Source organism: Frankia sp. CoBUL1 (genome assembly GCF_978021245.1).
The window spans coordinates 1-57,671 of sequence record NZ_CDXDOS010000002.1; the positions used below are offsets into that span (position 1 = coordinate 1).

Genomic DNA, 57,671 nt, shown 5'->3' on the forward strand with positions numbered 1-57,671 from the left:
CTCGTATACGCGTATTTTCCGACTACTGGCTGGCAGCACCCGCTTCAGCACCTTGGCCGTGGTGGCATCTATTGCATGGATGTCCTACTATCGGGAAGCCAAGTGTTCTAGGCATCTCCGCCCGCCACATCGTCCCCGGGAGCCGCTTCGATGTCCTCCGACGCGATGTCCTCCGACAACCGGCACGAGCCGGCCGCCACGCTGCACACACCGGTTCATCCGGTCCGGATCGTGACGGCGGCCTCACTCTTCGATGGGCATGACGCGGCGATCAACATCATGCGTCGCCTGTTGCAGGCGCAGGGTGCCGAAGTGATCCATCTCGGGCATGACCGCAGCGTCGAGGAGGTCGTCACCGCTGCGATCCAGGAGGACGCCCAAGGGATCGCCCTGTCGTCCTATCAGGGCGGGCATGTCGAGTACTTCAGCTACCTCATCGAGCGCCTCCGTGCGCGCGGAGCCGGCAACGTCCGGGTCTACGGCGGCGGCGGCGGGGTGATCCTGCCGGCGGAGATCGACCTGCTGCACGCGCGCGGGGTCGCGCGCATCTTCTCCCCGCAGGACGGGCAGCGGCTCGGTCTCGCAAAGATGATCAATGTGATCATCGAGGCCTGTGACGTCGATCTGACGGAGGACGGGCCGAAGCTCGATGCGGTGGCGGCTGGTGAGCACGGCGCGCTCGCCCGGGCGATCACCGTGCTCGAGGCGGGCCGGGACCCGCGGCTCGCGGCGGCGCTGCAGGACGAGGCCGCCCGCCGCCCGCGGGTTCCGGTCCTCGGTATCACCGGCACGGGTGGTTCGGGAAAGTCCTCGCTCACCGACGAGCTGATCCGGCGCTTCCGCCTCGACCAGGGCGACAGCCTGCGGATCGCGGTGCTCGCCATCGACCCCAGCCGTCGGCGGGGCGGCGGTGCACTGCTCGGTGACCGCATCCGGATGAACTCCCTGGGTGATGGCACGGCAGGGAACGTGTTCTTCCGGTCCCTGGCGACGCGCACGGGGGGCAGTGAGGTTCCGGCTCCCCTGGCGGATGTGATCAAAGCCTGTCAGGTGGCCGGTTTCGATCTGGTGATCGTCGAGACGCCGGGCATCGGGCAGGGTGACGCGGCGATCGTTCCGTTCTGCGATGTTTCGCTGTACGTGATGACGCCCGAGTACGGTGCGGCCTCACAGCTCGAGAAGATCGACATGCTGGACTTCGCCGACGTGGTGGCGGTGAACAAGTTCGAGCGGCGCGGCGCCGAGGATGCCCGGCGTGACGTCGCCCGGCAACTGGTGCGCAACCGGCAGGCGTTCGACCAGTCCTGGGAGGATATGCCCGTCTTCGGCACCTCGGCCGCCCGGTTCCACGACGACGGGGTGACCGCCCTGTATCAGCACCTCGTCGGGCTGCTACGCAAACACGATCTGCACACCGTGTCCGGCTCGTTGCACCTGGTGCGTGGGCGGACCTCTACCGGCCTGACCACGGTCATTCCGTCCGCCCGGATACGCTATCTGGCCGAGATCACCGAGACGGTGCGGGGCTATCACGCCGAGACTGAGCGCCAGGCGCTGCTGGCTCGCCGTCGTGAGCATCTGACGACGGCCCTTGCGGCGCTGGCCGGCGCCAACACCAGCGCGGGTGCGGCGCCGGCGGAGCCCACCACCCTCGCCGTGCTGCGCGACGAGGCCGAAGCCGCCCTGGCCCCCTGGACGAGGGAGCTCCTGGCGCAATGGCCGGCGATCGTCGAGGAACGTCAGGGCGAGAAGATGACCTATCTCGTCCGGGGAACCGAGATCCACACCCCGCTGGTGCGCACCACGCTCAGCGGGACTCTGATCCGGCGGGTGGCGGTACCCGCTATCGACGACGACGCTCGCCTGATCCGCTTCCTGCGGCGTGAGAACCTGCCAGGGTACTTCCCCTTCACCGCCGGCGTCTTTCCGTTCAAACGCGCCGGGGAGGCCCCGGCGCGAATGTTCGCCGGTGAAGGTGACCCCTTCCGGACCAACCGCCGGTTCCACTTCCTCTCCGCCGGCTCGCCTGCGACCCGGCTGTCCACCGCCTTCGACTCGGTGACCCTCTACGGCCGCGATCCCGCGTCTCAGCCTGACATCTATGGCAAGATCGGCACGTCGGGCGTGTCGATAGCGACGTTGGACGACATGAAGGTCCTGTTCGCCGGGTTCGATCTGTGTGATCCGTCGACCAGCGTCTCGATGACCATCAACGGCCCGGCGCCGGCGATCCTGGCGATGTTCCTGAACGCCGCGATCGACCAGCGCTTGGACGCTTTCCGCGCCGAGCACGGCCGGGAGCCGAGCACGGACGAGGCCGCCGAGGTCCGGGCCCGCACGCTGGCCACGGTCCGTGGCACCGTGCAGGCGGACATCCTCAAGGAGGACCAGGGGCAGAACACCTGCATCTTCTCCACCGAGTTCGCGTTGCGGGCGATGGCGGACGTGCAGGAGTGGTTCATCGAACACGCGGTCCGGAACTTCTACTCGGTATCGATCTCCGGCTATCACATCGCCGAGGCCGGCGCCAATCCCATCAGTCAGCTCGCGTTCACCCTGGCCAACGGCTTCACCTACGTCGAGGCCTATCTGGCCAGAGGGATGCGCATCGACGATTTCGCCCCGAACCTGTCGTTCTTCTTCTCCAACGGGATGGATGCGGAGTACACCGTCATCGGGCGGGTGGCCCGCCGGATCTGGGCGGTGGCCATGCGGGAGCGCTACGGTGCCGCCCCCCGGTCGCAGATGCTGAAGTATCACGTACAGACGTCGGGCCGGTCGCTGCACGCGCAGGAGATGGCCTACAACGACATCCGGACCACGTTGCAGGCGCTGTGCGCGATCTACGACAACTGCAACAGCCTGCACACCAATGCGTACGACGAGGCTGTGACGACTCCTACGGAGAACTCCGTCCGCCGCGCGTTGGCCATCCAGATGATCATAGATCAGGAATGGGGACTCGCCGCCAACGAGAATCCCCTGCAGGGATCGTTCATCGTCGATGAACTGACCGACCTGGTCGAGGAGGCGGTGCTCGCCGAGTTCGAGCGGATCAGCGACCGCGGCGGTGTACTCGGCGCGATGGAGACCGGCTATCAGCGGGGACGCATCCAGGACGAGTCGATGCTGTACGAGCGGCGCAAGCACGACGGCACCCTGCCGATCATCGGGGTGAACACGTTCCTGCGGCCCGAGTCGGCCGGCACCGATCCCGACGCCGAGGGAGGCCCGATGGAGCTCGCGCGGGCCACGGAGGAGGAGAAGCAATCTCAGCTCACTCGGCTGGAGGAGTTCCACAGCCGGCACGGCGCCGAGGCGGGCGCCGCCCTGGAACATCTGCGGGAGATCGCCAGGAGCGGGGGGAACACGTTCGCGGCGCTGATGGAGGCGGTCCGCGTCTGCTCCCTCGGGCAGATCTCCCAGGCATTCTTCGACGTGGGTGGGCAGTATCGACGTAACGTCTGATTATGTCCCGGGTGGCGCCCGCCGTTACGTCGATCGGCGTTACGCTGGGCGCCGCGGCAATCTCCGGGTACGCATGAATCTTTGCCAGCGCGTCCGTCCTGGGGTGCAATGGACGCTGCCCGCCGCGACGGTCCCCGGCTGCCAGGTTGGGCGGGAACCGTCCCATGAAGTGCAGGAGCGTCGACAAGTCGTGGCCACCCCGAAACCGTTGCCAACCGACCCCATAGCGGAGGCCCATCGGCACTGGACCGCCCACGGCTGGGGGGCGGCAGCGGACGGCATGGCAGCGGTCACCTCCCTGATGCGGGCGCAGCAGATCGTCCTCGCCCGGGTTGACGAGGTCCTGCGCCCCCTCGACCTGACCTTCGCGCGCTATGAGCTGCTGATGCTGTTGATGTTCAGTCGGTCCGGAGCGCTGCCCCTCAACAAGATCGGAAGTCGGCTGCAGGTCCATCCGACCAGCGTCACCAGCGCGGTCGACCGGTTGGAGGCGAGGGGGCAGGTGCGGCGTACCCCGCATCCTACGGACCGGCGGGCGATTCTCGCGAAGATCACCGAGGAGGGTCGGGCCACTGCCATGGCCGCGACCGAGAAGCTCAACGACACCGTCTTCGCCGATCCCGGGCTGGGTGACGGCGGGGTGCGCAGACTCATCGACCTGCTGACCGATCTGCGCCGGGCCGCCGGCGACTTCTGACCGCGCGGTGTTCGGCCCGTCCGCGACTACCCTCTAGAGCTGTGACCTACCTCGACCACGGGGCGACGACGCCGATGCGACCGGAAGCGCTCGCCGCGTACACCGCGGTGCTCGCCGATACCGGCAATGCCTCGTCGCTGCATGCCAGTGGCCGCCGTGCCCGCCGCATCGTCGAGGAGTCCCGCGAGACGCTCGCCGGAGTGCTGGGCGCCCGTCCGTCCGACGTGGTGTTCACCGGAGGCGGTACCGAAAGTGACAACCTCGCGCTGAAGGGTCTGTACTGGTCACGCCGCCGGGCCGAACCGGGCCGGCGGCGGGTGCTGGTCAGCGCCGTCGAGCACCGGGCGGTCCTGGACACCGTCGACTGGCTCGGCCGGGCGCAGGATGCCGAGGTCGAGCTGCTCGCGGTCGATGCCGCGGGAACCGTGCGGCCGGACACCCTCGCCGCCGCCCTCGAACGGGATCCGGACTCGGTGGCCGTCGTGTCGGTGATGTGGGCGAACAACGAGGTCGGCACCGTTCAGCCGATCGCCGAGCTCGCGACGATCGCGCACCGTCACGGCGTGCCCTTCCACACCGATGCGGTGCAGGCGTTCGGCCAGATCCCGATCGCCGTCACCGACGAGGGCCCCGACGCCATCACGGTCAGCGCGCACAAGATCGGGGGGCCGATCGGTGTCGGTGCCCTGGTGGTGCGCCGGGGATTGGCGATGGAGCCGCTGACCCACGGCGGCGGTCAGGAGCGCGACATCCGGTCCGGAACGCTGAACACGGCCGGGGTGGCGGCGTTCGCGGCGGCCGCGGCGACGGCATGCGCCGAGGCGCCGCAGGAGAGCGTCCGGCTGGCGGCCCTGCGTGACGACCTGGTGCGCCGGGTCCGGGCGGAGGTCCCGGAGGCGGTGCTCAACGGCGCCCCGCTGCTCGGGGACGGCGGCGGTGGGGACGGCGGCGGTCCGGGACCGCACCGGCTGCCGGGAAACGCCCATCTGACCTTCCCCGGCTGCGAGGGAGACTCGCTGCTGATGCTGCTCGATGCCCGGGGGATCGAGTGTTCCACCGGCTCGGCCTGCTCCGCTGGAGTGGCGAGGCCGTCGCACGTGTTGCTCGCGATGGGAGTGGATGAGACACACGCCCGCGGATCGCTGCGGTTCTCCCTCGGGCACACCTCACGGGCCTGCGACATCGACGCGCTGGTCGCGGCGATCGGGCCGGTCGTCGAGCGGGCGAGCCGCGCGGGGGCGCTGGCCGGCATGAGCGGCTCCTGAGAGGCGATGCCCATGATGCCTTGCTCCCGTCCACGTGGTTCTCTGAGGTTCGGCGGAGATTCGGGGAGGTGATGGTCTGATGCGGGTGCTCGCCGCGATGTCCGGCGGGGTCGACTCCGCCGTCGCCGCCGCCCGGGCGGTTGACGCCGGTCACGACGTCACCGGGGTGCATCTGGCGTTGTCGCGCTCGCCGGAGTCGGACCGGACCGGAGCCCGCGGCTGCTGCACCATCGAGGACGCCCGGGACGCCCGGCGGGCCGCCGACATCCTCGGCATCCCGTTCTACGTCTGGGATCTCGCGGACCGGTTCGAGACCGACGTCATCGAGGAGTTCGTCGAGTCCTACGCAGCCGGTCGCACGCCCAACCCCTGCGTGCGCTGCAACGAGCGCATCAAGTTCGCGGCCGTACTCGACAAGGCCCTCGCGCTCGGCTTCGAGGCCGTCGTCACCGGGCACCACGCCCGGCTCGATCCGGACGGCACCCTGCGCCGCTCGGTGGATCCGGACAAGGACCAGTCCTACGTCCTGGGAACGCTGCGTCCCGAGCAGCTCGCCGCCGCGCGGTTTCCGCTCGGGGATTCCACCAAGGCCCAGGTACGGGTAGAGGCGGCCGAGCGTCGCCTTGCCGTTGCGGACAAGCCGGACAGCCACGACATCTGTTTCATCTCGCACGGGGACACCGGTGGCTGGTTGCGCGAGCGGCTCGGCCCGCGGCCGGGTCCGGTCATCGATGCGACGACCGGGCAGACGCTCGGGCACCATGACGGCGCCTACGCCTTCACCGTGGGTCAGCGTCGCGGGCTGAAGCTCGGGCGGCCGGCCTCGGACGGCCGGCCGCGCTATGTGCTGGACATCTCCCCGGTGACGTCGACGGTCACCGTCGGACCGGCCGAAGCGCTCGACGTGCGCCGGCTCGTGGCGGACCGGGCCGTCTGGCCGCACGAGGGGGCCGTGTCATGCCTGGCCCAGGTGCGGGCGCACGGCGGGGTGGTACCGGCGGTGGCGCAGGCGCGCGACGAGGAGCTCGTCGTGACACTGACGACGCCGGTCCGCGGCACGGCCGCAGGCCAGGCAGTGGTGCTGTACGACGGTGACCGGGTGCTTGGCGGAGGGCACATCCGCACCACCGGTGGTTAGCCGGGCGCCCGGTCGGTGGGCCGTTGACGGAGTGGGCGTGGAGCGGGCGTGGCCGGGGATCTCCCGCGGGCTCCCGGAGGATGTCAAGACATGAGTACTGACGCTGCACGGATGTGGCCGCCCGGCGCGGCCACCGGGGTGGGCTCGCTGCCGGGAACGGATGCGGCCCAGGCCGTCAAGCTGGTCTTCGACGAGCTGCCGGACCTGCCGCATCTGCCCGAATTGCCGGCCAGGGGACCCGGGGGTGCGATGGTCGGGCGGGCGGCGGCGATCCTCGTCGACATGCCGGTGGACCTTCAGCCGGCTGGCTGGCGGCTGGTTCCCCGACCCGGCCTGGACCTGCGCCGGTCACGGGATCTGCTCGAACGCGACCTGGACGCGCTGACGGAGGTCGCCGCCGACTACGCGGGATCCTTCAAGATTGCCGTGACCGGCCCGTGGACGCTGGCTGCCGAGCTGGAGCTTCCCCGCGGGCACAGGGCGTTGTCGGATACCGGCGCCACCCGTGACATCGCCGACGCACTGACCGCGGGGCTCGTCGAACAGGTCGAACAGATCGCCCAGCGGGTCCCGGGGGCGCGGATCCTGGTCCAGCTCGACGAGCCGTCGCTGCCGGCGGTGCTCGCGGGCCGGATCCGCACTCCGAGTGGGTTCTCGGTGCTGCCCGCCGTCGAGGAGGGCTTGGTTGTGGAGCGGCTGCGGATCCTGCTCGGTGGCCTGCGGGCGCTGCCGGCGACCGTTGGAGTCGGGGTGCACTGCTGCGCTCCCGCGGTGCCGCTGGCGGCGTTGCGCGCGGCGGGTGTGGACTTCGTCGGTCTCGACGTCACCGCGCTTACCCGGGCCGAGGACGACGCTGTCGGCGAGATCGTGGAGGCCGGCGTGCGGCTGATGGCGGGTCTCGTCCCCACCAGGCCGATTTCACCGGCCGCGCCGATTTCACCGACTGGACCGACTGGACCGGCCGCACCGGCTGGTGCAGCCGGACGGGCTGTCTCGGCCGCACCGAAGTTGTCGGATGTCCGCCGTACGGTCGAACCCGTCATCGCACTGTGGCGCCGGTTGGGATTCCGGCCCGAGCAGCTCGGAGAGGTGGTCGCCGTGGCGCCGACATGTGGCCTGGCGGGCCTGGGAACGGACGATGCCAGGACGGTGATGCGCCACTGCCGGAAGGCGGGGCGGGTCCTGGTCGACGCACCGTCGTGAGCGCGACGGCCGGTACGGCCGACGAATCCGGCGTGGCCTCGGCGGTGGCTTCGGCGGACGAGCGGGCCCGCGCCGCCAGCCTCGCCCGCGAGCTCGACGAGCACGCGTACCGCTACTACGTGCTCGATTCCCCGACGATCTCCGATGCCGAGTACGACCGGTTGATGGCGGAGCTCGCCGTGCTGGAGGAGCGGCATCCCGACCTGCGCACACCGGACTCGCCGACGCAGAAGGTGGCCGGCTCCTACTCGACCCTGTTCACCCCGGTCGAGCATCTCGAACGGATGCTGTCCCTGGAAAACGTCTTCGACGACGACGAGTTCCACCAGTGGGCGGCGCGCGTGGCCCGGGAAAGCGAGGTCGACGCCTGGCTCTGCGAGCTGAAGATCGACGGGCTTGCCGTGGACCTCGTCTACGAGGACGGTTACCTGGTGCGTGCCGCGACGCGCGGCGACGGCCGGACGGGGGAGGACATCACTCCCAACATCCGCACCCTGGCGAGCGTGCCGGTGCGGCTGCGCGGGCCGCGGGTGCCCGGGCTGCTGGAGGTGCGGGGCGAGGTCTTCTTCCCGACCGCGAAGTTCGCCGAGCTCAACGCCGGGCTGGTGGCCGCGGGGGGCAAACCGTTCGCGAACCCGCGTAACGCCGCGGCTGGATCCCTGCGGCAGAAGGATCCCCGGGTCACCGCCACCCGGCCGCTGGAGATGATTGTCCATGGCCTGGGCGCGCAGCGCGGCTTCGAGGTCACGTCCCAGTCGGCGGCCTATGCCCGCTTCGCGGAGCTCGGGCTGCCCGTCGCCACCCACTTCGAGGTCCTGGCGACGGTGCCCGGCGTGCTGGACTACGTGCACCGGTGGGGCGACGCGCGCCACGGCGTGGTGCACGAGATCGACGGAGTGGTCGTCAAGGTCGACTCGTTCGCCCTGCAACGCCGGTTGGGCTCCACCTCGAAGTCCCCCCGCTGGGCGGTGGCCTACAAGTATCCGCCGGAGGAGGTCACGACCAAGCTGCGCGATATCCGGGTGAACGTGGGCCGCACCGGCCGGGTGACCCCCTTCGGGGAGCTGGAGCCGGTCCTGGTCGCCGGGTCCACGGTGGGCCTCGCGACCCTGCACAACATCGACGAGGTCGGTCGCAAGGGGGTGCTCATCGGGGACACGGTCGTCCTGCGCAAGGCCGGGGACGTCATCCCGGAGATCGTCGGCCCGGTCGTCGACCTGCGAGACGGTTCCGAGCGGGCCTTCGTGATGCCCACGCGCTGCCCGGAGTGCGGCACCGAGTTGGTGCGGCCCGAGGGCGAGGTCGACATCCGTTGCCCGAACACCGTCTCCTGTCCCGCGCAGTTGCGGGAGTCGATCTTCCATTTCGCATCCCGGGGGGCGATGGACATCGACGGGCTCGGGTATGAGACGGCGATCGCCCTGCTCGAGGCGGGCCGGGTGCGTGACATCGGCGACATCTTCCACCTGACGCCCGAGTCCTTCGAGGGGCTGCGCGGGTTCGCGCAGAAGAAGATCGACCAGATTCTGTGGGGGGTCGAGGCCGCGCGGAACCGGCCACTTTGGCGGCTGCTGGTCGGCCTGTCGATCCGCCACGTCGGGCCCACGGCGGCGCGGGCGCTCGCCCGGGAACTGCGGTCGCTGGAAGCGATCGCCGCCACGTCGGCCGAGGACCTCGCCGCGGTCGAAGGGGTCGGTCCGAAGATCGCCGGCGCGGTGCTCGACTGGTTCGCCGATGAACGGCACCGCGACATCCTCGCCAGGATCGCCGCCGGCGGGGCACGGCTCGCCGACGTCGGCGCGGAGGAGGGCCCACGTCCCCTCGACGGCGTCACCGTCGTCATCACCGGCACGCTCACCGACTGGAGCCGCGACTCGGCCAAGGAGGCGGTCGAGGCGCGCGGCGGCAAGGTCACCGGCTCGGTGAGTAGGAAGACCACCGCCGTCGTCGTCGGCGCGGATCCGGGGGCCTCGAAGTACGACAAGGCGCGCAGTCTCAGGATCCCCATGCTGGACGAGGCCGGATTTGCCGTTCTGCTGGCGCAGGGGGTCGACGCGGCCAGCAAGCTCGCCGTTCCCGCCGACGGTCCCGAGAAGGCCGAGATCCCGGTGGAATAACCCGGGGAGGCTCCCCCACTCAGAAACGGTCCGTCCTGGTCAGGCTCGCGGCGATGCCCGACAGATGGGCCAGTCGGTCGATCTCGGAGGAGCGGAACCGGGGGCCGCCGGGCCGCCCGACCAGGATCACCAACCGGTCGCCGCCGACCGGGGCCGCGGCGAGTTCCATGCTGACCGCCCGCCAGCGAGGCGGGAAGGCGCCATCCTCGGCCCCGATCCGCCGCGGCCGTTCCAGCGGCAGCCAGGGCAGGGGTAACCGGACCCGTTCGGGGACACCGAGATCGTCCCCGCCGAGGGCCGGAGCGCCCACCGAGGTTTCCCGGACCCTGATGTCGTCCGGCCCGACGTGCTCCAGCAGCACCGCCCAGTCGGCGTGGAAGACGCCGGGCGCGAGGTCCGTCAGGGTCGCCACGGCGTCGTGCGGCCGATCGGTCATGGCGTCCACCAGGTCGAGGTCGTTGCCGATACCGCCCCCGTCGGCGAGAGAAATGGCCGAAGCGACTCGACGATCACGCCTGGAACCGAATGAGCGGCGGTGAGGACGCGATCGGCGAGGCCGTCCGGTGGCAGAAGCGCGAGCAGATCGTCCACGGCTCCGTCGGCGGTGCGCTCGATGACGGTGATGCTGACGATGTCGATGCTCGCCCTGCCCAGGGCCGTGGCCACCGCGCCGAGCGCTCCAGGGCGGTCCGGCAGCACGAGGCGAAGCAGATACGACATGTAGCTGAGCATGCGCAAAGAGCATGTCGGCGGGATGGCCGGCCGGTCACGCGAAGATAACGTCCCCGCCCGGCCGGCGGCTCCCCCAGGACCACAGCACAGGAACCTCGCCGAAGGTGAGGTGACGGAAACCCCGAAGGGCGGCCTGGGCCAGGAGAGCAGCGGGGGGCGGCGTCCGCGGGGGTCCCGCCGCGGCCCGTACGATGACATCACGTCGACGCGGCGATGCGTCCGGTCCGGGACCGTCCGCCCGGGGCGCCCCAGGGGTGCATCCGGCCTCTCCCGGTTCCGGTTCCCGCATCCGTCGCGGCGCCCAGGACCAGTCACGGGCCCCGCGCCCACCGCCCACGAAGGGGCCACACGCCATGGCGATCACTCGGGACGAGGTGGCTCACCTCGCCCGCTTGGCGCGGATGTCGGTGACCGGCGACGAGCTCGATGCGCTGGCACCGCAGCTCGAGGCGATCCTGTCCGCGGTCGCCCGAGTCTCCGAGATCGCCGCCGGGGACATCCCGCCGACCAGCCACGCCGTGCCGTTGACCAACGTCTTCCGGCCGGACACCATCTGCCCGTCGCTGCCCGTCACCGAGGCCCTGGCCGGTGCCCCCGCCACCGAGGACGGGCGGTTCCGGATGCCCCGTATCCTCGATCCGGACGAATGAGGTCGCCGCCCGCATGACGGAGAACATGACGGAGAACCCGACACCTCCCGGCACGACTGACGTCGTGCGCCTGTCCGCCGCCGCGACGGCGGCCGCGATCGCCGCCGGCAGGCTGAGTGCCGTCGAGGCGACCCGGGCGGCGTTGGACCGCATCGCCAAGGTCGACGAGACCGTCCACGCCTTCCTGCACGTGGACGCCGACGGCGCGCTCGCCGCGGCCCGGTCGGTCGACGACCGGCGCGCGGCCGGGGAGCGCCTCGGGCCGCTCGCCGGGGTGCCGTTGGCGCTCAAGGACGTCTTCACCACCCGAGGGATGCCCACCACCTGCGGCAGCCGCATCCTCGAGGGCTGGCGTCCCCCGTACGACGCCACGGTGGTGAGCCGGCTGCGGGCCGCGGACGTCGTCCTGCTGGGTAAGGCCAACATGGACGAGTTCGCCATGGGCTCGTCGACCGAGAACTCGGCGTTCGGGCCGACCCGCAACCCCTGGGACGTCACCCGCATCCCCGGCGGCAGCAGCGGCGGCAGCGCCGCGGCCGTCGCCGCCTTCGAGGCGCCGCTCGCCCTCGGCACCGACACGGGCGGTTCCATCCGTCAGCCGGCAGCCCTCTGCGGTCTGGTCGGGGTCAAGCCCACCTACGGTGGGGTCAGCCGCTACGGGCTGGTCGCCTTCTCCAGCTCGCTGGACCAGGCCGGCCCGCTGACCCGCACGGTGACCGACGCGGCGTTGCTGTACGCCGCGATCGCCGGCCACGATCCCCTGGACTCCACGAGCGTCGACGCGCCGGTTCCCGCGGTCGTGGCGGCGGCACGGCAGCGCGACATCCGCGGTATGCGGGTCGGTGTGGTCCGCGAGTTCGCCGGCGACGGGTACGACCCGGGGGTCGAGGCCGCCTTCGCCGCCGCGGTCGAGGCGCTGACGGGCCTGGGCGCCCAGGTCGTCGAGGTGAGCTGCCCGCACTTCAGCTACGCGCTGCCCGCCTATTACCTGATCGCGCCCAGCGAGTGCTCGTCGAACCTGGCTCGCTTCGACGCGATGCGCTTCGGGCTGCGGATCGGCGACGACGGTCGGGCCGGGGCCGAGGAGGTCATGAGCCGCACCCGCGAAGCCGGCTTCGGCCCGGAGGTGAAGCGGCGGATCATCCTGGGCACCTATGCCCTGTCCTCGGGGTACTACGACGCCTACTATGGCCAGGCGCAGAAGGTCCGTACGCTGATCAGCCGCGACTTCACCGCCGCGTTCGAGCAGGTCGACGTCCTGGTCTCGCCCACCACCCCGACACCGGCCTTCCCGCTGGGCGCGAAGGTCGACGATCCGGTGGCCATGTACCTGTCGGACCTGTGCACGATCCCGTCCAACCTCGCGGGCGGCCCGGCGATGAGCCTGCCGTCCGGGCTCGTGGACGGGCTGCCGGTGGGTATCCAGATCATGGCGCCGCCGTTCGCCGATGACCGGCTCTACCGGGTCGGCGGGGCGCTGGAGGAGGCGTTGGACGTCGAACGCGGCCATCCGTTGCTCGACGAGGTCCCGGCGCTGTGAGCGGGCGCCCGGCGCTCTCGCGGGTCATCCGTGTTCCGGGTGTGGCGGCCGCGGTGACGGGCCGCCGACCGCGAGGGAAGGGAAGGAAACGGCGATGGTGAGTCTGCGCAGCGGCCGACAGGACCGGTTCCTGGTGGGCGTGGTGTGGCTGCTCACCATGCTGGTGCTGGGTCTCGGCATCGCCACGCTCAACCCGGTCCTGCTCGTCTGGGGAGTGCTCGGCCTACCTGCCGCGGTGTTCCTCACCTACGTGCACGTCCGCGACACCCGCCCACCCAGCGACCCATGAGGAGTTCATCCGGTGAGCACAGTGGCTCCCGCCGGCGCGCTGCCGTCCTACTCCGACGTTCTGGCCCGCTACGAGCCGGTGATCGGATTGGAGACGCACGTCGAACTCGGCACCGCTTCCAAGATGTTCTGCGGCTGCGCGACAGCCTTCGGTGCCGAGCCCAACACGCAGGTCTGCCCGGTGTGCCTCGGGCTGCCGGGTTCCCTGCCGGTGGTGAACGAGGCGGCGGTGCGCTTCGCGGTCATGATCGGACTCGCGTTGCACTGTGAGATCGCGTCGTGGTGCCGGTTCGCGCGCAAGAACTACTTCTATCCCGACATGCCGAAGAACTTCCAGATCAGCCAGTACGACGAGCCGCTGTGCACGAACGGCTGGCTCGACGTGGAGGTCGAGGGCGAGGTGCACCGGGTGGGCATCACCCGGGTGCACATGGAGGAGGACACCGGCAAGTCGCTGCACGTCGGCGGCGCCACCGGCCGCATCCACGGCGCCACCCACTCGCTGGTCGACTACAACCGGGCCGGCATCCCGCTCGTGGAGATCGTGACCGAACCGGACGTGCGTTCCCCCGAGGTGGCCCGGGCCTACGTGGATGAGTTGCGGGAGCTGATCCGGGCGCTCGGGGTCTCCGACGTCCGGATGGAGCAAGGATCGCTGCGCTGCGACGCCAACGTCTCGCTGCGCCCGCGGCCGGCGCCCGGCGACCCGGACGCTCCCTTCGGCACCCGCACCGAGACGAAGAACCTCAACTCGCTGCGGTCGGTGGAACGCGCGGTGCGTTACGAGACCACCCGGCAGGCCGCGTTGCTCGACGACGGCCAGCGCATCATCCAGGAGACCCGCCACTTCGACGAGGCGTCGGGCCGCACCTCGTCGGGTCGCTCCAAGGAGGAGGCCACCGACTACCGGTACTTCCCGGAGCCTGATCTCACCCCGTTGGCCCTGCCCGCGGAATACGTCGAGCGGCTGCGGGCCGGCCTGCCGGAGTTGCCCGCGGCGCGCCGGGCCCGGCTGATCGCCGAGCACGGCTACACCGCGCGGGACCTGCAGGACCTGCGCAATGCCGCGGTCCTCGACCTGGTCGAGGAGACCATCGCCGCCGGCGCGGCCCCGGCGACCGCCCGCAAGTGGTGGCTCAACGAGCTGGCCAGGCGCGCTTCGGACGCCGGTCTCCAGCCGCGCGATCTTAAGATCACCCCGACCGACGTCGCCCGGATCACCGCGCTGGTGGCCGCGGGCGAGCTCACCGACGCGCTGGCCCGCAAGGTCATCGACGGGGTGCTCGCCGGTGAGGGCACGCCCGACGCGGTGATCGCCGGCCGTGGGCTGGCGATCGTCGCGGACGACGGCGCGCTCACCGCGGCCGTCGACGCGGCGCTCCTCGGTGCCCCCGACATCGCCGAGAAGGTCCGCGGTGGCAAGGTGAACGCCGTCGGTCCGCTGGTGGGCGCGGTGATGAAGGCGATGAAGGGCCAAGCGGACGCGGCGGCCGTGCGGCGACTGCTGCTGGAGCGCCTCGGCGTCTCCTGACACCGCTTCCCGGCCCTCGGCTTCCCGGCCCTCGGCTTCCCGGCCCTCGCTCGCCCGATCCCCGATTTGTCGTATTCAAGATGATTCGCAGATTTTAGCGCCATTCGTTCGAGAAACGTCCGACCGGTCGCCGCCGTCCCCCGTGCCGTGGGTTGCCTCTCCGTGATCCGAGCTCGGGAGGACCACGTTCTCCTGCTGTGTCGGACCCGCGTGTCGGGTTGCCGACGTCGTACGGCGCGTCGGATGCGAAGGGCCGGAGGCCTCCATAGGGTGGGTCTCCCATCGGGGTGTCACGATCGAGGGGAGAGCGTGCCGCCGTGCCCCCTACACCTTCCGGCTTCACCGCGTCAACCTCCCGCCGCCGGGGCCGGGGCCGCCGGACGGCGATCATCGTCGCGGTCGTCGTCGTCCTGCTGGCCGTCGCCGGCGGCGTCGGCTACGTCCTGAACAACCGCGCCGCCGACCGGAAGGTCCAGGCCGCGGCCGACTCCTACCTGGCCGGTTGGCGGACGCTGACGACTTCCGGTGGGACGGCGACCCCCGGCTCCGCGGCTGTCGCCGCCGTCTCCACGCCCGGGAGTATCGACGTCGCGCGCCTGGTGGGCACGATGGCCGAGGTGCGTGACCGCCTGCTCGTCACAGCGGCTACGTTTACCCCGGGCGCGATCAGCCGCAGCGGCGAGACGGCGACCGTGCCGTACCTGGCCAGGCTCACGCTCTCCGGTCTGCCGACGCCGCTGGAGTACACCGGGGCGCTGCATCTCGTCTCGACCGGCGGCGGGTGGCGGGTGAAGGCTGATCCGCCCTCGGTGCATCCGGCCCTGCGCCCAGGGCTGCACCTGGACCGGACCGCCTCCACAGGTAAGCGGGGGGACCTGCTCGACGTGGCGGGCCAGCCCCTACGGGACTCCTCCGACCTGGCGGGCAACCTCGTCGGTCGGACGGCGCCGCTGTCCGGGTTGCAGCGGGTGTACGACGACCGGCTGCGGGCGCAGGGCGGCGCGGTCGTCGTGCGGGATGCGAAGAACGCGACCGTGCAGACGCTGCACACCTATCCGATGACCGACGGCGAGGCGATCCGTACCACGATCGACCTGCGGGTCCAGCAGGCCGCCGAGGCGGCCCTGGCCACCGCGGCCCGCCCGACCGGGGCGATGGTCGCGATCGACACTCGTACCGGCGCCATCCTGGCCCTGGCCAACCATCCGCCCAGCGGGTCGGGCCGGGCTGTCCGGGGCAAGTACCCACCGGGTTCCACCTTCAAGATCGTGACGGCCACCGCCGCGCTGATGAACGGCAAGGCGCCGGACATGCCCCTGGACTGCACCCAGACGGTCAGCGTCGGCGGTCGGACCTTCCAGAACGCCGAGTCCGAGCAGTTCGGCCCCATCCCGCTGCGGACCGCGTTCGCCAGGAGCTGCAACACCGCGTTCATCCGGCTGGAGGAGTCACTCCCGGACGGCGCGCTGGAGAAGGCCGCCCAGCTTTACGGCTTCGACGGCCGACCACCGCTGGATATCGCCAGCGTCGGGGGGACCTTCCCGACCCCGCGTGACGTGGTCGAGTCGGCGTCGGCGTCGATCGGCCAGGCCCGCATCGAGGTCTCCCCGCTGCAGATGGCGAGCGTCGCCGCGGCGGTCGCGAGCGGTACCTGGCGCCAGCCGTTCGTCGTCGGCCAGTCGGCGCGCAGCAACCCCATCCCGCCCGTGGTGCTGCCCCCGCTGCGGGACTTCATGCGGGCGGTCGTCACCGAGGGCACCGCCGCGAAGGTCCCGATGCCCGGCGAGGTCTTCGGGAAGACCGGCACCGCCGAGTACAAGGACGGCAACCCGCCGCCGACCCATGCGTGGTTCGTCGGCTACCGGGGCGATGTGGCCTTCGCGGTGGTCGTCGAGGACGGCGGCTTCGGCGCGGAGACGGCCGCGCCGGTCGCGGCCAGGTTCCTCACCGCGTTGGACGGTGGCCAGATCGGTGCGCCCGGCTCCGGCGGGCAATGACCTGGCTGGACCGGGTGCCCGGCTGGACCCGGTGCCCGGCGATGCTTGACGTGGGCCGGGAACTCCGGCAGGGTAGAACCGTGCATCTCGGGATTCTCGTACGCTCAGAGCGCGCATAGTCGACGACGTCGACCTGTGCGCCGCCCCTCAGTGCCTCGGCACGAGGGGCTTTTTCGTGCAGTGAGCACTGCCTCGTGCCAAGCCTGCGTGGTCGTGCTCAGCTGGCAGAGCCGTGCCCGCCGGGCCCGGTCCCGCCGGTCCCGCAGTGCCAGCCGAGATTGCCACGTGCCACGTACATCCCCGGCCTGTCAAGGAAGACGACCAGATGACACGAGAGATCACCGGAGCCCAGTCGCTCGTCCACTCCCTTGAAGCGGTCGGAGCCGACGTGGTCTTCGGCATCCCCGGCGGCGCGATCCTGCCCGCATATGATCCACTGTTCGACTCCACCCGAGTGCGACATGTCCTTGTCCGGCACGAGCAGGGCGCGGGTCATGCGGCCGAGGGGTACGCGCAGGCCACCGGGCGGGTCGGGGTGTGCATGGCGACGTCGGGGCCGGGGGCGACCAACCTGGTGACCCCGATCGCCGACGCCTACATGGACTCGGTGCCGATCGTGGCCGTCACCGGGCAGGTCCCCAGCCCCTCGATCGGGACCGACGCCTTCCAGGAGGCGGACATCTGCGGCATCACCCTGCCGATCACCAAGCACAACTTCCTGGTCCAGTCCGCCGACGACATCCCGCGGATCATCGCGGAGGCGTTCCACCTGGCGGCGACGGGCCGGCCCGGACCGGTGCTCGTCGACCTGCCCAAGGACATCCTGCAGTCGGTCACCTCCGTGCTGCCGCACGATGTCTGGCCGCCGGCTCTCGACCTGCCCGGTTATCGTCCGGTCACCCGCCCGCACGGCAAGCAGGTGCGCGAGGCGGCGAAGATGATCAGTGCTGCCCGGCGTCCGGTGCTCTATATCGGTGGGGGAGTGCTCAGGGCCCGCGCTGCCGCGGAGCTGCGGACACTTGCGGAGCTCACCGGCATCCCGGTGGTCACCACCCTCATGGCCCGCGGCGCCTTCCCCGACTCCCATCCCCAGCACCTGGGCATGCCCGGCATGCACGGGTCGGTCGCCGCGGTGACCGCGTTGCAGAAGGCGGATCTGCTGATCACTCTCGGGGCCCGCTTCGATGACCGGGTGACCGGCAGGCTGTCCTCCTTCGCGCCCGGTGCCGCGGTCATTCACGCCGACATCGACCCGGCCGAGATCGGCAAGAACCGGCCCGCGGACGTGCCGATCGTCGGTGACTGCCGTGATGTGATCAACGAGCTCGTCGCCGCGCTCGTCCTGGAGGAGCGGCCGGGCCTCGCCGCCTGGTGGCGGACGCTGGACGGCTGGCGCCGGACCTACCCGCTGGGCTACGACCAGCCGGCTGACGGCTCGCTGGCCCCGCAGTACGTCATCGAGCGGCTCGGGAAGATCGCGGGACCGGAGACCATCTTCGCCGCCGGCGTCGGGCAGCACCAGATGTGGGCCGCGCAGTTCATCTCCTACGAGAACCCCTACACCTGGCTGAACTCCGGCGGCGCCGGCACGATGGGCTACGCCGTGCCGGCCGCGATGGGCGCCAAGGTCGGCCGCCCCGACGCCACGGTGTGGGCCGTCGACGGTGACGGCTGCTTCCAGATGACCAACCAGGAGCTTGCGACCTGCGCGCTGGAGGGAATCCCGATCAAGGTTGCCGTCATCAACAACGGGTCGCTCGGCATGGTCCGCCAGTGGCAGACCCTCTTCTACGACAAGCGGTACTCCAACACGGAGCTCGGGACGCACCCGGACTCCCCGCGGACCGGCGGCGCAGGGGCGTCTGGGCGGGGCGCAGGGGCGTCCAGGAGGGTGCGGGTGCCCGACTTCGTCCGGCTGGCCGAGGCGTTGGGCTGCGTCGGGCTGCGCTGCGAGACGGCGGCGGATGTCGACGCGACGATCGAGAAGGCGATGGCGATCGACGACGCCCCGGTCGTGGTGGACTTCGTCGTGCATCCCGACGCCATGGTGTGGCCGATGGTCGCCGCCGGCGCCAGCAACGACGACATCCGCATCGCGCGCGACACCGCGCCGGACTTCGACTACTCCGGCGACGCCGAGGTGAACATCTGATGACCCGCCATACCCTGTCCGTGCTGGTGGAGAACAAGCCCGGGGTGCTGGCCCGGGTCTCGGGCCTGTTCTCCCGGCGCGGGTTCAACATCGAGTCACTCGCGGTCGGGCCGACCGAGCAGCTTGACATCTCCCGGATGACGATCGTCGTCGTCGTGGAGGACCTGCCGCTGGAACAGGTGACCAAGCAGCTCAACAAGCTGATCAATGTTTTGAAGATCGTCGAGATGGACACCTCCGCCTCGGTGCAACGTGAGCTGATGCTCGTGAAGGTGCGCGCCGACCTGTCGGTGCGGTCCCAGGTCCTCGAGACGGTCGCCCTGTTCCGTGCCAAGGTGGTCGACGTCGCCCAGGACGCCGTCACCATCGAGGCGACGGGAACCCGCGACAAGCTGGACGCCCTCATCCGCATGCTGGAGCCGTTCGGAATCCGGGAACTGGTCCAGTCCGGCCTGGTGGCACTCGGCCGCGGATCGCGTTCGATCACCGATCGCAGCCTGCGAGCAGTCGACCGTCCGGCCTGACCGGGACCGTCGCGCGTCTTTTTCCCATCCACTCAACGAGGAGATTCCCCACGATGGTCGAGATCTACTACGACGATGACGCCTCGCTGGACGTCCTGGCCGACCGTAAGGTCGCCGTCATCGGCTACGGCAGCCAGGGCCACGCGCACGCGCTGAACCTGCGCGACAGTGGTGTCGACGTGCGGGTCGGCCTGCCGGCGGACAGCCGCAGCCGGGCCAGGGCCGAGGAAGAGGGCCTGCGGGTCCTCACCCCGGCGGAGGCGTCCGCCGAGGCCGACATCATCATGCTGCTCACTCCGGACACCACCCATCGCACGATCTACGCGGAGTCCATCGCCCCGCACCTCACCGCGGGCAAGGCGCTGGCGTTCGGGCACGGTTTCAACATCCGCTACGGGCTCATCGAGCCGCCGGCCGGCGTCGACGTGTTCATGGTCGCTCCGAAGGGGCCGGGTCACCTGGTGCGGCGGGTGTTCGAGGAGGGCAAGGGCGTTCCCGTCCTCGTCGCGGTGGAGGCCGACGCGAGCGGCAACGCGCTGGCCGTCGCGCTGGCCTACGCCAAGGGCATCGGTGGCACCCGGGCCGGTGCGCTGAGGACCACCTTCACCGAGGAGACCGAGACCGACCTGTTCGGCGAGCAGGCCGTGCTCTGCGGCGGCGCCAGCGCGCTCGTGCAGGCCGGCTTCGAGACCCTCGTCGAGGCGGGCTACACCCCGGAGGTCGCCTACTTCGAGTGCCTGCACGAGCTCAAGCTCATCGTCGACCTGATGTACGAGGGCGGCATCTCCCAGATGCGGTACTCGATCTCGGACACCGCGGAGTACGGCGATGTCACGCGTGGCCCGCGCGTCATCACCCCCGCCGTGAAGGCCGAGATGCGCAAGATCCTCGACGAGATCCGTGACGGCGCGTTCGCTCGCGAGTGGGTGGCCGAGGACGACAACGGTCGGCCGAATTTCACCAAGCTCGTGGCGGAGGGCAAGCAGCACCCGATCGAGCAGGTCGGCGCGAAGCTCCGGCCGATGATGTCTTGGATCGCCTGATTTCTGGATCTCCAGGTAGGTCCCGCGGGTCGTCGGGCGGATCGTGCCCTCTCGGGGGCGGCCGTGGTGCGCTGCCGCCGTCCCCGGGTGCGTGCCGTCCCCGTCCGGGCACGCCGTCGCCGTCGGTCGGCGGAAAGGGCTCGGAGTCCACGGCGGGCGTCGGTAGGCTGGGCCCGCCGCCTCGTGCGGTGTCCGCAGTATCCACGTTCATCATCGCCAGGCCGAAGGCCACGTGATCACGCCTCGTTCCGCGTCGCCTCCCGGTCTGACCCGAGGTCGCTAGGAGAGGTCCAGTGCCTGTCGTACTCGTTGCCGAGGAGCTCTCACCGGCCGGGCTGGAGGTGCTGTCCGGGGACTTCGAGGTTCGTCACGTCGACGGTGCCGACCGGTCCGCGTTGCTGCCCGCCATCGCCGACGTCGATGCCGTGATCGTCCGGTCGGCCACCAAGATCGACGCCGAGGTGCTCGCCACCGCGGGAAAGCTCAAGGTCGTCGCCCGGGCCGGCATCGGGCTGGACAACGTCGACGTCGCCGCCGCCACCCAGCGCGGTGTCATGGTGGTCAACGCGCCGCAGTCGAACATCGTCAGTGCGGCCGAGCATGCGATCGCGCTGCTGCTCGCCGTCGCCCGGCGGGTTCCCGCGGCCAGCGAGGCACTGCGCGGCGGCGAGTGGAAGCGCTCGAAGTACGTCGGTGTCGAACTCGTGGAGAAGACGGCAGGCGTCGTCGGCCTCGGGCGGATCGGCGTGCTCGCGGCGCAGCGGCTCGCCGGCTTCGGGATGAAGGTCATCGCCTACGACCCGTACGTGTCGGTGGCCCGTGCCGCGCAGCACGGCGTGACCCTTGTCGACCTCGACGAGCTGCTTCGGCAGAGTGACGTGATCACGATCCATCTGCCCAAGACGCCGGAGACGCTCGGTCTGATCGGCACCGACGAGCTGGCCCGGACCAGGCCCGGTGTCATCATCGTCAACGCGGCGCGCGGCGGCCTCGTTGACGAGGCTGCGCTCGCCGAGGCGGTCCGCTCCGGTCAGGTCGGCGGTGCGGGCATCGACGTCTTCGCCAAGGAGCCCACGACGGCCTCCCCGCTGTTCGGGCTCGACAACGTCGTCGTCACCCCCCACCTCGGCGCGTCCACCCAGGAGGCGCAGGACAAGGCCGGGCTCGCCGTCGCCCGCTCGGTGCGGCTGGCGCTGCAAGGCGAGTTCGTGCCCGACGCGGTCAACGTGCAGGCCGGTGGCGTCGTGGCCGAGGACCTCCGGCCGGGTCTTCCGCTTGCGGAGAAGCTCGGGCAGCTCTTCTCCGGCCTCGCGGGCAGCCTGGCCGCCGCGATCACCGTCGAGGTGCGGGGCGAGATCGCCGTGCACGACGTCTCGGTGTTGCAGCTCGCGGTGCTCAAGGGTGTGTTCACCGACGTGACCGAGGAGCAGGTCACCTACGTCAACGCGCCGCTGCTGGCCAAGGAGCGCGGGGTCGACGTGGCCTTGGAGACCGCCGAGGACAGCCCCGACTATCACAACCTCGTGACTGTGCGAGGAGTCCTCGCCGACGGCACGCCCGTGTCGGTGAGCGGCACGCTTGTCGGCTCACGGCAGGTCGAGAAGATCACCGCGATCGACGGGTTCGAGGTCGACATCCGGCCCGAGGCGCATCTGGCATTCTTCCGCTACGAGGACCGGCCGGGGATCGTCGGCGCGGTCGGTGCCCTGCTCGGCGAGGCGCACATCAACATCGCCAGTGCGCAGGTCAGCCGCCTGCAGGCCGGCGGCGAGGCGTTGATGTCGCTGTCGCTCGACGACGCGGTCGCCCCCGACATCCTGGCCGAGATCGCGAAGATCATCGGCGCTTCCTACGCCAGGGCCGTAAGCATCAGCAGCGAATGACTCCTTCCCCACACGGTGGCTTCGCCGCCGTGTGGGGTCTCCGCAAAGGCACCTTCGGCGATTTTGCGGGGGGAGTCGTGGGGGCCTTCGGTGGTCCGGGGTGTTCCTCGGGTTGCCGTGGATTACCTGGGCTGGGTGGGGTTTACCAGGGGTAGCTGCGGGCGATCTCAACGGTAGGCGATCGATTGGGTACGGGTAGCGGTGGCATGGGGACGTGATCCAGGTGATCTTTCCGTGGAACGTGCGCCGTAGTCGTGGTGTCGGGTTTACCGTGGCTAGCATGGCGTCGCGGCATCAGGACCCGTTCGAGGGGCTTCGCCTGGATGAGCGATTCGTCCGCGGAGCCCGGTTTCTCGAACCGTCCGCGGCCGAGCGCAGCCGGCAGCACGGCCGGCCGGCTTCCAGCCGTTGTCAGGTCGTCCCAGCTTCCCGGGGTCTGCCCGGCTTTTTCCATCGGCTGGTGGCGCCGCCCAGACCACCGGGCCGTCCCCGCCAGATCGCGCGAATGGTCACGTTCATGGCCATCATCGTCGGGATGATCACCATCACCGTCGTCGCCCTGCGGCAGACGGCGAACCGGACCAGCCCGACCGTCGCACGGCTGGTGCCGACCACGTCGTCGGGGTCCTCCGCGGCCACCAAGCAGACCGCCGTACCGGCTGCCACCGGCACGCTGACCGGTCCCCCCGCCGGCTTTGGGATCAGGCCGGACCTGCTCGCGGCCCTGCGGCCGGGTGACTGCCTGAACTGGACCCCGTATCCGGCGGGCTCGCCCGCCTCGGTCGATCCGGTGGTGCCCGTCCGGGTGAGCTGCCGGGAGCCCCACATCGACGAGGTCACCCGGATGGTCGACCTGGCGGTGCTCTTCCATCGCTGGCCTGGCGCGTCGGTGGTCGCCGAGGTGACGGACGAACGCTGTGCCGGAGCACTGCGCGAGTTTCCCGGAACCGTCGACAGCACTCCGCACCGCACCGTTGGCACGATCTACCCGTCCGAACCCAGCTGGCAGCTCGGTGCGCACGCGGCCGTGTGCACCGTGCGCACCGACGACCTGCGGCCCCGCAGCGGTCAGTTCCGTGTCCCCGGCGCCGTCGCGGCACCGGAGTTTCCTCGCGGTCGGCCGAACATCCGGTAATGTTGGTGCGCGATGCGTGCGCTGCTTCTCCTTAGCCGCCGCGGCGGGGCCTGATACCCGAGCTGGCTTCCCCGTCGCGGTGTTTTCGTGTGTCAGCGTCGGGATCCTCGCCATCCGGCGGTCCAGCGTCCAGGTGCGGCCTGACGCTCCTCTGCTGATTCTCCGCGGATCCTCCGGCATCCAGTCACCCACGTCGCGAACCGTGCGATCACGGTCGCGGGGGACTCTTTCGAGGAAGCAGGAGCAGGAATGACCACGCAGCAGCCGTCCGGCATGCCGGTCGAGAAGTACCGTCCGTTCGTCCCCGTCTCACTTCCCGACCGGGCCTGGCCCGAGCGGACGATCACTCGCGCCCCGCAATGGTGCAGTGTCGATCTGCGCGACGGTAACCAGGCACTGATCGACCCGATGACCCCCGCCCGCAAGATGCAGATGTTCGAGCTGCTGGTGGCGATGGGGTACAAGGAGATCGAGGTCGGGTTCCCGGCGGCCAGCCAGACCGACTTCGACTTCATCCGGCAGCTGATCGAATCAGATCGCATCCCGGACGACGTCGTCATCCAGGTCCTGACGCAGGCGCGGGAGGACCTGATCGAGCGCACGGCCGCGTCGCTGGTCGGCGCGTACCGGGCGCTGATCCACCTGTACAACTCGACATCCACGTTGCAGCGGCGGGTGGTGTTCGGTCTTGATCGGGCGGGGGTGACCGAGATCGCGGTGCAGGGCGCCCGGTGGTGTGCCCAGTACGCCGAGAAACTGCTGGACGGCACCGATGTGCGCTGGCAGTACAGCCCGGAGTCGTTCACCGGCACCGAACTCGACTATGCGGTGGAGGTGTGCGAGGCAGTCATGGACGTGTGGGCGCCGACCCCGCAGCGTCCGGTCGTGCTGAACCTGCCGGCGACGGTCGAGATGTCGACCCCGAACGTCTACGCCGACCAGATCGAATGGGTCGGGCGGAACCTGACCCGCCGGGATGCCGTCGTGCTGTCCCTGCATCCGCACAACGACCGGGGCTGCGCGGTCGCCGCGGCGGAACTGGGTGTGCTGGCCGGCGCCGACCGGGTCGAGGGCTGCCTGTTCGGCAATGGGGAACGGACCGGAAACGTCTGCCTGGTCACGCTGGGGATGAACCTGTTCTCGCAGGGGATCGACCCGATGATCGATTTCTCGGACATCGACGGGATCCGGCGCGCGGTGGAGTACTGCAACCAGCTGCCCGTCCATCCCCGTCATCCCTACGGCGGCGACCTCGTCTACACCGCCTTCTCCGGCTCCCATCAGGACGCCATCAAGAAGGGTTTCGAGGCCATGGAGCGCACCGGCCAGACCCGCTGGGAGGTGCCCTACCTGCCGATCGACCCGAAGGACGTCGGCCGCTCCTACGAGGCGGTGATCCGGGTGAACAGTCAGTCCGGCAAGGGAGGGGTGGCATACCTGCTGAAGTCCGAGCACTCCCTGGACCTGCCGCGCCGGCTGCAGATCGAGTTCTCCGGTGTCGTACAGCGCCACACCGACTCCGCGGGCGGCGAGGTGACGGCCGAGGAACTCTGGACGATTTTCCGCAGCGAGTACTTCCTGGACGGCGCGGAGGGGTCCGGCCCGCTCGAACTGCTGGGCTCCCGGACGACGGCGGCGTCGGGCGATCGGGATGAGGTCTCCGTCTCGGTCCGTTTCCAGGGGGCCGACACGGTGATCACGGGAACCGGCAACGGCCCCATTGACGCATTCGTCACGGCGCTCGCCAGCCGCGATCTGACCGTGCGGATTCTGGACTACAACGAGCACGCCCTGGGCTCGGGAGCGGATGCGCGAGCGGCCGCGTACCTCGAGGTGGCCGTCGACGACCGGATCTTCTGGGGAGTCGGGATCGACGCCAACATCGTGACGGCGTCCCTGCGGGCCGTGGTGAGTGCCGTGAACCGGGCTGCCCGGGACCGTTCGGTGCCCGCGCGGGCTGGTCGTGGTGGTGGCGCTGGTTAGTCGTGGTGGTCCGCCGGTTCTACGTCGTGGATAGTCTGGCGGACCTCGTCCAGCATCGACTCCGGGATATCCGTCATACCATGATCAACTTGCGCGTGGGTGTCGACGGAACGGAGAAGATCGTCTTCGGTGGGGGCGATCATGCGCGTCTCGCAGTCGTGCATGATCGCACCACAGTAGAATTGCTTCATGCTCGGGTGCCGGACGATGATCTCTGCCGGCGCGGAATGGCTCCTGGCCGCTGGGCTCGGCGACATGAGCGCCTGCGCGGTCCAATAGCGGTTTCGCCTCATGTGGACATTTCCGCGAGCCGTAGCATCAGACGCTCCATCCGTACCAGGCCGAGTGGGCGCCCCATCTCGGTCACGATTATCACGGGATCGAATCGGCTGGCCCGGGCCCGCGTCATGGCGCGACGCGCGACCTCGGTCACCGGCTCCTCGGGCCGCGCGAAGAGCGTCGTGGGAACACGGCGCGGTTCCGTGCTGCCGCCCGGGCCGCCGGACAGATGCAGGGCGACCGGTCGGCATCGGTTGGAGACGATGACGGTCGCTCGAGGCGTCCGGTCACCGTCCGGTCCGGCCGGATCATCGCCGGCCGCGAGACCGTCCCGGTTCCGGGCGGCGCTCATGGGACAGGACGGACAGTCCGCGGACATGGCGCACCGACCGGAGTCACCTATACTGATCGTGACCTGTTCCATCAGGCTCTCGATGCTCGCGGCGTGGTTGCTGCGTTCCGAGAACTGGCGGATACGCCTAGCCACGGTTGGGTCGAGCTGCTGCCAGGCCCGGGAGGGACGCCCGAGCAGGAATCCCTGGCCGAGCGGAACCCCCAGCGCGACCAGCATTCCGAGCTCGTCGAACCGCTCGACCCCCTCCGCGATGACCCAGGCGTTGAGCCGGCTGGCGAAGGTGCCGACCAGCTCGGTGAGGGCGATCTTGACCTGGTCGTCGTCCACGTTGACTACGAGCGAGCGGTCCAGCTTGACGAAGTCGGGGCGGATCCGCGCCAGCTGCCGTAACCCGGCATAGCCCGAGCCGACGTCGTCCATCGCCACGAACGCACCGAGGTTGCGCAGTGCGCCCGCGGTGGTCGTCAGGCCGGTGGTGGCGTCGAGGTCGACTGCCTCGTTGAGTTCTAGGACCAGGCGCCGCAGGTCCGCACGCTGCCAGATTGCCGTGACTTCTGGTGAGGTGAGCAGATGGGGCAGGACGTTGACCGCGAGGAAGCAGCGGTCGGGAAGCCGGTCACGCGCCTCCAGCGCGGCGGCGAGGACACGGGCCTCCAACTGGGCCGCGAGCCCGAGCCGGTCCGCCTCGGCGAAGACGAGGTCGGGCGGGTGGGCCGGGTGGCTGTGGAAGCGTGCTAGCGCCTCATACCCCGCGATGACCCCCCGTTGCAGATCCACGATCGGCTGGAAGAACAGCACGGGTTCGTCGGGGTCGGCGAGAATTCGGCGCAGGTCGGGCCGGTCGTCGCCACGCGTCCCACCGCCGTCGCCGTTCTTCAACCGGCCGAGGGGACCCGCCCCATCGGCCGCGGGCAGCGTCCTGCCCTCGGCCGCGCCACCGGACGAAACAGCCGCGTCGCCGACATCGGGGCGGTCGCTGGACGGAGGTCCCGCGGGAGTCCGCTGCCGAGTAATCATGCGCCGTGCACCCCCTCGCATCGAAGCACGTCGCACCTGTCCTGTAACTGAGTTTCTTACCATCCGGCCGCGATGCCGGGCGCGAGTACCGTCCGGAGTTGTGAATCCTGCGCTCTTTTGTGTGACCGGCTGGTAGCGGTCAGATTGCCGTTCATCGTCCTTCCCGTGTCCCCGACGCAAGATCGGCGATTTCTGGGCGCCGGAGGCGTCGTTCATCGTTGATCCGTTGCCAAAACGGTCATTGCTCGCCAGGATTTTCGGGTGCCGACGCGAGGCGTGCGAGTAGTCCGAGTCGGCCGATGGAAATCAATCCAGCGACAACGAGGGTGAACTTTATTTGGCGAGGTGGTGCACTACGATTACTCAAGGTGATCGAATGCGGAGGTGTGAGGCGCCGTTCCAGCGCCGAGCTTGGACTGAGGTAATGAAATGGCTACTGTTAGCATCCATTCGGGGGTGGTTTGCGGCCGTTCGGGAGCACGATGACGGCCGTCGGGGCGGCGGCCCGTCGTGAGCGGCCCCGTGCGGACCCGTGCCGGATCGGCACCGGTCGGGCGGGCCAGACCGGGTGGGACCGCTGCGGGGCCGCGGTCGGCCGCTACAGTCGGCCTATGAGGCTTGCGGTGATTGGCGGTGACGGGATCGGCCCCGAGGTGGTGGCGGAGGGGTTGCGGGTGCTGCGCGCGGTACATCCCAAGGTCGACACGACCGAATACGACCTGGGTGCCCGGCGCTGGCACGAGACCGGGGAGACGCTGCCCGACTCGGTGCTGGAGGAACTGCGCGGTCACGACGCGATCCTGCTCGGGGCGGTCGGTGATCCCGGCGTGCCCAGCGGTGTCCTCGAGCGTGGCCTGCTGCTGCGGCTGCGGTTCGAGTTCGACCATCACGTCAATCTCCGGCCGGTGCGGCTCTATCCGGGAGTCCGCTCGCCGCTGGCCGGAGATCCGGCCATCGACATGATCGTGGTGCGGGAGGGCACGGAGGGGCCGTACGCGGGCGCGGGGGGTGTGCTCCGGAAGGGGACGCCCCATGAGGTGGCGACCGAGGAGAGCCTCAACACCCGGTACGGCGTCGAGCGCGTCGTGCGCGACGCGTTCCGGCGGGCCGATCGACGCGAGCGTCGCCACCTGACTCTCGTGCACAAGAACAACGTGCTGACCAAGGCCGGCGACCTGTGGTCGCGCACCGTGGCCGAGGTGGCGCCCGAGTTCCCCGACGTGCGCGTCGACTACCAGCACGTGGACGCGGCCTCGATGTTCTTCGTGACCGATCCGGGTCGGTTCGACGTCGTTGTGACGGACAACATGTTCGGTGACATCATCACCGACATCGGCGCGGCCATCACCGGCGGGATCGGCCTGGCCGCCAGTGGCAACCTCGATCCCTCCGGTGTCCACCCGAGCATGTTCGAGCCCGTGCACGGCAGCGCCCCGGATATCGCCGGCAGGCAGCTCGCCGACCCGACGGCCACCGTCGCCTCGGTGGCGATGCTGCTCGATCATCTCGGCCACGCCGAGGAGGCGGCGAAGGTCGAGGCCGCCGTCGCCTCCTCCCTGGCGGATCGTGCCGCCGCGGGAGCGGCCCAGCCGTCGACACGGGAACGTGGCGAGGACCTCGCCGCGCGGGCTGCGGGCTGAGTTCTCGTCATGCCGGTCTTCTCGTCACCCCGCCACGCCGCCGGTGGAGGCCGGATGGTTGATCGCCTCGGGGCCCTTCCGGTCCAGGTGCGTCGTGGTTATTCTCTACGGGAGCCGTAGATCCGGTAAGACGGCAGCCGACAGGGCCCCACCACGGCGAAGATCGGCGGATTCGTCATCTCCTGTTCGCTTCGTCGCACTTTGGCCTGGAGTCGCCGTGCCTATCACCCCAACCTCGAAGATCTGGATGAGTGGAGAGTTCGTCGACTGGGACGACGCCCGCATCCACGTGCTCAACCCGACCCTGCACTACGGGTGGGGTGTGTTCGAAGGCATCCGCTGCTACGAGACGGCCCAGGGGCCCGCCGTGTTCCGGCTGACGGACCACATCGCCCGTCTCTACCGCAGTGCCAAGATTTATGTGATGGAGCCGTCCTTCACGCCGGAGCAGGTCGTCGCGGCGACGAAGGAGACCATCGCGGTGAACGACATCGCCTCCTGCTACATCCGGCCGCTGATCTACCTCGGTTACGGTGAGATGGGGCTCAATCCGTTGCCCTCTCCTGTCGAGGTCATGATCGCGGTGTGGCCGTGGGGTGCCTACCTTGGCGAGGAGGCGGAGGAGAATGGCGCCCGCGCGATGATCTCCTCCTGGAAGCGGAACGACCCGAACATCACGCCGCCGGCGGCCAAGGCGTCCGGGCAGTACCTCAACTCGTCCCTGGCGAAGGTCGCGGCGGTCAAGGCCGGTTACGACGAGGCAATTCTGACCAGCCCCAACGGCCACATAGCCGACGGCACCGGGGAAAACGTCTTCATCGTCTCCGGACGCAAGGTCATCACTCCGCTCCTCACGGACGGTCCGCTCGGTGGCATCACCCGCGCCTCGATCATGAGGATCGCCGCCGACCAGGGGTACGAGGTGATCGAGCAGCACATCGTGCGCACCGACCTCTATCTGGCTGACGAGGCGTTCTTCACCGGCACGGCGGCCGAGATCGTGCCGATCGTCGAGGTGGACGACCGGCAGGTCGGGAGCGGGAAGCCGGGCCCCGTCACCCGGGAGCTGCTGGAGATCTTCCACCGCGCGACCCGAGGGGAACTGGACCGATACCAGGAGTGGAACGAGTTCGTCCAGCAATAACGCCGTGGCCGGCGTCGTCGCGGGCGTTCCACGTTCCCCCGCGTCCCGGCCAGGGCCGTGAGCCCGGCCCCGCGTGGCCGGGCTCACATAATGCCCATGCCGAAGCGTCGTGCGCTCTGGTCAACACGGCAGGCAGGGCCTACCGTCGCGAGTAGCAGTTTTCACGAATGCACAAGCGTCGGGAGGGCGTCGTGCGGGTTTCGGAGGGTATGAGCTCCCTTGTTCTCATGATCGGCCCGGGGCACACGCTTCGCCAGGCGGCGAGGCTGATGGCGGCGCGCAAGGTCGGTGCCGCGGTCGTCCACGATGCGGACAGCGAGGGCTACGGGATCCTGACCGAACGGGACGTTCTGCGGTCGATCGCTGCGGCTCAGGATCCGGATGTCGAGATCGCGGGTGACCATCTCACCCGCGATGTCGTCTTCGCGGATCCGGAGTGGTCCTTGGACGAGGCGGCTGCCGCGATGCTGCGAGGTGGTTTTCGGCACCTCATCGTTACCTCGGGTGGTGGCGTAGCCGGAATCCTCTCCATGCGCGACGTGGTACGTTGCTGGAGTAGCCAGCATGTTACGGTATGATGTCGGCTGTGTCGTACGCCGGGAATGCTTGCGGTCTGCCGCCGAATCCGATCCCGTCGTCCGGGGTAGTTGGGGAACATGAGGCAGGCGGACGGCGCTACGGTCACCGCATGCACGACAACGAGGCGGTCGCCCTGCTCCGAGCGACCACGCTGCTGAAGGAACTGCAGGAGGAGGACCTGTTGCGGCTCGCCACGCGAGCCGTCACGCGACGTTTCCGGCGTGGACAGGTTGTCTTCACGGAAGGCGAACCCGCCGACACCCTTCTGGTGGTCGCCTCCGGACGGTTGAAGGTGCTCACGAAGGCCGATGACGGCCGTGATCACGTTTTGAACATTGTCGGGCCACGGGAAACCCTGGGAGAACTCAACATCGTCGAAGGGGGGACCCGGTCCGCCGGCGTCGAGGCGCTCGAACCGAGTACCGCGCTGGTTCTCGACCGCACCGCGGTGTGGGAACTCGTGCGGGAACGACCGGCCGTCGCCGAGCAGCTCATCCGAGCACTGGTGGCGCACGTGCGACGCCTCACCGGAGCGAATGCCGACCTCGTCTTCCTCGATCTGCCGCGACGCGTGGCCAAGTTGCTCCTGCTGCGGATGCGGGAGGCAGGGCGTCCAGTGATCGAACTCGGCCTCACACAGACCGAGATCGCCTCGCTGCTCGGCGGTTCCCGCCAGTCGGTGAACCAGGCGTTGCGCGAGTTCGAGCGGAGGACCTGGATTCTCTCGGAAGGTCAGACCATCACGATCCTGCAGGTCGACCGGCTACGTCGGTTCGCGGGGGACTGAGATCCTCCGCTATGGCGCACGCCACATCCGTCACATGTCGGGCCTGTTACATCGTAGGCTTGTCACCCGGCGGCGAACCCGTCTCCGTCGCGCGCTTCGGTCGCTGACCCCTGGGACCGGGCGCGTGGCGGCCCCAGGTTCCCGAACTCTGCTCGGTTCGGCGTGCCGGAGGTTGTCCGGACCGCTCGGCTTGGCCGGGGCGGAACGAACCAAGATCCTTGCGGAGGGGCGCCCCTTGCGGCCATACGATCCCGATTCCCTGCACGTTTATGACACGACATTGCGGGACGGTACCCAGCAGGAGGGGCTGTCGCTCTCGGTCGGCGACAAACTCGCGGTGGCCCGTCACCTGGACGATCTCGGCGTCGGTTTCATCGAGGGCGGCTGGCCGGGATCGAACCCGAAGGACGCGGAGTTCTTCACCCGGGCGCGCGGCGAACTGAACCTGACGACCGCCGTGCTGACCGCCTTCGGGGCCACCCGGCGGGCGGGCCGCGCCGCCGCGGACGATCCCCAGGTGGCGGCGCTTCGGGACGCGGGGACCTCGGTGGTCTGCCTGGTCGCCAAGTCGGATCTGCGCCATGTCGAACGTGCCCTGCGCACCACCCCGGCCGAGAACCTCGCGATGATCCGGGACACCGTCGCGCATCTGCGCGCGGAGGGAAAGCGGGTGTTCGTCGATGCCGAGCACTTCTTCGACGGCCATCGGGTGCATCCCGACTACGCTCTTGAGGTCGTCTCCGTTGCGGCCGAGGCCGGTGCCGAGGTCGTCGTGCTGTGCGACACGAACGGCGGCATGCTCCCGACGCGGATCGGCGCGGTCGTTGCCGATGTTCTCGCCGCAACCGGCGCCCGGCTCGGTATCCACTGCCACGACGACGCCGACTGCGCGGTCGCGAACACCCTGGTGGCGGTGGAGGCCGGCGTCACCCACGTGCAGGGCACCGCAAACGGCTACGGCGAGCGGTGCGGGAACGCCAACCTGCTGAGCGTCATCGCGGGCCTGGAGACCAAGTTGGACCGGGCCGTGCTGCCGCCCGGGCGGCTGCGTGAGCTCGTCCGGGTCTCTCACGCGATCGACGAGGTCACCAACTCCGTGCCCGACCCGCACCGGCCTTACGTCGGGGCCAGCGCCTTCGCGCACAAGGCCGGCCTGCACGCCAGTGCCGTCAAGGTCGATCCGGACCTGTACCAGCACATCGACCCGGCGGTCGTGGGCAGTGACATGAGGATGCTGGTCTCGGAACTCGCCGGTCGGGCGACCATCGAACTGAAGGGCCGTGAGCTCGGCCTCGACCTGTCGAACCAGCGTGAGGCGCTCGGACGGGTGGTGGACCTGGTCAAGGAGCGGGAGGCTGCCGGATACGTCTACGAGGCCGCGGAGGCCTCCTTCGAACTCCTGCTGCGCGACGAGGTAACCGGCCGGCAGCAGTTCTACACCCTCGAATCCTGGCGCGTCATCGTCGAGCAGCGTCCGGGCGGCGAGGTGGCCAGCGAAGCGACGGTGAAGCTCACCTCGCACGGCGAACGCCACGTCGCGACGGCGGAGGGGAACGGACCGGTCAACGCTCTCGACACGGCACTGCGCAACGCGCTGGAGAAGGCGTATCCGGGGTTGGCCGATCTGGACCTGGTGGACTACAAGGTTCGGATCCTCGACGGCAAGCAGGGGACCGGCGCGGTGACCCGGGTCCTGCTGGGAACCAGCGACGGCCGCGAGCGCTGGGACACGATCGGCGTGGACGAGAACATCATCGCCGCCTCCTGGGCGGCTCTGGAGGACGCCGTCGACTACGGACTGCGGCGGCAGGGGGAGAGCCCGGACCCGGTCGCGCCCTGACGCCGGGCCACACCCCCGGGCGGGCCGCGCTCGGGGGGTGTGGCCCGGCGTATCGCCCGCGGAGCAGCCCGCCGCCGCGGGCCGGTCCGCCGGCTACGTGCGGTCAGTCCTGCGGGATCTCCTCCCACCACTGGCACCACCAGTCGCCGCCGACCAGAACGCGCAGCTTCGGGTGCCAGCAGTAGGCGATGTCCTTGTCGGTGTCCAGGTAGTACAGGCAGTTGTCGCACCGCTCGTCGCCGTTGGGTTTACCCCGCAGGATCGCGTCTTCGGCCAGGTGGCCCAGTTTGACGCTCAGCTCCTCGTCGATCGGCTTCGGCTCGGGTGCGCCGACGTCGTAGACGGGGGTGGTGTCGGTCTCGCTCACCGTCTTCCTTTCCTCTCTTCTGCCGGTCCTCTGCCGGGTAGCTTGCCGGGTAGCTCCGCGGTGATGTCGGCCGTCCGCGTCGGCTCTGGTCAGTACAGGACAGCGGGACCGGGTGGCCGCCATCCGCTGGTGGACCAGGCGGTGGACCAGGCGCGGATTCTGGCCTGATTCTCGGTCACTCGTCACCGTTCTGGCGAACCTGATCAGGCCCCGGCCGTGGTCATGTCGGTCATACAAGTCATACCCGCGGCGTGGCGGGGCCGCCCACCGGCCGGTCGTGTCAGCGCCTTCCGCGGGCTCGGTACGGTTTGGGGATGCGTATCGCGAGGTTTACCGATGGTTCGGAGCCTGGGTTCGGGATTGTGGAGGGGTCGATCGAGGCGGGTACGGCCGTGATCTGCGGCATCACCCCGCATCCGTTCGGTCCGTTCTCCTTCACCGGCGTCCGCCGGGGGCTCGGCGACGTGCGGCTGCTCGCTCCCGTACTGCCGAGCAAGGTGCTATGCGTGGGCAGGAACTATGCCGACCATGTCCAGGAGATGGGCGGTGACACCCCGCCGCAGCGTCCGATTCTCTTCCTCAAGCCCTCCACCAGTGTCGCCGGGCCGGGCGATCCGATCATCCTTCCGTCGGACAGCGAGCGGGTCGACTTCGAGGGCGAGTTGGCGATCGTCATCGGCCGGCTGTGCCGTGACGTCCCGGTGGAACGGGCCTTCGAGGTGGTGCTCGGCTACACCTGCGCCAATGACGTGACCGCTCGCGATCAGCAGAAGGCGGACGGCCAGTGGACCCGGGCCAAGGGCCATGACGCCTTCTGCCCCCTCGGTCCCTGGATCGAGACGGATCTCGACCCGGCGGATCTGCCCATCCGCACCACCCTGGACGGCGAACTGCGCCAGAGCTCCCGAACCGGCCTGCTGCTGCGCGACGTCCCCTCGTTGATCGCCTACCTGTCGTCGGCCATGACGCTGCTACCCGGCGACGTGCTGCTGACCGGAACGCCCGCGGGCGTGGGGCCGATGTCACCGGGGCAGACGGTGGCGGTGACAGTCGAGGGCATCGGGACCCTCACCAACCCGGTGACGGCTCGCTAGCGCCCGCGGTGCGATCCTCCGCCGGGTGGCCGTGGATCGGGTGGCTGCCGGTCGTTCCCGATGCCCCAGCCACGGGACGTGACGGGGATGACCGGCGTACATCGGCACCCCGGCGCGCTGATGTGCCCTCTGCATGCGGTACAGTAGGCAGCGCCCGGACAGGGCCCATGGGGTATGGGGTAATTGGCAGCCCAACGGATTCTGGCTCCGTTAGTCTAGGTTCGAGTCCTGGTACCCCAGCTGCACCAGATCTACCGCTTGGTTGAAACTGGCCGCTATACTGTATAGTGTGACGCGCGCGTAAGCGCGTAAGTAAGAACCAGAGTCTTGGCCCCGTCGTCTAGCGGCCCAGGACGCCGCCCTCTCAAGGCGGTAGCGCCGGTTCGAATCCGGTCGGGGCTACACAGTGATTTCGTCTTTGATTCTTCGCAGAGGGTGAGAGATACGCCCTCGCACCAAGACCATCGATGGCCCCCGGGTTTCTCTCCCGGGGGGCCATCGTTATGTCGGGCGCGATCCGGGCCTACCGCACAACCTCGAACCGCAGCATGGCCGCGGGGTGGCGGGCCATCGTGCACGCGCGGCAGCCGCAGGACGCCGGGCCTCCGCGGCCGTGGACCACTTCGATCTCGGTGTCCGGGGTCGAGGCCACCAGGCGCAGCTGGGGGCGCGCGGCTCGGGCCATGACGGCGGTCAGCGCGGGATCGTCGGCGGCACCCGGCTGCGGCGGGCCGATCCGACCCGCGGTCGACGGGGCGATCGCGGAAGCGGTCGAGGCTGTCAGGGCCACTGAGGGCACGGTGTCCTCCTCCATGGGGGGCCGTCTCGGGGCCACCCCGCGGACCACAGCCTGGCGGGGAGAGCGAGGTCCGCGCCATGCTCCGTTGAGCCCGGTACCAGGTGGTGCAGATGGCCTAGTCAAACCTGGGCACTGTCGCCATGCGACACCACCCTTGACAACCATGGTGCTCCAGCACCGGATCGGTACAAACTTGCGCGGATGTCCACCGTCAGTCCATCGACACCCGAACGCGCACGGCGTCGGCATGGTAGTGCGCATGTGGGGCGCGCCGCCCGCCATGCTGGTCGGCTGCGTCCGCCGGGATCGGCACCGGAGCAGGTGGACGTCCTGCCGGGAGTTGCCCGGCGCGTCACCTCGCTGCTTCCCCAGGGCCGCGGTCTGCCCATCGAGGACTGGACGGCCCGTCACACGTTGATGTGCCTGGTGCTGGCGATGCACCCGCCGGTCATCGTCTGTTACGCGATCTGGCGCGACCTGAGCCTCGTGCACGGCTTTCTGGCGGCCAGTCTGCCGGCGCTGCTGTTCGCCTCTGCGGTGGTGCCCGGCCGCCGTCGGGTCCGTGCCCTGGCCGCCAGCCTCGGGCTGCTGTGCTGTTCGGTCGTCCTCGTCCATCTCTCGGGCGGCCTCACCCCGATGTACTTCCACTTCTTCGTGGTCGTCGCATTGATCGCGCTCTACGAGGCGTGGACCGTCTACCTGCTGGCGATCGCCTTCGTGTTCGTCGCCAATCTGGCGATCGGCAACATCATCTCGGCCGACGGGGAGTTGCTGGACAACGCCTGGCTGGTGGCCGGCCTGCATGCCGGCTTCATCTTCGCCCTTGCCTGCGCACAGATGGTCTTCTGGCATTACAACGAGCAGTCCCGCCGCCGGGTGGAGCACTACCGGCAGCAGCTCTACGAGGGTCAGCAGAGCCTGATGGCCCGGTTGGAGGAGACCGACAGGATCCGCAGCGACCTGGTTGCGACGGTGTCGCACGAGTTCCGCACGCCACTGACCGGTATCCGCGGAAACCTGCTGACCATCAAGCGCCGTCGCCACCGGCTCTCGGACGCCCAGCTCGACGATCTGCTCGATGCGGCGGTGAACTACTCCGATCGCCTCTCCCGTCTGCTGGAGAACATGCTCACGGCCGCCACGGCCACCGGCACGGACGAGACCACCATCGCCGATCTGCCGGAGGTCGTCCGGCACGTGCTCGCCACGCTCTCGTACGCCGGGTCGCCGAGCAGCGTGACGGTGGATCTTCCGCCACAGCTGCCGGTGCGGATGGCCCGGCAGGCCCTCATCCAGGTGGTCGCGAACCTCGTCGACAACGCCCTGGTGCACTCCTGGCCGGGAGCGCCGGTACGGCTCATCGCCGGCCGGGTGGGCGACGAGGTCGTCCTGCGCGTCCGCAACCCCGGGCCCGATCTCGACCCCGACACCATCCGCCAGCTCTTCGAACCGTTCACCCAGCGGGACAGCACGGCGACCCGCCCCACGGACGGGGCCGGCATGGGGCTCTATGTCGTGCGACGCCTCGTCGAGGTACACGGGGGACGGCTGCGGATGTCCTCGGAGAATGGCGAGATCATCGTCGAGGTGGACCTGTGGGCGGCGACCAGCCTGGCGGCGCTCGCGCCGGAGCCTGAGGCGGAACTGCCGGTTCCGATGCCCCTGCCGCGCAGTATCCGGGTTGACGAGGAGCCGGGTAAGCCACGGCTTACCGGCGGGCCACTCGCTGGTTCCCGGGACGACATCCGCTCGTTGCCCATGGACCGTTTCGGCTGAGCGGGGCGGGAAGACCGTTCCCCGTGCCGGGCTGATCCCCGTGCCGGGAAGGCGCCGGGACCTGCCCAGACGGCGGCCCAATGGTCAGGCGTTCAGGTCTTGGCCGTCGATGTCGATGTCGATGTGGGGGTCGGGGCCGGGGCGGACGCTGGGGGCTTGGTGCAGGCCAGGGTCAACGTCACCGTCGTGGAATGGCGTGGACGCTGTCCGGTGGGGGAGTACGCCGACACCTTGCTGGTCTCGCTGTTGGTGCATGACCCGTTGACCGCGGTGGAGGTGAAACCGGCGAGGGTGAGCTGCCACTTGGCGTCCGACTCGGTCATTCCGATGACGCCGGGTACCTGCGCGCAATCCTCGACCTGCAGGTTAATCGTGGCTGTTTTGGCAATCTTTCCGGACTTCGGGGACTGGTGCGCGACGGTGTCGACCGCACCGGCGCCGTAGCACCCGAAGGCCTTACTGAGGTTCGTGAAGCCCGCCGATTTCAGGGTGTTCTCCGCCGTGGTGAACGAGCTGCCCTCGGTGTTGGGAACGGTCGCCGTGCCGTCGTCGGTGGGTGACGGGGACGGGCTGCTCCGTGCCGTCGGGCTGTTCGTCGGCGTGGCCCCCGTGGGGCTGGCCGCAGGCGCCGTGCCGGCGCCGGGGGAGGGAGATCCCTTCGCACTGGGCCGCGGGGTCGTCCCGCCCCCGGAGAGGCTCGTCGGGTTGACCCCAACGGCCATGCCCGGAGCGGCTCCGCTGGTTCCGAAGCCGGAACCGCCCGAGGCCGCCGCGGCGGACACCCCGCCGGGACCGTCCGCGCTCAGTTCCGCGCCGGTGCCCCCGCTGGAGGCGAGCGCCCAGCCGCCGGCACCGGCGACGAGGGCGACGACAAGGCCCGCACCCGCCGCAATCCGGCTACGCCGCCGCCGGTCGGCAGCCGCCCGCGAGGCGGGCCCGGCCCCACCGATCGGGGGGCCGGGTTGGTGGTTCGCCGGGATCGCCGACATGACTGTGTTCGTGTCCGCGGCCGGGGCGTCGGAGCGGGCCGGGACCCGCAGCGCCGGCTGCATGCCGGTCGGGGCGTCACCGTCCCACCCTCCCCGGCCGCCGGTGGCCGGGGCCATCCGGGTGCGCTCGACACCGCCCTCCCGTCCACCGGCCTGCGTGCCACCGGCCTGCGTGGCGGTGGTCAGCGGACTTCCCGCGATCTGCGTGTGCTCCAGGTCGGACCAGGCGGCTGCGCCGCCCGCCCCGACCACGCATCCCGCGCCCCCCGCCGCGGCCACGGCGGCGGAGCGCACCACGCGCTGCGTTCCCGTGGTGGGGGAATGATCCGCGCTCCGGGCCGCGGACGCGCCGGCGAGTGCGGAAAGCTGGATTCGGTTGTCATGGTCGGCATGGCTGCCTGGCCTGGACGCGTAGCCGCCCCCCCAACGGCTGGCCTCGAGCGCCTCGACCAGGTCTTCGGCCGCGTCGGCGGCGCTCACGGGCCGCCCCCTCGGGGACTTGGCGAGCATTCCGGCCAGCACACCCCACACCGGCGCAGGCACACCCTGGATGGGCTGGGGCTGTTTTTCGCGGTGCGCCTGCAGGAGCTCGGCCGGGTTGGGGGAGTCGAACGGCGGCGAACCCGCGAGAAGCTCGTACAGCACGACTCCCGCCGAGTACACGTCCGCTGCCGGGGTCGGTGGCGCGCCCGTGCTCAGCTCGGGGGCCATGTAGAGCGGGGTCCCGATCGGTCCAGTGACGCTGGTCCGGGACGAGCCATTGATCATCTGGGCGATCCCGAAGTCGGTCAGGCGCACGATCGGATGAGCCGGATCGGAAGTGTCGATGAGTATGTTCTCGGGTTTGACGTCCCGGTGGACGACGCCGGCGGCGTGCACGCTGTCGAGCGCCCACAGGGTGCCGACGACGAGCCGGACCGCCTCCTCCACCGGTCGAGGCCCGAACTCGCGCAGATGGGTCCGCAGGTCGGGACCGTCAACCAGATCCATGACTATGGCGAGCACGTCGGGTTCGTTCACCAGATCGCGTACGGCGACGAGATCCGGGCTGTCGAGGTCGATCAGAAGGTCCCATTCACGCAGGAAGCGCTCCACGATCTCGGGATCGTCGGCGAGCTCGGGGCGCAGCACCTTGATGGCCACGGGAGCACCGTCCGAGACGGCGGCGCCCCGCCAGACCTGGCCGGTCGTACCCTGCCCGAGTATCTCGTGCAGCACGTACCGCGAACCCAGTTTGCGCACCGCGCGTTGTCCCCTTCTTTGGCGCCGCCCGGGGCGGCCGAGCCTACGACGGCGCCGCTGCGGGCGGCGGCGGCCCGTGGGCGGAGCCCGGAGCGTCATCCGGACGAGCGCACCAGTGCGCGGGCGAGCTGTATCGCTTGCACTAGATGCCAATACCCGCATGGGTCATCCGGCCTACTGTTCCGATCATCCGAGACGGACGACTCGAACAGGCTACGACGTAGGGCGGCGAAGCCGCGCGGCGGGAGATACCCCTGCGCGGTGGAGCCGCCGCCCACCACCGGCAGATGTAGCCCGGGCAGTCGCGGGCGTGGGGTCCGAATGGGGGATTCAAAATGGCGAATGGCAAGAACGGCCGACGAAAAGGTCCGGTCGCGTGTTTTGTGGCCGGGGAAAGTGGCGGTGGCCCACCGGTTGGTGGCCGACGTCCGGTGGCCGGCGGTTGGTGGCGGGTGGATGCAGGCGAGTGGGTGTGTCAGCCGACGGCCGGTGTCGAGAGCCGGGCTGCCGCGGCGAGGACCGCCGCGCGGTGCCGGCGCCCCGGCGACCGGGTGAGTCGCTCCACCGGTCCCGACAGGGACACTGCCGCGATCACCGTTCCCGTGCCATCGTGCACCGGGGCGGACACGGACGCCAACCCCCTCTCGCGTTCCCCGATGCTCTCCGCCCAGCCACGATCGCGCACCCGGCGGAGGACAGCTTCGTCGAACAGGGCTCCGGCGAGCAGTTCCGGCTCGGGATGCGCCGCGAAGGCGAGGAGGACCTGAGCACCGGACCCCGCCGTCATCGGGAGTGCGGCGCCGACGGGCACGGTGTCGCGCAGGCCGCTGGCGCGTTCGGAGGCGGCGACGCAGCGGCGCAGGGCCCCGCGCCGCACATAGAGCTGGGCACTTTCTCCGGTCACCTCACGAAGCTCGGCGAGAACCCGGTCGGCCCGATCCAGCAGGTCCCACGGCAAGGGGGTCGGGGTCCCCGCGGCGAGCCGCGGCCCGGGGACGAAGCGGCCGTCGGCGGTCCGGCCGAGCAGGCGGTGGACCTCGAGAGCCTGTGCCAGCCGATGCGCCGTCGCACGGGTGAGCCCGGTTCGGGCCACCAGATCAGCCAGTGACGCCGGTCCCGCCTCGACGGTGGTCAGCACGAGGGCTGCTTTGTCCAGGACTCCGACTCCGCTAAGCTGTTTCACACATTGATACTGTCATCCCACATCATGAGACAACAAGCTGTGGGACAGGGAAACTCATCACCACGCCAGAAGAGGGGAGAATGGGTTGCCCATGGGGCGCACACTTGCGGAAAAGGTCTGGGACGCCCACGTGGTGCGGCGCGCCGACGGTGAACCGGATCTGCTGTACATCGATCTGCACCTGGTTCACGAGGTCACCTCGCCGCAGGCGTTCGAGGCCCTGCGGCTGGCCGGGCGGCCCGTGCGGCGTCCGGAGCTGACCCTCGCTACCGAGGATCACAACGTCCCCACCACCGACACGCTGGCGCCGATCGCCGATCCGATCTCGGCGGCTCAGGTGGAGGCGCTGCGGAAGAACTGCGCCGAGTTCGGCGTGCGGCTGTACCCGATGAACGACCCGGGCCAGGGCATCGTGCACGTCATCGGCCCCCAGCTCGGGCTGTCCCAGCCCGGCATGACGATCGTCTGCGGTGACAGTCACACCTCCACCCATGGCGCGTTCGGGGCGCTGGCCTTCGGGATCGGCACCAGCCAGGTCGAGCACGTCCTCGCGACCCAGACGCTGCCGCAGCGCAGGCCGAAGACGATGGCGATCACCGTGGCGGGCGACCTGCCCGTCGGGGTCACCGCGAAGGATCTCATCCTGGCGATCATTGCGCGGATCGGTACCGGCGGTGGTGCCGGCCACGTCATCGAGTACCGCGGTGCGGCGATCCGGGCCCTGCCGATGGAGGGCCGGATGACGGTCTGCAACATGTCCATCGAGGCCGGTGCGCGCGCCGGGATGATCGCGCCCGACGGCGTCACGTTCGAATATCTCGCCGGGCGGCCGCATGTCGCCACCGGCGCTGCCTGGGAGGAAGCGGTGGCCTACTGGCGCACCCTCGCCTCCGACTCCGACGCGGTCTTCGACCGGGAGGTCGTGATCGATGCCGCGAGCCTCACGCCCTACGTCACCTGGGGAACCAACCCGGGCCAGGCCGCACCGCTCGGATCGCTGGTTCCCGCGCCCGCCGACTACCCGGACGCGGCCGCGCGGGCCTCGGTCGAACGAGCGCTGACCTACATGGGCCTCACCCCCGGCACCCCGTTGTCCGACGTCACCGTCGACACGGTGTTCATCGGATCGTGCACCAACGGGCGCCTGAGTGACCTGCGCGCCGCCGCCGACGTGCTGCGCGGCCGGCGGGTGAGCGAGGGGGTCCGGGTCCTGATCGTTCCCGGCTCCATGGCGGTGAAGGCGCAGGCCGAGGCGGAGGGGCTCGACGAGGTCTTCCGAGCGGCGGGAGCGCAGTGGCGCAGCGCCGGCTGTTCGATGTGCCTCGGCATGAACCCCGACACGCTTCGGCCCGGCGAGCGCAGTGCCTCGACGTCGAACCGCAACTTCGAGGGCCGGCAGGGGCCGGGTGGGCGCACCCATCTCGTCTCACCCGCGGTCGCCGCGGCCACCGCCGTGACCGGTCGGCTGACCGCTCCGGCGGATCTGTAGCGCGCCCGGCGTGGATCGTCGGTCCACGCACGACGGCGACCGTCGTTCATCCACGACTTCTTTGAGAGGGGAGCGTTTCCGCGATGGAGGCGTTCACGATTCACACCGGGCGCGCGGTGCCGCTGCGCCGCAGCGACGTCGACACCGATCAGATCATTCCAAGTGAGTGGCTCAAGCGGATCGAGCGGACGGGATTTGGCGCCGGCCTGTTCGCGCAGTGGCGCGCCGACGACGGCTTCGTGCTGAACAACCCAGCGTACGCCGCGGCGTCGATCCTGCTGACCGGCTCGGACTTCGGCACCGGTTCCTCGCGGGAGCACGCCGTCTGGGCGCTGCAGGACTATGGGTTCCGTGCCGTGCTCTCGCCCCGGTTCGCGGACATCTTCCGCGGCAACGCCCTCGGCAACGGCCTGTTGCCGGTGCAGCTGCCGGCTGAGACGGTCGAGGCACTCACGTCCGCCGTCGAGGCCGATCCCACGATCGAGATCACTGTCGATCTCGTCGCGCGCGAGGTCCGGGGCGCGGGGCTGGTGGCCAGCTTTGACCTCGACGACTTCACCCGCTGGCGGTTGATGGAGGGGCTCGACGACGTCGGGCTGACCCTTCGCCACGAAGAGATGATCACCTCTTTCGAGGCCGGTCGGCCCGCCTGGTCGCCGACCACCGCCTAACGCCCGGGGCTGTCACCCGGCCACCGGCGTCCGGGTGCGCCGGTTCCCGAGCACCGCACCATCCGCGGGGACGGAGTCGGGTCCGGTCTCGGTCGGGGGTTCACGGTGGTGCGTGTCGGATCTCACATTCAGGAAGGTGGGATGGGTGACGGGTGCACCGGGGGAGTGTTGATCATCTCTGTGGGGATGAAGCGGCTGTCGCGGCAGGCTTCCGGGTAGCTACCCAGCGGAGTGGCATCGGCGATGTCGGGGGCATCCGGCTACCAAAGGGTGACATTGCGCCCAAACCAGAAGGCAATTCTCGCTACTGAACGTAATGAATCTGCCGAACGAGCTATGTCGGCCGGACCCTACGCATCCCGTCGCCCACCGGAGCAAACCCGTTGACGTGCGGGTTTGTGTGACGCGACACGCTCACGGGAATTGCCCTCGACAGTGGAGATGCCTACGGTGCAGCGCAGTGTGATGCCCGATCTGCTCCCCACCCCGCGCCCGCGGGGGGCGTCCGGAGGTTGTTGTGAACAAGTCCCAGTTGGTTGACCGCATCGCCCAGCAGATCGAGGGCGGGCGGTCGAACGCCACCAAGGCCGTCGACGCGGTGTTCGACGCCATTCAGGAGGCCGTCGCGAGCGGAGAGAAGGTGACCATCACCGGCTTCGGCGTGTTCGAGCGGGTGGAACGGGCCGCCCGCACAGGTCGTAACCCGGCGACGGGTGAGCCCGTGCACGTCGCTGCCTCGGTCGTGCCGAAGTTCCGGCCCGGCTCCGAGTTCAAGTCGAGCGTCTCGGCGAGCAACGACTGACCATCGGTGCGGGCGCCGGGCTTACCGGTGCCCGCGCCGCATGGCGTCGGCCATCAGGTCGTGCTGGTAGTCCGACAGGCGAACGTCGTCCGGCCCGGTCGTGCGTCGTTCCCAGCAGCCGTCGGACTGCAGCACCCAGGCGGACACCTCGTCGGAGAACGCGTGGTCGAGCATCTGCCGCAGGGTGTCTCGCCGGTCTGGGTGCGGGACGCGCACGAGTGCCTCGATACGACGGTCGAGATTGCGGTGCATCATGTCCGCGCTGCCGATCCAGAACTCGCCGGACGAGGTGAACTCGAGGACCCGGCTGTGCTCCAGGAACCGCCCCAGGATCGAGCGCACGTGGACCGTCTCCGACAGGCCCGGCACTCCGGGACGTAGGGCGCAGATCCCGCGGACCAGGCAGTGCACGGGTACCCCGGCGATGGAGGCGTGATACAGCGCGTCGATCACCTGTTCGTCGACAAGGCTGTTGACCTTGATGCGGATCCCGGACTCCCCGCCCTCCCGGGCAGCCTGGGCCTCGGCTTCGATCCGCTGCAGGATGCCATCCCGCATGTGCTGCGGGGCGACCAGCAGCGAGCGGTACTCCGTCTGTCGGCTGTAGCCGGTGAGGACGTTGAACAGGTCGGTGAGATCCGCGCCCACGCCCGGGTCGGCGGTCAGCAGCCCGAGGTCCTCGTAGAGCCGAGCGGTCTTGGGGTTGTAGTTGCCGGTACCCACATGGCAGTAGCGGCGCAGGCCGCCGCGTTCCTGGCGTACCACGAGGCAGGTCTTGCAGTGGGTCTTCAGGCCGATGAGACCGTAGACCACGTGGCAGCCGGCCCGTTCCAGCTCGCGGGCCCAGCGGATGTTGGCGCTCTCGTCGAACCGGGCCTTGATCTCGACGAGGACGACGACCTGCTTTCCCGCCTCGGCCGCGCCGATGAGGGCATCCACGATGGGGGAGTCCCCGGACGTGCGATAGAGCGTCTGCTTGATGGCGAGAACATGCGGATCGGCCGCCGCCTGCTCGATGAACCGCTGAACGGACGTGGTGAACGAGTCGTACGGGTGGTGAACGAGGACGTCGCCCTCCCGGAGCACGCTGAAGAAGTCCGGTGTCTCGCCGTCATCGGTCGTCAGCCGCCGATGTGTGATCGGGACCCGCGGCGTATCTTTCAGCTCCGGGCGGTCGAGGTCGTAGAGAGCCCACAGGGTCGACAGGTCGAGCAGGCCGGCGACCCGATGTACCTCGCGCTCGGTGATCTCCAGCTCCCGCATCAGCAGGGTGAGCAGATCATCATCGATGTCGCCGTCCACCTCCAGGCGGACGGCGGGACCGAACCGGCGCCGGGCGAGCTCGCGCTCCAGAGCCTGGAGCAGATCCTCCGCCTCGTCCTCCTCGACTTCGAGGTCGGCGTTGCGGGTGACCCGGAACAGATGGGAGTCGATCACTTCCATGCCCGGGAACAGCTGGGAGAGATGGGCGGCGATCACTTCCTCCAGCGGGACGAAGCATGCGCTCGCCTGGGGGGCCAGGCCCCCCAGGACGCCGGTCGTGTCGGTAGGCTCCACCGCCACGGGGACCAGCCGAGGAACGTTCTGGGGCACCTTCACCCGGGCGAAGCGGTCGACCTCCCCGCCCGGGTCACGGACCTGGACGGCCAGATTGAGCGACAGCCCGCTGATGTAGGGGAAGGGGTGCGCCGGATCGACGGCGAGGGGAGTGAGCACCGGGAAGATCTGCTTGTGGAAGTAGTGGTGCAGCTGATCACGCTGGGTCTCGGTCAGCTGGGGCCAGAACCGGATGCTGATCCCGGCATGGGCCAGCGACGGCCCCACCTCGTCGGTGAAGCATCGCGAATGCCGCTGGGTGACCTCGGCCGTCATCGTGCTGATGAGATCGAGTTGTTCCCGGGCGGTCAGCCCGTCGGCGGAGCGGACGGCCAGTCCCGTCGCCTCGCGTCGCATCAGCCCCGCGACCCGGACCATGTAGAACTCATCCAGGTTGCTGGCGAAGATCGCTAGGAACTTCGCGCGTTCCAGCAGGGGCGTGGACACGTCCTCGGCGAGCGCGAGGACCCGGGCGTTGAAGTCGAGCCAGGACGCCTCTCGGTTGATGAAGCGGCCGGCGGGCAGGTCGGACGGCGCCGGCTGACGTGGCGCCTCCAGGGGCTCGAGCAGGCCACTGCGGGCCTTGCGCTGAGGCTGTTCAGGACGGGTCGCCATCAGCTCGCTCATGCCTGTAGATGGTGCCAGTCCCCGATGGACTCGGCAGCATCGATGTGGCATCTCTGGCAGCGGGGGCCGGGCGGGACCCGCATCGCTGGTCTGACTCCGATCCGGACGCTGGCAGAGACCGCGCGGCACGCGAAGTATCCGCCTACTCTTTGTGATATAGCGATCACGCGCTACGGTGCCGAGAAGCGCCGTCGCACTCGTTTGTACCTTATCGTGATGTAGCGGGCCGTTTCCGTGGTCCGGTCGGATCCCTCTGCCCTAGGCGGCCGACTGCCCCAGGCGGCCAGCACAGGGGGAGGAGGGCGGGACGAGGGATGCTCGTCGACGCCGCCGCGATCGCCGCGGGCCTGACCGCGACACTGAGTTGTGCCCTGGCCGGTCGCCGTCTCGGTCGAGTACGGGGCCGCTGGTTGGTGTGGCTGTCCTTCGCGCTGGCAACCTGGACGGTTGGACAGGCCGGATGGATGCTGCACCGCTGGGACGGGGCATCGGTCGGAGGGCGGACCGCGACGGATGCCGGGTATCTCACCGACGCCGGCCAACTCGCCATGCCGGTCCTCGCACTCGCCGCCTTCGCGGCTGTTCCCGCGGGTCGGGCGCGTCGATCACGACCGCGCGCGGGCGTGCTGGCGCCGGCAGGGATGGCCGGCCTCGCCGGGGGCAGCCACCGCTGGCCGCCGAGTTCCTCGCGGCTCACCCGCGTCGCCGGGGCGGGCTGCGAGGGGGTGGCCGCCGCCTACCCGCGCGCCAGTCCGGCCACCGCGTTCGACGAGGTCATACTCGGCAACTCCCTGTTCCTGCTCGCCTGGTCCGGGGTGCTCGCCGGGATCGACGAAGTGGACTCCTCCCGCCCGCCGCAGCCGGTGGAGCATCTCCTCGCGGTTGCGCATCCGATCGTCGTGCTGCTGTTGATCATCGCATTCCTGCACGTGGCAGGCTTCCGGCAACCGGTGGACCTGCCCGCCGTCGCGATCGCCGGAACCGGACTGGTGTGCCTCGCGGTCGCCGGCGTGTGGATCGTTCAGCTCGACGGCAGGGATCCCACGATGACGGGTTCCTGCTCGGTCGCCGGTGCCCTGTTGATCGTCCTTGCGGCATCGCGTGCCGGCCGGGAGGACGGCCGGGAGAACGGCCGCCGGTCTCGCCGGTGGCCCGTTCACGGCGAACTGCTCGGATGGCTGTGGCCGGCGGTCCCCTATGTCGCCGCGGCCGCGGTCGCGGCGCTTCTGCTGGGGCGGGCCCACGGCGGAGTCGTTCTCGATCCGGTCGAGATTATCGGGGGTGCGACGCTCGTCCTCACCGTCCTCGTCCGGCAGCTGACGACCCTGCGGGTGAGTCAGCGGTTGGCGGGCCGGGTCGGCGAGGCCGAGCACGAGGCGCGGCACTGGACATCCCATGACCCGTTGACCGAGCTGGCCAACCGCGCCCTGTTCCACCAGCGGCTCACCGACGCCCTCGCCGCGAGCCGCCACGACGGCCGTGACGTGGCCGTCCTGTACTGCGACCTCGACGACTTCCGGGTCGTCAACGACAGCCTCGGGCACGCCGCAGGTGATCATCTGCTGCGCGAGGTCGGGCAACGGCTACGACACTGCGTAGGCACGTCGGACACCGTGGCGAGGCTCGGCTCCGACGAGTTCGCCGTGCTGTTGGACGGTGGGCGGGAACTGCCCGAGACCGTCGCCGAACGGGTCCTGGCCGCGCTGCGCCAGCCGGCGCAGGCCGCCGGTCACCTCTGGCCGGTCCGCGGGAGTGTGGGGCTGGTCGTCGCGTGCCGGACCCAGGAGACCACCGAGGCGCTGCTCCGGCGGGCCGACACGGCCGTCCACACGGCAAAACGAACGGGAAAGAACCGTCTGGTGGTCTACCGGCCCGGACTGTGCCCGCCCAGCGCCGGCACGCACCTCGCCGACGCCTTGGCCACCGCCCTGCGCAGGGGAGGACGGTCGGCCGGCTTCGACGTGCACTACCAGCCCATCGTGCGGCTGCGCGATCGCAGTCCGGTCGCCCTGGAGGCCCTCGCCCGATGGACGGAGCCGGGGCGTGGACCGGTGCCACCGGGCACCTTTGTCGCGGCCGCGGAGGACGGCGGCATCGTCGGCGCCCTCGACGACATGGTCCTCACCCAGGCCTGCGCGGAGGTCGCCGTGGCGTACCCGGCCTCGGCACTGCGGCTGCACGTGAACGTCTCAGCCAGCAGGATCGCCGACACCACGCTGCTCGACAGTGTCGCCCGGGCGCTGGCGGCCAGTCGGTTCGACCCGGGCAGGCTGGTGGTCGAGATCACCGAAACGAGCCGGATTGACGATCTGCGCGGCGCACGCGAGGTGTTGAACGAGGTTCGTGCGCTGGGGGTGGCGGTCGCGCTCGACGATGTCGGTGCCGGCCACAGCACATTGGCCGCCCTCCATCAACTGCCGGTGGACGTCGTGAAGCTCGATCGGACGCTGCTCGAACCGCCCAGGGACGGACACCGAGTGGCGACGATGCGTCGATCGATGATCAGTCTCGCGCACGCCCTCGGTGCCGTCGTCGTGGCCGAGGGCATCGAGCGGGAAGGACAGATCGCCGAGCTCGAGGAGCTGGGTTGCGAGCTGGGTCAGGGATACTTCTTCGCCCGGCCTGGTCCGCTCGCGTCGCTCACGATCCGGCGCTGGGTTCCGCCTACGATCCCCGGCGGTACGGACAGCCCTGACTCCGCCGAGGTGCCCGGTCCGCCGCCGGATCCGCCGGAGTCCTCCGCCACGAGCGGGGAGTGATACCCGGCGGTCAGCGCCGCCCTGGTGGCCAGGCCTACCCCCAGGTCCCGGGCCTGCGCCAGATCCGCCAGCGTGTCGACGTCACGTCGCAGTCCCGGTACCGAGCCACCGAGGGTTCCCGTCAGATCCACCGCTCCGGAGCGACGGTGCGTGGCGTGACTGTGTGGTCCGAATGCGGGCTGCAGGGTGGCGCCGGCCGACGCGGTCAGCAGAGCGGTTCCCGTTCCGGTCGCGTCGGCGAGAACCGCTCGACGGTGCTGGCTCGCCTCGGACAGCGCCTGATGCAGCTCGGGGGGGCGCAGCGCGGGAAGGTCGGCGGAGAGGGCAGCCACCGCACGGGTGGGCCAGCGGGCCGAGGCCAGCGCGGCGCCGTGCACCAGAGCGGGATTGAGACCTCGGTCGGGTTCGTCCGGAATCACGACGAGCCGAGCACTCCTCGCAGCCGGGGAAAGATCCAGTTGATCTGCGCCGATATAATGGGAATTGAGGAGAGTCGACAGGGCGTGGTCGGCCGTCCGATCGTTCGTTACGATCATCACGGCGCCGACCAGATCGGTCTCGGACCCAAGTACCGCCATCACCGTGTCCAAAGCCATCGCAAGGGCCAGCCGGCTCCGGTCGGGGCGGTCCAGCCGGGTCTTCGCCCGGGTGAGGTTCTTCAGCGGCAGCACGACCGTCCAGGACACTCCGTTTCGTGGGAGCCACACGAAGGCGACCATAGGCCATGCCGACCCCGCGGTGCGCCGGGTCCTGCGTGCGCGGGCTGAACGCCGGAGCCGTGGCGCGTCCCCGGCATGCGGCGCATCCTGCGTGGTACCCGCCAGATCGGCGTCTACGGTCAGAGTGAGGACGCGGCGGACGCGGCGCGATGCGAGATGTCCAGCCGGCCGGGCGTCGATACCAGGCACGCGATCCATCCGGAGGGCACAATTATTGTCGATTCCCGCCACAAGGTAGAAAACGCCTCGATCGGTGGCGCCTTCCTCGTACCCATCGTCAGGGTCGCGATCGCTCCCCCCGCTCGGCCGGACGTTTTCTGGGGAACCAGGTGAGACGGGCCGCGGTGCTTACGGCCGGGTCCTGGGGAAGTGTGTTCGCGAAGGTCCTCGCGGATGCCGGAGCGCGGGTCAACCTGGTCGCCCGTGACCCTGAGATCGTCCGGGCGGTCAACACCCGCCAGGTCAATCCGCGCTATCTGCCGGCGATCCAGCTGCCGGACCGGGTGCGCGCGATGTCCGACGCGGGGGAGGCGCTGGCCGGCGCGGAGTTCGTGGTGCTGGCCGTACCGTCTCAGGCGCTGCGCTCCGTCCTCGCCGGATGGGCGCCCCTGATTGGCTCCGACGCCGTCTACGTCAGCCTGATGAAAGGGGTGGAGGTGGGCAGCCAGCTGCGGATGAGCGAGGTCATCACGCAGGTCACAGGCGTGTCGCCGGACCGGATCGCGGTGGTGAGCGGTCCGAATCTGGCGCCCGAGATCGCCGCCGAGCAGCCGGCGGCGACTGTGATCGCCAGTACTTCGACGAGCACGGCGGAGGCCGTCCAGGCGGCGTGCTGGACGCCCTATTTCCGCCCCTACACCAACACCGACGTGATCGGCTGCGAGCTGGGCGGAGCGATCAAGAACGTCATCGCCCTGGCTGCCGGCATGCTGGAGGGAATGGGCTTCGGCACCAACAGCCTCGCCTCGTTGATGACGCGCGGCCTGACCGAGACTCTCCGACTCGGGGTCGCGCTGGGTGCCGATCCGATGACATTCGCGGGACTGGCGGGACTGGGGGATCTCGTGGCGACCTGCGGCTCCCCGCTCTCGCGCAACCGCACCTTCGGCGAGAAACTCGGGCGTGGCCTCACGCTCGCGCAGGTGGAGGCCGAACAGCAGCAGGTCGCCGAGGGGGTGCGCTCCTGCCGCCCCCTGCTCGCCATGGCCGATGACCTGGGCGTCGCCATGCCGATCACTCGCCAGGTCGAACGGGTCCTCTATGAGGGTCTTCCCCCGATGGAGGCCGTCAAGGATCTGATGAGTCGGGAGCCGGGCCCGGAGTACCGGCTCCGTCCCTGACCTGCATGTCCCTGACCTGCATGCGCCTCACCTGCACGCGCCTGGCCCGGCAGCACCGTCGTTCCGGTCAGGCCGGGGCGTGGTCGGTGCCGGGGGCGAACCCACGGCCTGCGTGTCAATGAACGCTCCGATCGAGCGCAGCTTACCCACCGGGTCCTCGTAACCGCGTTCGAGGAAACGGGTCCCGCGGATGATGCTGGTGCCGTCGGCCACCAGCGCGGCCAGCACGTAGGCAAAGCCGGCGCGCAGGTCGGGAATCGCCAGATCACCGCCGGTGAGGGAGGTCGGCCCGCTCACGACCGCCGAATGCTCGAAGTCCCGGGACGCGAACCGGCAGGCCTTCCCACCGAGGCACAGGGTCGACAGGGCGATGTCGGCGCCCATCTCGGCCAGCTGTCTGGTGTATCCGAACCGGTCCTCGTAGATCGTCTCGTGGATCACGGAGGCACCCTTGGCCTGGGTGAGCAGGACGACCAGGGGCTGCTGCCAGTCGGTCATGAACCCGGGGTGCACGTCGGTCTGCACATGTGACGCGGTCAACGGCTGGGCCCGGAAGAAGGTCATGCCCCGCGGGGTGACCTCGAACTCGCCACCGAGCCGGCGGAGGTGGTTGAGGAAGGTCGCCAGATGTTCCTGGCGGGCACCGACCACCTCCACCCTGCCGTTGGTGGCTACCGCGGCCGAGGCGAAGGACGCGGCTTCGATGCGGTCGTGGACCGGGGCATGGGTGGCTCCCCGCAGGGCGTCGACCCCCTGCACCACGATCGTGCGGTCGACCTCCACGTCGACGAGGGCGCCCATCTGCTGCAGGAACATGATGAGGTCGATGACCTCCGGTTCCACCGCCGCATTCGAGATGACGGTCGTACCCTGCGCCCGGACCGCGGCCAGGAGCAGGTTCTCGGTCGCGCCGACACTCGGGAACGGCAGCGCGACATGGGTGCCGTGCAGACCCAGGGTCTTGACCTGGACGGAACGCAGCTGCTCGACGATCTCCGCACCCATGGCACGCAGGCCGGCGAGGTGGAAGTCGACGGGACGCTTGCCGATCCGGCAACCGCCGGGCAGCGGGATCACGGCTTCGCCGACGCGGTGCAGGAGCGGGCCCATCATCAGGATCGGTATCCGGTTGACCCCGGAGTAGGCCTCGGACAGCGACGCGTCGATGATCTTTTCGGTGGCGAGTTGCACAGTGTGCTCGTCCAGCCACTCCACCTGGGTGCCGAGTTCGGCGAGCATGCCCAGGACCACGTCGACCTCGGCGATCCGAGGCACCCGGGTCAGGGTGCACGGCTCTGGCGTGAGGAGGGTGGCGACGAGCAGCTTGGTGACCGAGTTCTTGGCCCCGGACGCTTCGACCGAGCCGGTGAGCGGAGCGCCGCCGACGATGCGGTACCACCGTCGGTCCGTGCTGGTGGACGGTACCACTCCCGAGCTGTGCGCCCCCACGGGCTACCTCCACGGTGATGATGCGGATGCGTGACGTGCGTCAGGTCACGTGCGGCGGGGCGATTGAACCAGACGCCGCCGGCGCGGCCCGAGCCCGGCTCTCAGGCTGCTACCTACGGTGACGATAGCCGTGGTCTACCGGGCCGATCCCCGCGCCGAGCGGAAAGCCGCTGGCCAGGGCGCCACTGACGTAGGCCTTGGCGGCCTGTGTGGCCTCGACGTGACCACGCCCCTGCGCCAGGTGCGCGGCGATCGCGGAGGCCAGCGTGCATCCGGTGCCATGGGTGTGCCGCCGGTCCAGGCGGGGGCTTCGGAGGACGACCTCGGTGGTCCCGTCGGTGAGCAGGTCGACCGCGTCGCCGGGAAGATGCCCGCCCTTCACCAGCACCCAGCGCGGGCCCAGGGCGAGCATCGCCTCGGCGGCTCTGGGCAGGTCGGCGACGTCCCGCACCTCCACCCCGGTCAGCAGACGTACCTCGTCGAGGTTCGGTGTGGCGATGGTAGCGCGGGGCATGAGCTCCGTACGGACCACCTCGACCGCCTCCGGGGACAGCAGGGGGTCGCCGTGCTTGGAGACGCTGACCGGATCGACCACGACGGGTACGTCGAGCCGCGAGAGTTCGGCGGCGACCAGCGAGACCAGGGCCGCGGAGGAGAGCATCCCCGTCTTCACCGCGTCGACCCCGATGTCCGCCACGACCGCTCTGATCTGGGCTCGGACCGCTTCCGGAGGGAGATCCCACACACCATGGACGCCCAGGGAATTCTGTGCCGTCACCGCGACGATCGCACTCATGCCGTGGACGCCGAGGGCGAGCATCGTCTTGAGATCTGCCTGGATGCCCGCGCCGCCGCCCGAATCCGATCCGGCGATCGTCAGTACGCGGGGCGGGGCGGAGCTCGGTTCCGGCGGCGGCTCGCTCCGGATGCTCCGAGCGTTCACGTGTCTCCTATCCTTCGCTCTGGGTAGCGGCGTCGTGGTTGCCATCACAACCGGGTACCGAGCCGACCAGCTGACCCCCACGATTGGGGTTCCGGATGAGGCCGGGCGACCCCTCGGTCGGTCCCTGTCGGCCGATCTGAGCAAATTCCTCGACCTCGGAGGCTCTCATCCGGGCCGTTTGCCTGTTACCTTCTGTCGGCCCGTAGTTCTGCTCGACGGGCTGTCGACGTCCGACGAGGGAGCGTCTGTGGTCCACGCGTACATCCTTATCCAGACCGAGGTCGGCAAGTCCTCCTCGGTTGCCAAGGAGATCGAGCAGATCCCCGGGGTCACCCAGGCCGAGGACGTCACCGGCCCCTATGACGTCATCGTCCGGGCGGAGGCGGCCACCGTCGATGACCTCGGGAAGATGGTCATGGCGAGAGTGCAGTCGGTCGACGGCATCACCCGCACGCTGACCTGCCCGGTCGTTCACTTCTGAGCTTCTCCGCCGCTAAAGCTTCTCCGTCCCGACGTGGGTCAGGTCGGCTCCGGGACGGGGGACCCGGTGGGCGCCCCCGGCCCCGGCCCCCGGCCTGCGCCCACCGCCGGGGCCGGGCCACCGGTGACGTCGGTGGCGCGCCAGAATCGGGACATGGCCACCGGTGGTGAGCAAGCCGAGCGGGGCCGGCGCCCGGCACGGGGCGGGCGCAGGCCGGGGCGGTCATGCCGGTATCCGGTGTTCGTCGCCTCGTGGGTCCTGCTCGCGCTGGTCGGATGCGGCGGTCCCGGATCGATTCGGCTGACCAACGTGCCGATGCCCGCGGAGTCGGTCCGTTCGTCGTGCGTGGACCTGGTCCACGATCTTCCCCCGTCGCTCGGGGACGATCTCGACCGCCGGGCACTGGACCCCCCACAGGCCACGGCGGCGGCCTACGGCGCGGCGCCGGTGGTGCTCACCTGCGGCGCGCCCGGTCTTCCGGCAAGCTACCGTCCCGATGCGATGCTGTCCGTCGTGGACGATGTGGGGTGGTTCGCCGAGGACCTGGGCGGGACGACGGTGCGCTATTCCACCCCCACCCGGCAGCCCCAGGTGGTTCTCACCCTGCCCGCCGACGTGCAGGCGTTCGAGGTACTCGTCTCGGTCGCCCCCGCCGTGCGGGGGCACAGCAGGCCGACGACATCCTGAGACGAGCTCCCGGCCATTCCCGCCCGGCGGAACGCCTCCACGCCGTCACGGGCCCGGGTGGCGCAGGTGCCGGGCGGTCAGCGCAGCCCCGCTCCGTCGCGCAGGGCCAGCCTGACGAGCCGGTCCACCAACTGCGGATAGGTGACCCCGCTCGCCTCCCACATCCGCGGGAACATCGAGGTAGGGGTGAAACCGGGCATCGTGTTGACCTCATTGATGATCACATGGTCGTCGGCCGTGACAAACATGTCAACCCGCGCGAGCCCGGCGCAGTCCAGGGCCTCGAACGCCGCGATCGCCACTCCCCGGACCTCCTCCCGTACCGCGTGGGACAGGTTGGCCGGGACGTCGAAGTGGGTGGCGTCGGACATGTACTTGGCCTCGAAGTCGTAGAAGCCGGCCGAAGACGTGACGGTGATCTCGGCGGGCACACTCGCCTCGGCACCGGGGCCGTCTAGAATTCCGAGGACCCCGCACTCGATCTCGCGGCCGACGATCGCCGACTCCACCAGGACCTTGGGGTCGCTGGCGCGGGCTGCCTTGATCGCGGTGTCCAGGTCCGCCCAGGCCTCGACCCGGCTGATCCCGATACTCGACCCGCCGCGCGCGGGCTTCACGAAGACTGGCAGCCCCAGCCGTTCCTGGTCGGCCCCGGTGAGTGTGTCACCGGCTCGCAGGACGGCGTAGGAGCCGACGGGAAGGCCGGCGGCCCGCAGCAGTGCCTTCATGTGTTGCTTGTCCATGGCGGCCGCGCTGGCGAACACCCCGGAGCCGACGTAGGGCAGGCCGGCCATCTCCAGGAGACCCTGGACCGTCCCATCCTCCCCAAAGGGGCCGTGGAGCAGCGGGAAGACCACATCGATGTCCCCGGGAATGTCGCTGCTCCCGAGAGCGTCGCTGCTCCCGAGGGTGTTCCTGACAGCGTCGAGGCCGCCGCGGGGGCGGCGCGGCAGCAGACCGGGCGTCGTCGGATCCGCGGCCAGGACGACGCTCTCACCCTGGGCCGCGACGACGGCAGGCAGTCGGTCTCCCGTCACCGCGAGGGCGGTCGGGTCGTCCGGCAGCACGACCCAGCGGCCATGTGTGTCGATGCCGACGGGGACGACGTCGTAGACGTCACGATCCAGGGCTCGCAGTACACCGCTGGCCGATATACAGGAGATCGCGTGCTCGGTGCTGCGGCCACCGAACAGGAGGGCGAGCCGAATCCGACGCCTGGAGCCTGCCATGCCGGGACACTAACGGATCGGCGTCGGTGACCGGCAGCGCACCCGGCGTGGATGTGGCCGCGCTCCGCCTCGACCTCCACGGGAGGCCTGTGTCCGGTGACGCCCCGTCCGGCCGGAGTAACGTCCGGCCCGGAGGGCTCAGGCGCGAGAGACCTTGCCCGCCTTGATGCAGGAAGCGCAGACGTTCAGCCGCTTGGGGGTCCCGCCCACGACCGTGCGCACGGTCTGGATGTTGGGGTTCCACCGACGGCGTGTGCGTCGGTGGGAGTGGGAGACCGACATACCGAAGCCCGGCCCCTTGCCGCAGACGTCACACACCGAAGACACGAGAAACACTCCGTCGAAGTAGTAGCCGAAGTCGAAGTAGTACTGGTCCCGGTAGGCGTGCCCGGGACGTCAGGGGAGTCAGAACCAGGTCAGAACCAGGATCGTACGCAACCCGCGACCCTGACGGCGCCGCCGGGGGGACGCGCGCAGTGGCGGCCCGCTTGAGGTTACCCCACCTTCTGTGGTCCAGATGATGCGGCGGGAGCCGGTGGGTCTCGGTACTGTCGGTGCTCCGGTGCACTATCGGTAATGTGGTCGACCTCGACACGCCCCTGAAGGCCCTCGTCGGCGCGCGTGCCGCCGCCCTCCTGGCCGATGGTCTGGAGTTGAGGCTGGTCGGTGATCTGCTGGGGCACCTGCCCCGCCGGTACCATGAGAGAGGCGAGCTGACGGACCTCGCGGACCTCGCCGTCGGTGAGACGGTTACGGTCCAGGCCCGGGTCGAGAAGACGGAACGCCGCCCGATGCGCGGCACCCGGAAGTCGATGGTGCGCGTGACGGTGACGGACGGCAGGCATTCACTGTCACTGACCTTCTTCAATCAGAGTTGGCGGGAGCGTGACCTCCGTCCCGGGACGACCGCGCTGTTCGCCGGCAAGGTCGACGAGTTCCGCGGGCGGCGTCAGCTGACCAACCCGGAGGTCCAGCTCCTCGAACCCGAGGAGAGCGGGGAAGCCGTCAGCGGTGCGCCGTTCGCGAACGCGCTGGTTCCGATCTACCCCGCCTCCGCCAAGGTGCCGAGCTGGACGCTGGCGAGGTGCGTCCGGCTGGCGTTGGACTCTCTCGATCCCGTCGAGGATCCGTTGCCGGACGATCTCCGCAGCCGGTACCGCCTGCCCGCTCTGGCCGAGGCCTTCCGGCTGGTTCACCAGCCCGCGAACCGTGGTGAGATCGCCTCCGGTCGTCGGCGCCTCACCTGGGATGAGGCTCTGGTGCTGCAGGTGGCGTTGGCCCAGCGGCGTCGTGAGGTGGAGGCGCTGGCGACAACACCCCGGCCGCAGCGTCCGGATGGTCTGCTGGCGGCGTTCGATGCCGATCTGCCCTTCCCCCTCACGACGGGTCAGCGCGAGGTGGGGAAGACGATCGCAGCCGAGATCGGTCGGCCCGTTCCGATGCATCGACTGCTGCAAGGAGAGGTGGGTTCGGGCAAGACACTGGTCGCCTTGCGGGCGATGCTCACCGTGGTCGACACGGGCGGCCAGGCGGTACTCCTGGCGCCCACCGAAACTCTTGCCGCTCAGCACAGCCGAAGCCTCCGGGAGATGCTCGGCGATCTGGCCCGGGCAGGGGAACTAGGAGCCGATCATCGGGCCACGCGGGTGACGCTGGTCACCGGATCGATGGGAGGGCGTGCGCGGCGGGAGACTCTGGCGGAGATCGCGGACGGTTCCACCGGTCTGGTGGTCGGTACTCATGCCCTGCTGCACGATGAGGTGACCTTTAACGATCTTGGTCTGATCGTCGTCGACGAACAGCATCGTTTCGGCGTCGAACAGCGGGACGCACTGCGAGCGCGTGGACGACGTCCTCCCCACCTTCTTGTGATGACCGCGACGCCGATTCCCCGGACGGTCGCGATGACCGTGTTCGGTGATCTCGAAGTCTCCGAGCTCACCGAACTGCCAGCGGGACGCTCTCCCATTGGGACGTTCGTGGTGCCGGCGAGCCAGAGATCCTGGACGGATCGAATGTGGGGACGAATCCGCGACGAGGTGGCCGCCGGGCATCAGGCCTATGTCGTGTGTCCCCGGATCGGTGCGGGCAGGGAGAACGGGGACGGGGAGGACGATTCCACCGAATCCTCGACGGCCGGTCCGGATCCGCGAGCGTCCCGACCAGCTGCGACAGTGTGTGAGGTGCTGCCCCTGTTGGTGGATGGCGAGCTTGCGGACCTCAGGGTTGAACCGCTGCACGGTCGTCTCGCACCCGGGCAACGGGAGGCCACCATGAACCGATTCGCGGCCGGCGAGGTCGACGTGCTGGTCGCCACCACCGTCATCGAGGTGGGAGTGAACGTACCGAACGCGACAGTGATGGTCGTCCTGGACGCGGACAGGTTCGGCGTGTCCCAGCTGCACCAGCTGCGCGGGAGGGTCGGCCGGGGCACCGCGCCCG

46 protein-coding genes, 2 tRNA genes and 2 pseudogenes (1 of these 50 running past the window's edge) are annotated in these 57,671 nt (G+C 69.9%); 36 read left to right on the top strand and 14 right to left on the bottom strand.

All coding sequences use genetic code 11. From position 1 onward, the window contains the following. Positions 1-150 precede the first annotated feature (150 nt). The 6 genes from icmF to ligA all read left to right on the top strand — a co-directional run bounded on the left by icmF (position 151) and on the right by ligA (position 9,888). Positions 151-3,468 (top strand): fused isobutyryl-CoA mutase/GTPase IcmF, encoded by a 3,318-nt coding sequence (gene icmF / locus AC08OX_RS00525; protein ID WP_476605983.1) that lies wholly within the window; start codon positions 151-153, stop codon positions 3,466-3,468. Positions 3,469-3,658: 190 nt separating this feature from the next. Then, positions 3,659-4,165, top strand: a complete 507-nt coding sequence (locus tag AC08OX_RS00530; RefSeq protein ID WP_476605984.1) for a MarR family winged helix-turn-helix transcriptional regulator — start codon at positions 3,659-3,661, stop codon at positions 4,163-4,165. A 41-nt stretch (positions 4,166-4,206) separates the two neighbouring features. Next, complete coding sequence (locus AC08OX_RS00535; RefSeq protein WP_476605985.1) at positions 4,207-5,430, top strand: cysteine desulfurase family protein; 1,224 nt, start codon at positions 4,207-4,209, stop codon at positions 5,428-5,430. Between the two features lie 79 nt (positions 5,431-5,509). Then, the gene (gene mnmA / locus AC08OX_RS00540; RefSeq protein WP_476605986.1) at positions 5,510-6,568 is read left to right on the top strand and encodes a tRNA 2-thiouridine(34) synthase MnmA; all 1,059 of its coding nucleotides are present in this window, start codon (positions 5,510-5,512) and stop codon (positions 6,566-6,568) included. 90 nt (positions 6,569-6,658) lie between these two features. Beyond that, positions 6,659-7,771, top strand: coding sequence for a methionine synthase (locus tag AC08OX_RS00545; protein ID WP_476605987.1), 1,113 nt, complete (start codon positions 6,659-6,661; stop codon positions 7,769-7,771). Then, positions 7,768-9,888: an NAD-dependent DNA ligase LigA gene (gene ligA / locus AC08OX_RS00550; RefSeq protein ID WP_476605988.1), complete on the top strand. Its 2,121-nt coding sequence runs from the start codon at positions 7,768-7,770 to the stop codon at positions 9,886-9,888. Before AC08OX_RS00545 ends, ligA begins: the two co-directional genes overlap by 4 nt. Before the next feature lie 19 nt (positions 9,889-9,907). Here ligA and AC08OX_RS00555 read toward each other — a convergent pair whose 3' ends face one another. Both AC08OX_RS00555 and AC08OX_RS00560 read right to left on the bottom strand, forming a co-directional pair. After that, a complete protein-coding gene (locus AC08OX_RS00555; protein WP_476605989.1) occupies positions 9,908-10,324 on the bottom strand; it encodes a hypothetical protein in 417 nt (138 codons plus the stop codon). Then, a complete protein-coding gene (locus AC08OX_RS00560) occupies positions 10,321-10,620 on the bottom strand; it encodes an ACT domain-containing protein (RefSeq protein ID WP_476605990.1) in 300 nt (99 codons plus the stop codon). Before AC08OX_RS00560 ends, AC08OX_RS00555 begins: the two co-directional genes overlap by 4 nt. 353 nt (positions 10,621-10,973) lie before the next feature. Between AC08OX_RS00560 and gatC the strand changes: the two genes are divergently transcribed. The 12 genes and pseudogenes from gatC (at position 10,974) to leuA (ending at position 25,346) form a co-directional block, all read left to right on the top strand. Further along, positions 10,974-11,270 carry an Asp-tRNA(Asn)/Glu-tRNA(Gln) amidotransferase subunit GatC gene (gene gatC, locus AC08OX_RS00565; protein ID WP_476605991.1) on the top strand — a complete coding sequence of 99 codons (297 nt, stop codon included), beginning with the start codon at positions 10,974-10,976 and terminating at the stop codon, positions 11,268-11,270. A 13-nt stretch (positions 11,271-11,283) separates the two neighbouring features. Beyond that, on the top strand, positions 11,284-12,810 hold the full coding sequence (gene gatA / locus AC08OX_RS00570) for an Asp-tRNA(Asn)/Glu-tRNA(Gln) amidotransferase subunit GatA (RefSeq protein WP_476605992.1): 1,527 nt from the start codon (positions 11,284-11,286) through the stop codon (positions 12,808-12,810). A gap of 94 nt (positions 12,811-12,904) precedes the next feature. Next, positions 12,905-13,099 (top strand): hypothetical protein, encoded by a 195-nt coding sequence (locus tag AC08OX_RS00575; RefSeq protein ID WP_476605993.1) that lies wholly within the window; start codon positions 12,905-12,907, stop codon positions 13,097-13,099. Positions 13,100-13,111: 12 nt separating this feature from the next. Continuing rightward, positions 13,112-14,629, top strand: a complete 1,518-nt coding sequence (gene gatB / locus AC08OX_RS00580; protein ID WP_476605994.1) for an Asp-tRNA(Asn)/Glu-tRNA(Gln) amidotransferase subunit GatB — start codon at positions 13,112-13,114, stop codon at positions 14,627-14,629. Positions 14,630-14,946: 317 nt separating this feature from the next. After that, on the top strand, positions 14,947-16,626 hold the full coding sequence (locus AC08OX_RS00585) for a penicillin-binding transpeptidase domain-containing protein (protein WP_476605995.1): 1,680 nt from the start codon (positions 14,947-14,949) through the stop codon (positions 16,624-16,626). 277 nt (positions 16,627-16,903) lie between these two features. Beyond that, complete coding sequence (locus tag AC08OX_RS00590; RefSeq protein ID WP_476606026.1) at positions 16,904-18,778, top strand: acetolactate synthase large subunit; 1,875 nt, start codon at positions 16,904-16,906, stop codon at positions 18,776-18,778. After that, positions 18,778-19,302 (top strand): acetolactate synthase small subunit, encoded by a 525-nt coding sequence (ilvN, locus tag AC08OX_RS00595; RefSeq protein WP_011438015.1) that lies wholly within the window; start codon positions 18,778-18,780, stop codon positions 19,300-19,302. Before AC08OX_RS00590 ends, ilvN begins: the two co-directional genes overlap by 1 nt. 53 nt (positions 19,303-19,355) lie before the next feature. Then, positions 19,356-20,345, top strand: coding sequence for a ketol-acid reductoisomerase (gene ilvC, locus AC08OX_RS00600; RefSeq protein ID WP_011438014.1), 990 nt, complete (start codon positions 19,356-19,358; stop codon positions 20,343-20,345). Positions 20,346-20,638: 293 nt separating this feature from the next. Further along, on the top strand, positions 20,639-22,228 hold the full coding sequence (gene serA, locus AC08OX_RS00605; protein WP_476605996.1) for a phosphoglycerate dehydrogenase: 1,590 nt from the start codon (positions 20,639-20,641) through the stop codon (positions 22,226-22,228). 280 nt (positions 22,229-22,508) lie between these two features. Then, a pseudogene (locus tag AC08OX_RS00610) lies at positions 22,509-22,595 on the top strand (SCO2583/SCO2584 N-terminal domain-containing protein); the annotation flags it as partial. A gap of 150 nt (positions 22,596-22,745) precedes the next feature. Continuing rightward, complete coding sequence (locus AC08OX_RS00615; RefSeq protein ID WP_476606027.1) at positions 22,746-23,363, top strand: septum formation family protein; 618 nt, start codon at positions 22,746-22,748, stop codon at positions 23,361-23,363. Between the two features lie 249 nt (positions 23,364-23,612). Further along, complete coding sequence (gene leuA, locus AC08OX_RS00620; RefSeq protein WP_476605997.1) at positions 23,613-25,346, top strand: 2-isopropylmalate synthase; 1,734 nt, start codon at positions 23,613-23,615, stop codon at positions 25,344-25,346. Here the strand turns inward: leuA and AC08OX_RS00625 are convergent. Both AC08OX_RS00625 and AC08OX_RS00630 read right to left on the bottom strand, forming a co-directional pair. Then, positions 25,343-25,537: a DUF1059 domain-containing protein gene (locus AC08OX_RS00625; RefSeq protein ID WP_476605998.1), complete on the bottom strand. Its 195-nt coding sequence runs from the start codon at positions 25,535-25,537 to the stop codon at positions 25,343-25,345. The genes leuA and AC08OX_RS00625 overlap by 4 nt on opposite strands. A 98-nt stretch (positions 25,538-25,635) precedes the next feature. Then, positions 25,636-26,997: an EAL domain-containing protein gene (locus tag AC08OX_RS00630; protein ID WP_476606028.1), complete on the bottom strand. Its 1,362-nt coding sequence runs from the start codon at positions 26,995-26,997 to the stop codon at positions 25,636-25,638. A 611-nt stretch (positions 26,998-27,608) separates the two neighbouring features. Here AC08OX_RS00630 and AC08OX_RS00635 point away from each other — a divergent pair. From AC08OX_RS00635 to cimA, 5 genes are all read left to right on the top strand, one after another. After that, positions 27,609-28,637 carry a 3-isopropylmalate dehydrogenase gene (locus AC08OX_RS00635; protein WP_476605999.1) on the top strand — a complete coding sequence of 343 codons (1,029 nt, stop codon included), beginning with the start codon at positions 27,609-27,611 and terminating at the stop codon, positions 28,635-28,637. Between the two features lie 217 nt (positions 28,638-28,854). Beyond that, positions 28,855-29,781 (top strand): branched-chain-amino-acid transaminase, encoded by a 927-nt coding sequence (ilvE, locus tag AC08OX_RS00640; RefSeq protein WP_476606000.1) that lies wholly within the window; start codon positions 28,855-28,857, stop codon positions 29,779-29,781. A 191-nt stretch (positions 29,782-29,972) separates the two neighbouring features. Further along, positions 29,973-30,359 (top strand): CBS domain-containing protein, encoded by a 387-nt coding sequence (locus AC08OX_RS00645; RefSeq protein ID WP_476606001.1) that lies wholly within the window; start codon positions 29,973-29,975, stop codon positions 30,357-30,359. Between the two features lie 110 nt (positions 30,360-30,469). Continuing rightward, positions 30,470-31,147, top strand: coding sequence for a Crp/Fnr family transcriptional regulator (locus AC08OX_RS00650; protein ID WP_035731281.1), 678 nt, complete (start codon positions 30,470-30,472; stop codon positions 31,145-31,147). Positions 31,148-31,382: 235 nt separating this feature from the next. Then, a complete protein-coding gene (gene cimA, locus AC08OX_RS00655) occupies positions 31,383-32,987 on the top strand; it encodes a citramalate synthase (RefSeq protein WP_476606002.1) in 1,605 nt (534 codons plus the stop codon). Between the two features lie 103 nt (positions 32,988-33,090). Here cimA and AC08OX_RS00660 read toward each other — a convergent pair whose 3' ends face one another. Further along, positions 33,091-33,354, bottom strand: a complete 264-nt coding sequence (locus AC08OX_RS00660) for a hypothetical protein (RefSeq protein ID WP_011438003.1) — start codon at positions 33,352-33,354, stop codon at positions 33,091-33,093. A 314-nt stretch (positions 33,355-33,668) separates the two neighbouring features. On the opposite strand from AC08OX_RS00660, the gene AC08OX_RS00665 reads away from it, so the two are divergent. From AC08OX_RS00665 to AC08OX_RS00675, 3 genes are all read left to right on the top strand, one after another. Beyond that, a complete protein-coding gene (locus AC08OX_RS00665) occupies positions 33,669-34,448 on the top strand; it encodes a fumarylacetoacetate hydrolase family protein (protein WP_476606003.1) in 780 nt (259 codons plus the stop codon). A 168-nt stretch (positions 34,449-34,616) separates the two neighbouring features. Further along, positions 34,617-34,688, top strand: a tRNA-Gln gene (locus AC08OX_RS00670). Between the two features lie 89 nt (positions 34,689-34,777). Further along, positions 34,778-34,850: transfer RNA gene (locus tag AC08OX_RS00675), tRNA-Glu, on the top strand. A 121-nt stretch (positions 34,851-34,971) separates the two neighbouring features. Here AC08OX_RS00675 and AC08OX_RS00680 read toward each other — a convergent pair. Next, positions 34,972-35,247: a hypothetical protein gene (locus tag AC08OX_RS00680; RefSeq protein WP_476606004.1), complete on the bottom strand. Its 276-nt coding sequence runs from the start codon at positions 35,245-35,247 to the stop codon at positions 34,972-34,974. Between the two features lie 201 nt (positions 35,248-35,448). Between AC08OX_RS00680 and AC08OX_RS00685 the strand changes: the two genes are divergently transcribed. Beyond that, a complete protein-coding gene (locus AC08OX_RS00685; protein WP_476606005.1) occupies positions 35,449-37,023 on the top strand; it encodes a sensor histidine kinase in 1,575 nt (524 codons plus the stop codon). Positions 37,024-37,115: 92 nt separating this feature from the next. On the opposite strand, the gene AC08OX_RS00690 is transcribed toward AC08OX_RS00685, so the two are convergent. Further along, positions 37,116-39,254, bottom strand: coding sequence for a protein kinase domain-containing protein (locus tag AC08OX_RS00690; protein WP_476606006.1), 2,139 nt, complete (start codon positions 39,252-39,254; stop codon positions 37,116-37,118). Between the two features lie 475 nt (positions 39,255-39,729). After that, a complete protein-coding gene (locus tag AC08OX_RS00695) occupies positions 39,730-40,437 on the bottom strand; it encodes an IclR family transcriptional regulator (protein WP_476606007.1) in 708 nt (235 codons plus the stop codon). 91 nt (positions 40,438-40,528) lie between these two features. Between AC08OX_RS00695 and leuC the strand changes: the two genes are divergently transcribed. The 3 genes from leuC (at position 40,529) to AC08OX_RS00710 (ending at position 43,399) form a co-directional block, all read left to right on the top strand. Continuing rightward, positions 40,529-41,926 carry a 3-isopropylmalate dehydratase large subunit gene (gene leuC, locus AC08OX_RS00700; protein ID WP_476606029.1) on the top strand — a complete coding sequence of 466 codons (1,398 nt, stop codon included), beginning with the start codon at positions 40,529-40,531 and terminating at the stop codon, positions 41,924-41,926. 83 nt (positions 41,927-42,009) lie between these two features. Further along, positions 42,010-42,597: a 3-isopropylmalate dehydratase small subunit gene (gene leuD, locus AC08OX_RS00705; RefSeq protein WP_476606008.1), complete on the top strand. Its 588-nt coding sequence runs from the start codon at positions 42,010-42,012 to the stop codon at positions 42,595-42,597. A gap of 517 nt (positions 42,598-43,114) precedes the next feature. Further along, positions 43,115-43,399: an HU family DNA-binding protein gene (locus AC08OX_RS00710; RefSeq protein WP_011437995.1), complete on the top strand. Its 285-nt coding sequence runs from the start codon at positions 43,115-43,117 to the stop codon at positions 43,397-43,399. Positions 43,400-43,420: 21 nt separating this feature from the next. Here the strand turns inward: AC08OX_RS00710 and AC08OX_RS00715 are convergent, their stop codons facing one another. Continuing rightward, positions 43,421-45,622 (bottom strand): RNA degradosome polyphosphate kinase, encoded by a 2,202-nt coding sequence (locus tag AC08OX_RS00715; RefSeq protein WP_476606009.1) that lies wholly within the window; start codon positions 45,620-45,622, stop codon positions 43,421-43,423. A gap of 1,046 nt (positions 45,623-46,668) precedes the next feature. On the opposite strand from AC08OX_RS00715, the pseudogene AC08OX_RS00720 reads away from it, so the two are divergent. Continuing rightward, positions 46,669-48,186, top strand: a pseudogene (locus tag AC08OX_RS00720) (putative bifunctional diguanylate cyclase/phosphodiesterase); the annotation flags it as partial. Positions 48,187-48,221: 35 nt separating this feature from the next. On the opposite strand, the gene cofC reads toward AC08OX_RS00720, so the two are convergent. After that, positions 48,222-49,100, bottom strand: coding sequence for a 2-phospho-L-lactate guanylyltransferase (gene cofC / locus AC08OX_RS00725; RefSeq protein ID WP_476606010.1), 879 nt, complete (start codon positions 49,098-49,100; stop codon positions 48,222-48,224). A 75-nt stretch (positions 49,101-49,175) separates the two neighbouring features. Here cofC and AC08OX_RS00730 point away from each other — a divergent pair, with 75 nt between their 5' ends. Both AC08OX_RS00730 and AC08OX_RS00735 read left to right on the top strand, forming a co-directional pair. Next, complete coding sequence (locus AC08OX_RS00730; protein ID WP_476606011.1) at positions 49,176-49,433, top strand: hypothetical protein; 258 nt, start codon at positions 49,176-49,178, stop codon at positions 49,431-49,433. Further along, positions 49,430-50,440 (top strand): NAD(P)H-dependent glycerol-3-phosphate dehydrogenase, encoded by a 1,011-nt coding sequence (locus AC08OX_RS00735; RefSeq protein WP_476606012.1) that lies wholly within the window; start codon positions 49,430-49,432, stop codon positions 50,438-50,440. Before AC08OX_RS00730 ends, AC08OX_RS00735 begins: the two co-directional genes overlap by 4 nt. A gap of 27 nt (positions 50,441-50,467) precedes the next feature. Here AC08OX_RS00735 and murA read toward each other — a convergent pair whose 3' ends face one another. Beyond that, complete coding sequence (gene murA / locus AC08OX_RS00740; RefSeq protein ID WP_476606013.1) at positions 50,468-51,889, bottom strand: UDP-N-acetylglucosamine 1-carboxyvinyltransferase; 1,422 nt, start codon at positions 51,887-51,889, stop codon at positions 50,468-50,470. Positions 51,890-51,998: 109 nt separating this feature from the next. Beyond that, positions 51,999-52,832, bottom strand: coding sequence for a bifunctional hydroxymethylpyrimidine kinase/phosphomethylpyrimidine kinase (thiD, locus tag AC08OX_RS00745; RefSeq protein WP_476606014.1), 834 nt, complete (start codon positions 52,830-52,832; stop codon positions 51,999-52,001). Between the two features lie 247 nt (positions 52,833-53,079). Between thiD and AC08OX_RS00750 the strand changes: the two genes are divergently transcribed. Beyond that, the gene (locus AC08OX_RS00750; protein ID WP_011437987.1) at positions 53,080-53,313 is read left to right on the top strand and encodes an Lrp/AsnC family transcriptional regulator; all 234 of its coding nucleotides are present in this window, start codon (positions 53,080-53,082) and stop codon (positions 53,311-53,313) included. A gap of 132 nt (positions 53,314-53,445) precedes the next feature. Next, positions 53,446-54,000, top strand: a complete 555-nt coding sequence (locus tag AC08OX_RS00755) for a DUF3515 family protein (protein WP_476606015.1) — start codon at positions 53,446-53,448, stop codon at positions 53,998-54,000. Positions 54,001-54,077: 77 nt separating this feature from the next. On the opposite strand, the gene AC08OX_RS00760 is transcribed toward AC08OX_RS00755, so the two are convergent. Beyond that, on the bottom strand, positions 54,078-55,229 hold the full coding sequence (locus tag AC08OX_RS00760; RefSeq protein WP_476606016.1) for a D-alanine--D-alanine ligase family protein: 1,152 nt from the start codon (positions 55,227-55,229) through the stop codon (positions 54,078-54,080). A 138-nt stretch (positions 55,230-55,367) separates the two neighbouring features. After that, positions 55,368-55,556 (bottom strand): 50S ribosomal protein L28, encoded by a 189-nt coding sequence (gene rpmB / locus AC08OX_RS00765; RefSeq protein ID WP_011437984.1) that lies wholly within the window; start codon positions 55,554-55,556, stop codon positions 55,368-55,370. 251 nt (positions 55,557-55,807) lie between these two features. On the opposite strand from rpmB, the gene recG reads away from it, so the two are divergent. Further along, positions 55,808-57,671 carry the 5' portion of an ATP-dependent DNA helicase RecG gene (gene recG, locus AC08OX_RS00770; protein WP_476606017.1) on the top strand. 332 nt of this gene lie beyond the right edge of the window, so 1,864 of the gene's 2,196 nt are visible here — the first part of the coding sequence; it begins with the start codon at positions 55,808-55,810; the stop codon falls past the right edge of the window.

Coding starts and splice junctions, on each gene's coding strand:
- icmF (WP_476605983.1), top strand. CDS start 151: ATGTCCTCCGACGCGATGTCCTCCGACAACCGGCACGAGCCGGCCGCC.
- mnmA (WP_476605986.1), top strand. CDS start 5,510: ATGCGGGTGCTCGCCGCGATGTCCGGCGGGGTCGACTCCGCCGTCGCC.
- AC08OX_RS00545 (WP_476605987.1), top strand. CDS start 6,659: ATGAGTACTGACGCTGCACGGATGTGGCCGCCCGGCGCGGCCACCGGG.
- AC08OX_RS00555 (WP_476605989.1), bottom strand. CDS start 10,324: ATGACCGATCGGCCGCACGACGCCGTGGCGACCCTGACGGACCTCGCG.
- AC08OX_RS00560 (WP_476605990.1), bottom strand. CDS start 10,620: ATGCTCAGCTACATGTCGTATCTGCTTCGCCTCGTGCTGCCGGACCGC.
- gatC (WP_476605991.1), top strand. CDS start 10,974: ATGGCGATCACTCGGGACGAGGTGGCTCACCTCGCCCGCTTGGCGCGG.
- gatA (WP_476605992.1), top strand. CDS start 11,284: ATGACGGAGAACATGACGGAGAACCCGACACCTCCCGGCACGACTGAC.
- AC08OX_RS00575 (WP_476605993.1), top strand. CDS start 12,905: ATGGTGAGTCTGCGCAGCGGCCGACAGGACCGGTTCCTGGTGGGCGTG.
- ilvN (WP_011438015.1), top strand. CDS start 18,778: ATGACCCGCCATACCCTGTCCGTGCTGGTGGAGAACAAGCCCGGGGTG.
- ilvC (WP_011438014.1), top strand. CDS start 19,356: ATGGTCGAGATCTACTACGACGATGACGCCTCGCTGGACGTCCTGGCC.
- AC08OX_RS00615 (WP_476606027.1), top strand. CDS start 22,746: ATGGCCATCATCGTCGGGATGATCACCATCACCGTCGTCGCCCTGCGG.
- leuA (WP_476605997.1), top strand. CDS start 23,613: ATGACCACGCAGCAGCCGTCCGGCATGCCGGTCGAGAAGTACCGTCCG.
- AC08OX_RS00625 (WP_476605998.1), bottom strand. CDS start 25,537: ATGAAGCAATTCTACTGTGGTGCGATCATGCACGACTGCGAGACGCGC.
- AC08OX_RS00630 (WP_476606028.1), bottom strand. CDS start 26,997: ATGATTACTCGGCAGCGGACTCCCGCGGGACCTCCGTCCAGCGACCGC.
- AC08OX_RS00635 (WP_476605999.1), top strand. CDS start 27,609: ATGAGGCTTGCGGTGATTGGCGGTGACGGGATCGGCCCCGAGGTGGTG.
- AC08OX_RS00650 (WP_035731281.1), top strand. CDS start 30,470: ATGCACGACAACGAGGCGGTCGCCCTGCTCCGAGCGACCACGCTGCTG.
- AC08OX_RS00665 (WP_476606003.1), top strand. CDS start 33,669: ATGCGTATCGCGAGGTTTACCGATGGTTCGGAGCCTGGGTTCGGGATT.
- AC08OX_RS00685 (WP_476606005.1), top strand. CDS start 35,449: ATGTCCACCGTCAGTCCATCGACACCCGAACGCGCACGGCGTCGGCAT.
- leuC (WP_476606029.1), top strand. CDS start 40,529: ATGGGGCGCACACTTGCGGAAAAGGTCTGGGACGCCCACGTGGTGCGG.
- leuD (WP_476606008.1), top strand. CDS start 42,010: ATGGAGGCGTTCACGATTCACACCGGGCGCGCGGTGCCGCTGCGCCGC.
- AC08OX_RS00715 (WP_476606009.1), bottom strand. CDS start 45,622: ATGAGCGAGCTGATGGCGACCCGTCCTGAACAGCCTCAGCGCAAGGCC.
- cofC (WP_476606010.1), bottom strand. CDS start 49,100: ATGGTCGCCTTCGTGTGGCTCCCACGAAACGGAGTGTCCTGGACGGTC.
- AC08OX_RS00730 (WP_476606011.1), top strand. CDS start 49,176: ATGCGGCGCATCCTGCGTGGTACCCGCCAGATCGGCGTCTACGGTCAG.
- AC08OX_RS00760 (WP_476606016.1), bottom strand. CDS start 55,229: ATGGCAGGCTCCAGGCGTCGGATTCGGCTCGCCCTCCTGTTCGGTGGC.